The following is a 41,014-nucleotide window of genomic DNA, read 5'->3' on the forward strand; positions in this document are numbered from 1 at the left end:
CACCAGCACCACCCTGTGGGCTGCGAGATCGACTGACCGACAGCTAGAAGAAACTGGCTCTAGAACTGCCTGGACCGGCTATCGGGGACCTGCCAACAGAGCCACTCACCTGCGCGAGCGGATGTCCCAGCGTCACGTCGTACTCGATGGCGACGCTGCTCGTCCGCTGGTGTCCGGCCACGCAGTGCAGCAGCACGGTCTTGCCCGGCACGTAACCCGAGAACGGCGTCGGCGTGTCCGCTAGCACGAAGTCGAGGTTCTCTGCCGATGGCGCGATCACCGGCGCGAGTGCATCTAGGCACAATTCGGCAAGCGCCTCTGTGGTTACTGAACGACACTCTGCAGATACTCTCTGTCCCGCCCTGGTCCGAGGGATCGACGATTGCTTCGTCAGCCCTTCACCGCCGCAGCGATACTCGCAGCCAACCGTTGGAGCTCAAGTTCTACGTGCTCGGGAGAGTCGCTCAGATCGAGCGATCTCAGAACCAGCCTCGTACCGACACTCTGTACGATAACCGTCCTGCTATCGGTGTCATCATTCTCGTGACGACAGTAGATGAGGACCCCCTCCGGAAGCTCCAACGCGGTCGTGTAAGCGAGCAGTTGGTAGTAGTCCCCGCTACGTCCACGTCCGTCCTTGGCGAGCTTGTACTTGATGTCGCCGACGTAGACGTGCTGTCCGTGCGCACTGCGGAACAACAGATCCGGCAGCATAGTCACCTGGCGGCCCGTGCCTAGATGCACGGTGGGCTCGGCTATTACGTCGAGACGACCCCTCATTTCGCGCCGCAATCGTTCGGTGACGAAACTTTGGAACAAATCGTTCATGTCGACCATGAACGATGAGGCGGGTGCTGTTCCGTGGGAATCGGTGAGCGTGAGGTTGGCGAGAATGAGACGCGCGAGCCGCAGTGCGGCCGCGTAATGCTGACTCAGCCGAGTAAGGTGTATCTGGTCGACGTCCTCGGGCGTGACGGCATGGTCCTCGACCGCGTCGAGCGCCACGAGCTGACGCATTAGTCGTTGTCGGTCGGCCGGGTCGACTCGGGCGATACGAAGCGCCCGCTGTACGGCAGCCCGCAACACCCGATTCTCCGGGATGTCTTCCGTGAAGTCGTCGTACGTACACGCGACTTGGGTGAGAACTCCCGCGCGCTTGAACTGCCTGGGCACGTCGAGGCGCCCGCGCAGCGCGACAAGCGTCTCTTCCATCGTCCTATACGACCGCAAGACTCCCCGAGCGAGCGTGGTCTCGAGGGTTCGCGCGAAAAAGGCGATCACCGAGGGGAGTAGATCCGACGACACGTCGTAATCGAAAGCCTCCCGGCGCCAGGCGCTGTGCGGAAGACCCGGCTCCAGAAGAAGAAAGAGGTTCTGAGGGTTGATCTTTGGCCGTATCAGAAGGCGAATACCATCGACGACCAGCGTCCCGACGTGGGACGTTGCCGTGATGCGCCACCGGTCACCGGGCGCGGGTGACACTTCGACGAAGCCGGTCAGTTCGAGGGACTCGGCTTGTGCACGTGTCAGCACAAGCTCGCGCGACTCATACTCCTTGAGGGTCACACGCACGTTCATCCGAGGTCCGGCTCGTCTTCGCCTAGATTCTCGCTGATCGACTCGCCGGCCAGGTCATTGAAACGCTTCCACACTTGGTCGAATCGGAAGTACGTGATCCGTGTGGCGTCGCCGAAGAACTGGTCTTCGATGAACGGCTCAATGTCGTACACCCAGATGCGCTGCAACGCTTCTTTGTCGAGTCCGCGCTTCATGAAGTGGCTGGGCCCGAGTTGGAGATGAGGTCCCCCGAGTTCACGATCGAGCTCATCGTTGACCTGTGCGACCACCTCGCCTACCCACGCCGGTTCGCCTTCACGCTGGAGCCAGCGGCCAAGGAGCCCAGCCATCGGGCCATGGTTCGGGAAGAACGGGATGAAGTGAAATCGTCGCCTCAGGGCAGCGTCGATCAAGGCGATCGACCGGTCGGCGGTGTTCATCGTCCCGATGAACCAGATGTCCTTGGACAGCTCGAACGGATCATCCGGGCGATACAAGGTCCGCACCGGTGTATCCCGGTACTCAAGTAGAAAGAGCAACTCGCCAAGCACTTTTGGTAAATTGGCTCGATTGATCTCGTCAATGATCATGAGATGACGATGTCCCGGTTTATCGTTGGCGCGTGCCGCCAGTTCGGCGAGCGGGCCACGCTGCAGGCGGTAGGTCATGACCCCGTCTACGTCGGTCTCCGGTCGGTACCCCTCGAAGAAGTCCTCGTACGATGTGGACGGGTGGAACTGAACGATGGGTCTTCGGGAAGCTTCGGGGACCAGGGTCTCGGCCAGTTTGCGGGCGAAGTACGTCTTTCCGGTCCCCGGTGGGCCGTAGAACACAACCTGCTTCTTGTCCTCGAGCAGTGCGACGACGTCGTCCAGGAAGGCGCGCTCGACCAGCAACTCTTCCGCAAGGTCGTCGAGCGGATCGACGATCGGTTCGTCGTCGGGCACCTCGTCGTTCTCGACGTACCAGTAGAGGAAGGCACCCATGCCGAGAGGGTCGCCGGGGAAGTAGCTGTCGAGCCGTGCGCGTAGGGCGTCATTCGAGGCGACTTGAAGCTGTCCCCGTCCGGCTTCGTCCGGGGTGTCGAGACCCAGCAGCTTAAGCATTCGCAACTTGCCCTTGGGGCCGGTGTACGGGTACACGGTGATGAACTGCTCGGGATGAGTGATGGCGAGCATCTTCATCATGACCGACTCGCCGAATCCCTTGACGCGGAGCTCGTCGTCCTCCAAGGCCCGGTTGATCCGTGTGGCCGGCGGTTCGTCGCCCCAGCACACGTAGGTGAAGGTATCGATGATGCGCTGATACTCGGCATCGTCCGCGTCACGGACACTTTTGTTGAGGATCGACATTGGACCGGTACCACCGTAGCGTTGCGTATTCCAAATCGGCCGCAGGTCCGCGCGATCGACAATCGACAGCTCCTCGGGGTCAAGCAACTTGGCGAAGTCACGGCGATCGGCTCTGTCTTGGTCGTGACCCGGCGTCGGGTATCCGGTCGTGGACTTGAACTCGGCGACCACGGCGGCCAAGGCGTCGTCCTCCTCGTTCTGCGTCATGTTTTCGCCGTTGAGTTCCGACATGATCGGCGCGACGTCGCGGGCTGTCTGGAGAACCTCGGATCGTAGGTCCAGCGCTGGGAACGTGGACCGGTCGAACCAGCGCGCATAGATCACTTCGCCCGTGCCGCCGCCGGTGAACCCGGCGTTCCGGCCCACGCGCGACCTCCCTGCGAGAAGCTCGTATCCGGCAAGAGGATGACTCTCGGCTAGTTCGACGGCGCGTTCGGCCGCTCCGGTTTCGGCGTCGGGAAACGGGCGCAGCCCGATGGCGAGTCCTTTCGCATTGAGCCACACGCGGACCGACAACCCGTAAGTGCCCGGTACCCGCCAATCCGTCCAGAGATCGCCCCGGGGCCAGTCCGCATCCCACATCACGCCGGGGGTGCGCGTCTTGAGAGTTCGTCCGGCTGCCTCCGACACTGACGTCTCCAGGGTTGTACCGAAGTGTTTTGCGACCGAAACCAGGGCAGCGGCGTTGGCGCGGTACGACTCCGGAGCATCGCCCCGATCCTTCGCGCCTTCGCGGAGGGCTGCACGGTCGCACAGAACGTCGTCCAGAAGGACTGGGCGCTCGTCCGCCCACCACGCGGCAACCTGTTCGAAACGTCGTGGATCACCGTCAATCTCGGTTGCGCAACGGTAGAGTTCCGCATATCTCTCGCCTTGGTCGTTGAACTCGGCGTTCCCGGTGAGGTAGTTCATGTACTCGGCCGACTTCGGCCACGCCGCGGGCCACGTCTGCGGGTTATCGAGGGCCCAGTAGTAGGAGGCAACAAACGGAGCACGCTTGGGGCTCGGGTGTGCGCCGACTCGAATCTCTTGGAGATGATCGGCAAGCAGGCGGATCTTGCGAACGGCATCATCGAGGTCCTGAGGTGGAGACAGTACGTCGACTAGGACGCTGACGGCAGCGTCCGGATCAGGCGACATCTTGTTGATCTGGTTGATGATCATCTGTCCGCCGGTGCCGCCGTATCCAGAATCGAAGCTGCGCACCCAGCGGTCCGTCTCGGCTTGGAACGAGCTCAAATCTCTGGTTCGGCCGAGCGTGTTGAGAAGCTGTCGAGCATCGGCCGCGTGAGGGGTGAGCCGCTCCTCTCGCCACGACACGCGAGTGCTGTCGTTCACTGCGTTGAATCGGGCGATGTGTGCCCTGTGCCATCGCCGCCGAAATTCCAACTCGCGGACGCCTATGTCGTCACGGTCGGTCATTGCTGCCTCCTAGCCCCGTCGAGCGTAGCGATCGCGGACAGGTCGGGATTGGTTCTTGGTGTCGCGGCCAAGGATCATGCACGAGTCGGAGTAGATCACAGCGTGATGACAACAGCGGCAAGTCTCTACGGTGTGGCAAGGTCGGCGATAGTTCCGTCGAGGGGGAGTGTGGTGACCGAGTCAAAGTCGATCCGTGAGGCGTCCCTGCTCGAGACCGTCTGGGAGTTGCTCGACGCCGACGACGAGCTGAGTGACGAAGCCAAGTACGTGGTGATTGCTGCTCTCGACAGCGAGGACGCACTATCGGAGCAGCTCGGCGGTAGGGCAGTGACTCATCAACGGCCCAACTCCACGCCGGAGGCGCAGGAACCTGCCGGTGCGTTTCTGCGCGAGATCCGTGTTGCCGGCTTCCGTGGGATTGGTCCGCAGGCGAGCCTGACGATCACGCCTTACCCCGGCATCACCGTTATCAGCGGACGCAACGGGTCGGGCAAGTCGAGCTTCGCCGAGGCCCTCGAGTATGCGCTCACCGGTGAGAGCTACCGCTGGAAGAACAAGGCCAAACTTTGGGTCGACGCCTGGCGCAATCTGCACCAGGGCGACCCGTGTGAAGTGCGCGTCGACTTCACCACAGAGAACGGACCCAAGACTTCGATCGGCGCGCAGTGGCCCGACGGAGCCGCGCTGAACGACGCCCAGCACTGGTCCCAGCGCGAGGGCGAGAAGCGTCAACACGGCGTCGACGCGCTTGGCTGGTCCACGGCGATCGAGATCTACCGCCCGATTCTGAGCTACGACGAGATCGGCGGCCTGCTCGAGCAAGAGCCGTCGAAGCTCTACGACGCGCTGGACAAGTTGCTCGCCCTCGACGAGGTGCAGGACGCAGAGAATCGGTTGAACGCGGAGCACGCGGAACGTCGGCGCCCGCGCAAGACCGCACGAGACTCACTAGTTGCGCTCAAGAAGCTGCTCGCCGATGCCGACGACGAACGCGCCGCCGCGCTGGCAAAACTCGTGCGCTCACGGACTCCCGACCTGGATGCGATCGCCAGCCTGGTAGCCGGCACTGACTCGCGCGAACATACGACAGCCGCTGCCCTCGACTCGATCGCAGGAATCGACCTACCAGACCTCGATTTCGCTGCGATGATCGCTACCGAACTTCGCGATGCTCTGAGCAACTCACGAACCCTGGCCGACAGTGCGATGCGGACCGCCGAGCAGCGGTCTAATCTGCTCCGGCGAGCCCTGGAGTACCGGAACGCGCACGACACCGACGCTCCGGCCTGCCCGGTGTGCGGCGAGGGTGCGCTGACCGTCGACTGGGAAACTCACGCCCGAGAGGCCATCGCCGCCGACGACACACAGCTGGCGATGTATCGGGAAGCGCGGCGGAACGTGGACCAGCTGGAGCGGTCAGCGCGCCAACTGTTCGAGTCACTTCGAGATGTATCGCCGGTTGCCGATGTTGAGTTGCCTAGCCTGGCGACTTACCGCGAGGCGTTCGCTACAGCCTCGGCGGTACCCGCTGGCGTCGATGACCTGCCAAGTCACATCGAGGCCCAGCTTCCCCCTCTCTCTGAAGCGCTCGCAGCACTCCGGACAGAAGCTGCAAGTGCGGCGGCGGAACTCCAAGACGCATGGGTGCCCATCGCAAAAGACGCGCTGGAATGGCTTGCGTTAGAACGGCTTGCCCGCGAGACCGACGACACGGTGAAAGTGATTGAAGAAGCTCGCAAATGGGTTCAGGAGAACTCGCAAAGCTTCAGGGCGCAGCGGCTCGCACCGATCTCCGAAGGTGCGCGAGCAATCTGGTCGCAGCTGCGACAGGAGAGCGACGTCGAAATCTCGGAGATTGCGCTCGAAGGTAGACGCACACAACGCAAAGCGGTCTTGAAGGGACACGTCGACGGCAAGCCAGTGGGCGCCCTGTCGGTGATGAGTCAGGGCGAACTACACGCCCTCGCGCTCGCACTGTTTCTACCGCGAGCGACGGCCATGGCGAGCCCGTTCCGGTTCATCGTGCTCGACGATCCAATCCAAGCGATGGACCCGGCCAAAATCGACGGCTTTCTGAACGTGTTGACCGACCTCGCCGCCAGCCGGCAGGTCATCGTGTTTTCTCATGACGATCGTCTCGCGACCGCGATTCGCCAGCACTCGATCGATGCACACCTCATCGAGGTCACCCGGGAGTCGGGCTCGCAGCTCGTGGTGAAAAGCGCCGACGAACCTGCGCGTCGCTACGTTGACGACGCCTTCGCGGTCGTCGCCGACGAGAACGTACCCGACGACATCAAGCGGCGAGCGTGTCCCGGTCTGTTCCGGTTTGCCATCGAAGCAGCAGCTCGCCAGGTCTACTTCACACGCAGCAACGTCGACGGTCAGCCGCAGCACGACACGGAAGCGCGATGGGCCGAGGCTAAGAGTGCGACTGCCTGTGTGGCACTTGCCCTGCACGGCGCAACCGATTCAGACCTCTCAGGGTGGAAGTCTCGGCGGCAGCATCGTTCTGCGGCGATGTCCATCGCAACGAAGGGCGTACACAAGGGCGCAACCATCGGCAAAGACGACGTCAGAGATTTGCGCAAGACTATCGACGACATCTTGGACCAGCGGTGACGCCGGCCGAACTCCTCGCCTATGCCCAGCAATTGCTGCGAGGCCTAGGGGACTCGACCTCGGGTAACGCGTCCCGACTCGCTGCGGTGGTGGCGCGCCAAGCACTCGAAGCGACCGTGCTCGAGCGCTGCGGTGTGGTCAATGCTCCCTGCGAGTGGGCGTCGATGCGGTCTAGGCTGGCGATCCTGAAGGCGCTCGATGATCGTGAGACAGCTGATCGACTGGCTTCGCTATGGCATCAACTGAGCGCATGCTGTCACCAGCATGCGTACGAGTTGTCGCCGACAGTCGGTGAAGTGCGCTCTCTGTGTGAGGGTCTGGCGGCGGTAATGCCTGGGTCGTAGCGCGTGCGTCGAGCCACTGCGATGCGGTGCAACCGATTTCGGCTGCGCTGCAATCCAATTGCTGGCAGTCGCAGCGAATCCACGGCAAAGGGGCACCGCTATGGCTGTACGTTGACCACAATTTCCTCGGAGACGGGACTGTCCGTCGTCCCAGGTGTGGAAAACTGCTCCCGCCGTGCCGGACTGGTATGACCTGATGTGTCTTCAACTCAGCCCAGGAATCGAATCAGACGCTTATCGTCGCTCTTGCAATTTGGTGTCCACGCGCTTGCCCAACACATTGAGCGCGGAGTGGGTCGTGACATCGGCCAGCGTGAGCAACCGTTCCGGGTGCGTGACCCGCGCTAAGTCCTCTTTCGTGGGCTGCGGCACGTCAAGCGCAATCCTCTGGGCGTAGGTGGAATGTATGTCCTCGAAGGACAACCCACTGTCCTCAGTTGACCACGCTTCGCTGACGAACCAGTTCGCTATAAAAATCCTGGTGCTGGGGATGAGTGTCCACACGGTCGCACGGTTAGCTGCCGTACGCCCGGTGGGTCGTGTGGCGCCGAGCCAACGCAACTCGCCGCCGTCGTCTGTCACTTCCCAGAATTGCCACCCGGACGACGCCATACGGCGAGCCTAGCGCTACTGGGACATCAAAAGTAATGGCGTTAGCCTGACCTGGCGACTCGCCTATGCCGGCGAGTTGCGGCCGACACAACAGTTGGAGCGGCAATGGATCTTACGATCCGAGCGCGACGTATCGCAGCGCCCCGCGCAGATCGGACGCGGTCTTCTCCCAGCCGCGCGCTTCGTGCAAGCACGCCTCGGCTTCCTCGCCGTCGCCCTCCGCCGCCGCGTTGTCTGCCCGGTTTCGCCAGTTGATCATCTGCTCTTCGACCGTCCGGATGTACTCGAGGATCTCGTCGGTGTCGTGATGACAGATCCGTGCGACGTCCTCGGGTGACAAGGTTTCGTCGCCGTTACTGTCGAGCTGGATCAAGATCTTGACGGCTGTGGGCAACTCGTCGTCATCATCGGAGTTCGGCGAGTCAGCATCCCAGGCGAAACGACCGCCTACGTCGTGCGCGATGTCGGCTCCGTCGCGCATCACTGTTTCGAACTCGGCAAGGCATCGCACAAGATGCGACTCGATTGGCGGGTCCGCATACAGTACTGCGCGGACACGAATCGTGTCGCCGACCAGAAAGAACTTGAGCTGCGGGTTGTTTAGGTTGAGGGTCTGGACCACAAACGCCGCGTAGTCGGTCTTGATTACGTCGTCCACCAGCGTCGAGAGCAAATGTATCGACTGCTCGTTCTCTACTGCGCGGATGAAGACCAGACCTGTCTCGAACCGGATCGGGAAGTCGTCGTCATCGTCGGTGACAGCTTCATGACCGACCACCGGCTCGAGCGCCGCACTTATCCAAATCCGCAGATCAGCCCCGGACAATGTTCCTCCGGACATCACAGACCCTCTCTCGTATATCTCGCCAGGCACCAGTGGCGCCCACGTATCCGTCCTCATGGCCGAGGCTCACCCGCCGCCGCCCAGACAACCCCACCTCCGCGTGCACCAGGCATAGCCTCAAGCACCGCAGCACGCACCGTCTCGACCGAGTGTCCGAGCATCACGCCATACTCGACCGCGACACTGGGCGTCCGCTGATGTCCGGCAACGCAGTGGAGCAACACCGTCTTGCCTTCAGCACGCAAACCACGGACGGCATCAGCTGTGTCCGCGAGGACGAACTCGAGGTTCGGGATCTCGGCAGGATCGCCCGAATCCATGAGTCGCGACGCGACGAACTCAGTCGCCTTCCCGAAACACGCCTGGCGCCGCCCGACCCGGCACATCGACGACCGCGTCGGCACCATGGTTGACAGTCGCGTGCGTCCCGAGCAGCACACCATCGTCGAACGGGTGGGGGACTGCGTCGGTGAATGCGTGCTCGGAGTATGGAACGTCGTCGACCAGCGGCCAGCCCTTGCCATCCGGCTCACCGTCGCGCACCGCGAGGGTTGCCAGCGCGACCAGGTCGTGCGAATCGCACGGTCGTCCGTCGCGTTCCGGCCAGCCGTGCACGGCGCGACGCCAGAACCAGGGGGACGGCACTCGCACCCCATCGAGCACCGAGCAGACCGCCGGCGATCGCTGCCACCGTGTCTGTGTCGTTGCCGATCCGGACTGCGGTGTCGAGTGCGCTTTGCAGGTGACGGCATGGCATCGCGTCAGGGATCGGGGTCTGCAAGATGGCCGAAACTGCTGCCTGAAGCGCAGTGACGGTGAACCCATTCGGCGAGAACGAGTTCGGAGGCTTCGACTCGGCGGCGTCGAGCCATGCCGACCACTGGTCGACTCGCTCGTCGGGTAGTAGGTCGAGTCCGGCGCGGACGTCGAACTTACCGTCCAGAACCGCCACCCGGATCGCCTCGCACCACAAGACACAGGAATCGCCGGCGAGGGGGTCGGCGTGGGTGAGACCGGCCACCAGCCGCGCGGCGTCAGCGAGGCGGTCCCGATCTTCGAGGTGCGCGAGCGCGACGGGTGCGGTCCTCATCAACGCACCGTTGCCCGCCGAGTGCGGATGCTGCTCGGCGTAGGCGTTCGCCTCGTCGCGCATGATCGCGCCCGCGCCGACTCCACCGCGGCTGAGCCGCCGCCTCGTCGCGCTGAGAACAGCCCGGGTCTGGATGCCGATGTCGGCCGGGCCGCCGTCGAATCAGCGCAGGAAGTTGTCGGCGATGGCGTCGAGCGCCTCGTCGCTGGTGAGGTCGGCACCGGTCGCAGCGACATCCGCGATCGCCATCGCCATGGACGTGTCGTCACTCCATTCGCCGGGAGCGAAGTCGCCTAAACCTCCGCCGAGCATCTGGGGCGCCTCGTCACCACGCAGGACGCGGGACTCGAACTCGTACGGAACGCCGAGCGCATCACCAGCGGCTGTCCCGAGGAGAACACCTGCGGCGCGGTCGAGTTGGGCGGTGGTGAGGTGCATATCGTTCCTCCTGGTGAAGAGTTCGGTCGCGCTCGACGCGGTCGGTCGTCGGCGTTGAGGGCAAAACGCGGGGACAGTGTCATCGAGGACGAGCTCAGTCCCGGCGCCGACCACGCTTCCGGTTGGCGAGATGATACGAGTCGCGGGTCGCCTTGGACACGTAACCGGCACCTGTCGTACGGACGTCGGCAGCAAGCACGTCAAGCGCACCAACCTCCCCATCGATGGCCTCGCGGTCCTCGGGCGGGCAGAACGAGGCGGCCTCCGTCAGGCGCGCCCGAGCGACACCGAGCGCCGACTCACCACCCTCGAGGTCACCGCGCTCGAAGGCCTGCGACGCCCGAAGCTTCTCGGCCTGACCTTCTTGATAGAGCTTCTCGGACTGCACCTTCGGATCGGGTATCCGATCACCCAGCTCATCGCCCGGCACCACGTTGACCGAGATGGGCAGCGTGACCATATGCTCAGTCAGCGTGGCCGTCTCGACGTAACGCAACTCTAGGTCGGCGACCTGAGTGACCCCAAGCGCAGCCAGTCCATCGAAATTCATCTGCAGCAACAGCTTTCGCTGCTCTAGCGCGTGCAGGTCACCGAGCTCGATCATCAGCTCGCGTTCGGCGGTCTGGTGGACTGGGAGGTCGTTGTACAGGGCCAGCTTCTGCACCTCCGGCACGAAACGCACGGTCAGGGTGACGGCCTGAGCCGACTTCGCCAGCAATCCGTCCACCTCACCAGCGATTGCCGCCCCAGCGGCATCCGGGTCGTCGGCGAAGACGTGGTTTCCGTTGCCTGCCTTCGCCATCGCGGACAGCAGCGTTTCGTCGTACCCGCGGCCGTAACCGAGCGTCGACGTGACGATGCCGTCAGCGGCGGCCTTCGCGGTGACGCCGGCGAGGGCGTCGACGTCTTGGATCCCCTGATTCACGTGACCATCGCTGACGATCAGCACGGTTCCGCCACGAATCCCCGCCGCGGTAGTTCCGCGTCGCAGCTCCTGCAGAGCTCGTAGGTAGCCCGATGACAGGTCGGTGAGGCCCCCGGCGTCGATGCGAGCAACGGCATCGGTCGCGCGCTGCTTGTCTGTGAGTGGACCAGCGGGGACAACGACGTCGGCCGAGTCGTCGAACGTGACCAGCCCGAACACATCGGTCGGGTCGAGTTGGGCGACCACGCTCGTGAGTGCTTTCAGTGCGCCGGCGAGAGGAGCGCCAGACATGGACCCGCTGCGGTCGAGCACGACCTGGAACGCTGTTGGTGTCCGCTTGGTGGCGGGCCCGGCTGGAGCCTGCAGTTCGAGCAGCACAGTCACCTCGTCGGCGGCTTCGTGGGCGACGACCTCGACATCGAGCGCAGCAGAGAGTTTCATCCGTCTTCCTTCCTCCAACCCGCCTCGATCGTGTTGTCATCGGAGCCGAGGCGACGACGCTGCTCGTGGTGCGGGAGCGCGACGGCGGTAAGGCGACTGACAGCGAACGCAGATCTGGGGCGAGAACCCCTAATGACTCACAGATGATCGCATCGACTACTGACAATTTCGGTCGGCCTTGCAACTGCGGGATGACGCCGCACTGTTCGGGCGTCCGCGGGGCCAACTTGCCCCAACTCGCGGTAGCGTCCCGAATCCTCGGGGCGAGCGCTGCCTGCCGCAGACCAGCCCGTCGGTGTCGGCGAATCCGCGTGAGTTCGGAGCGAGCGGACATAGGCTGCCCCTGACGCCCGGGCGGACCGCGGGCGAGCCTGTGCAGCTGAGAACGGATGACGATGACGACTGATTCGGAGCATGACCACGTCGCTGCGATCGAGCGACTCAAGTACCGCTACTGGCGAGCGTCAGATGCCAAGGACGCGGACGCATTTCGCGGCTGCTTCGTCCGCGACGGCGCGCGGATCGACTACGGGCCGATGGGCACCTTCGACGATGCCGACGCGCTGACCGACATCTTTCGGCGGGTCGCACTGCACAAGGTCGACGGCCGGTTCGCCATCCTCGACATGCACCACGGCATGCATCCGGACATCACCCTCACCAGCGAGACGACTGCGACAGGACGGTGGTCGTTGCGCTTCCGACAGGTGAACCTGCTCGACCGGACCGAGACGGTCATGGTGGGGGAGTACGACGACGAGTATGTCGTCGAAGACGGCGAGTGGAAGATCGCCGCGTCGAAGCTGACTGAACGCTGGCGGATGCGGCAGCCACTGTCGCCTGACGTCGAGATCACTGAGGGCACGTTCGGGGCCGCCGGCGGCTGATTCGGGTGTCGCTCATAGCTCTTGACGGTTGGCATTTACAGATGCCAAGCAGGTGACCTCTATGCGGGCCGCAGGACCGCCACGAGGAACTCCGACTTGTCGGTGAACGGGCGGACGTCCCAGGATTCCAGGAGCAGGTCCTGAGCGAAGCCGGCGGTGGCTGCGTTGTCGAGGAACTCGTCGAATGCGTAGTCCCGGCCGGCGCCGAACCCGATCACCGCGCGACCGTCGTCGGGGAGATGCGCGCGCAACCGCTCGAGGACGGTGACACGGGTGCTCGGCGCGAGAAACGCCATCACGTTGCCGGCCGAGACGATCAGGTCGAACGGTTCGTCGATGCCGCGGGCGGGGAGGTCGAGTTCGGCGAGGTCGTTCACCAGCCAGCGCGGGCCCGGGTGGTCTTCGTCAGCGGCTTGGATGAGGACCGGGTCGACGTCGACGCCGACGGACTTGGTGTCCGACTTCGGCGAGGTACCCGCCTACGCGCCCCGGGCCACACCCGGCGTCGAGGATGCGAGACCCGCGCGACGCCATCGCATTGAGGAGCCGAGCCTCGCAGACCAGGTCGGCGCCCTCACGAGCCAGAGCGCAGAAGCGCTCCCCGTACCAACTCGAATGGTTGAAATCCGCGGCGAATTTCGGCATGGACCTATAGCACTACCTGGCACAGGACGTGGGATCGTCGACAACCTGCCGGCTGCGAGTTGGGCGGCGAGCACGCGGTGGCACAGGCCGATCAGGCTGACGGTGGTCGAGAATTGACGGTTTCGAGAACAGTCCAACACCTCGTCCGAGCGCGGTGGACGGTTCCGGCCCGCGAGGCCACCGGCCAGCGCGAGCGGATCGGCATGGCGCCCAGTAGGCAAGAGGCATTCGGCCAAATGGGGCGGCGCTGGTCGGAATGACGCCCTTTTCGTCGCACGACAGTCGTAATGGTTTCGTGCACAGGGCCTTGAGTTGTACGAAGCACTTGCTTTGTCGTCCATACTTTTAAATCCGGCCCTGCGCCGCCGTCATAGAATGCCGGGCAACAAGTCACTTTCCTGGACTTTCACGTCTAGCATGAATTTGTGACGACAGATATCAAGATTCTGACTGTCGATGGTCCAGTCGCGAAGCCCCTAGCCAGCGGATCGCTCGCTGCGTCCGGCTTTCTTGAGACGGTCCATCTCGAGCAGTGGGTGGTTGACAACCCCGCAGTACTCGGCGCTGGCGTAGTGGTCGTCGCGCGCCAGTACTCGAAATGGTCGTCATCTGAGGGAGACCTTGGACGGGAACGGCTCGATGTTCTGGCGTTAGACACGTCCGGCCAGTTGATCGTCGTCGAGCTGAAACGGGGGAACGACGCCCGAATCCACCTACAGGCAGTGACGTATGCCGCGTTGGTCGCGGGCTTCGACAAGCTGACACTGGCCGAGGCGCACGCTGAGTACCTGACAACTTTGGGAACACCATGCACCAAGGACGAGGCACTCCTTCGTCTGGAAGAGCATGTTATTGATGATTGGAACGACGACATCCTGAAACTACCCAGGATTGTTCTAATTGCAGAAAGTTACGCCGCACAGACATTGACGACTGTTGCGTGGCTGTCGGACATTGCACCTAAGTTGACCATCGAAATGCACACTGTGAACGTCTTTCACGACACTAGAGATGGACAAGAGTCGACGTCCTGTGTGGTATTTCGACGACAGTACCCACCCGATGACCCGTCCGCCCGTGTTCTCACACCTGGTCTCACAAGCATTGAGTCGGCGGCTACACGCATTGCACAACGACAGCGAGCTGCTCGTTCGACCTATCTCCTCTACGACAACACCGCTATTCCGGAGGGCTCGACAGTTGAACTTAACCTTCGCGGCGCGGTCGCGCAGGAGCTAGTAGCAGAAACAGAACGGTGGATCCAGGAACGCCCGGCGAGAGGACTCGCGACCTGGACGCGCAACCGGGATAAGCCGCTTCGCTGGGACGCAGAGACGGAGGACTCCGAACGCACATGGACACCAACGAGTCTCGCCAAGCACGTTGTAATGATGGCAACTAATGAGGTCCGAGACGCGATCCCAGGCGGAGACGTCTGGTTCTACCGCGATAAGAGCTTGATTACGCTTGCCCGGGAGGTCTCCTCGTAGATGCAGTTGGATTTGCACGCCGCGTCTCCGCAACAGCACGACGACCGGCACGCGCTTAACCCGGATTCATTCCTTGGTCGAAAACGCCACGCCTAGCTAGGTTGTGGTGCTACACAAGGGTCCCATCAAGCTGGGAGTAACTCTCCACTCGAACATCGTTGATCTACCAGCGATCTGTGACTCTCCGTCGCGCGCGGATAGCCGAGGCGGCCCACGACACGGGGTCTGCGGCCGGCGAGGGCGCTGCAAATTCTGTGGCTCGAATAGTCGCTGCGATCGAGCGACTCGAGTACCGCTACTGGCTGGCGTCGGGTGCTAAAGACGTGACCGCGTTTCGCGACTGCTTCGTCCGCGCCGGCGCACAGATCGACTACGGGCCCGTGGGAACTTTCGGCGGTACCGCCGGCTGATTCGCCTGTGTTCAGAACTCTTGACGATTAGTGCACTGATGCCGACCAGTTGCTGCGTTCTACGCGGGCCGCAGGACCGCTACAAGGAACTCCGACTTCTTGGTGAACGGGCGGACGTCCCAGGACTCCAGGAGCAGGTCCTGAGCGAAGCCGGCGGTGGCTGCGTTCTCGAGGAACTCGTCGAACGCGTAGTCCCGGCCGGCGCCGAACCCGATCACCGCGCGGCCGTCGTCGCGCAGATGTGCGCGCAACCGCTCGAGGACGGTGACACGGGTGCTCGGCGCGAGGAACGCCATTACGTTGCCGGCCGAGACGATCAGGTCGAACGGTTCGTCGATGCCGCGGGCAGGGAGATCGAGTTCGGCGAGGTCGTTCACCAGCCATCGCGGGCCTGGATGGTCTTCTTCGGCAGCTTGGATGAGGACCGGGTCGACGTCAACGCCGACGACATCGTGTCCGACTTCGGCGAGGTACCCGCCCACGCGCCCCGGGCCACACCCGGCGTCGAGGATGCGGGACCCGCGCGACGCCATCGTGTCGATGAGCCGAGCCTCGCCGACCAGGTCGTTGCCCTCACGAGCGAGGGCACGGAAGCGCTCGACGTACCAGCTCGAGTGGTTGGGATCTTCGGCGGACTTCTGCATCCAGATGCTCTGTTCGACCATGCCCGCATTCTGCCAAACGCGCCGGAATCATCGACCGGGCCGAAACGCAGCGGGACGTTGGCCGACTGTCAGGTCACTTCTGGCGGAAGTGGGGCGCTGAACGCGGATGCCAAAGGAGACTCAGTGCAGCGACTTCGATGACCAACAGAAGGACGTCGAGCGTGCTGGTCACTGACCTGTCATAGGTTGCTACGGACGTGATCCCGGAGACGATGCCTACCGCGCCGATGACGGTGGCCGCCACGCGCGCCCAGCGGAAACCGCGTAGGTTGACGTACGCGAGCAACAGCCAGAGCCCGCCAAGAGCGAGGCAGGACGCGACGATCAAACCGGTCGCGACGTTGGTCCCGGTCTCGCTCGCGACACCTAGTGCGTCAGAGCTCCGATAAGTCGATCCGTCACTGAGGAGAACGGACTGCCGCAGACGTGCTTCTTCCCTGACTGCCTCGACCAACGAGAGCGCGTGGAACATGCCGATGAGCTGGATGCTCGCTCCGGTAATCATCAGTCCGGTGGCCAGCCACACCGTGGACGGTGTGGACGCGGAGCGTGTTCGCAACACTCGTTGCGCACCATGCGTGTCAGTCGTCATGCGATGACAATAGGGCGGTTCGACGGCAGCGAGAGATTCTGCTGCACAGCGCATTGGCCCATGCTGGTCGAAACCGTGTGGACGTCCCGAAGCTACGACTGCACGCTGGTGGCAGAACGTCACCGCAGTCCTCATCCGTTCCAGGTGGGTGCTCAGGCCAGCATGAGTCTCGTCGATACGTCGGCTATCGCGGCTTCGAACCGCTCGCGCCCGCCCGCGGTGTTCAAGCCGCGCATCGAACAGTGCGGAATCTTGCCTGCCGGCACGTAGATGCCGGCGCGCGTGATGGATGCACGACGCCAACCATCGCGAGCGGAACCACCGAGAAGCAGGACGATCTCGAGATTCGGGAGCAGGCTTACCACTTCCCGGGTCCAACGGGCCCCGCGCGCCCGCTCCGCCGGGGTCGATCCACCGTTCTTCACACCGGCAACCGGGAACGGCACCACGTTCCAGTGGACGACATCGCCCCAGTCGACTCCGTGGCGCGCATACGCCTCTCGGCAGTTCCGCGCGGTCCGGTCGTTGTTGTCCAAACTCAAAAGGCCCGAACCGCTGGTCGATTCGGCCTTGGTCGACGGGTTGTCCAGTAGCACGAGCAGCCGAGCGTTGACACCGCCGGTGTCGGGGTCGACGTAGGGAATCTCGCCTCGGCGTTGTCCTTCGGCATTTCTCAATCACCTGCTACAGGGGAATATCGGCAATCGTTGCGCGAAGGAACTCAAGAGCTGTGTTGCAAACTTCAGCAGTCGGCGGTCGGACTAAATCGAACCTGCTGACAGAGGTTCCGACGACCGCATCGCCGGATCGGACGAAGACTGAACAGCTTCCTTGACCTTTCGACCCTCGTATGACAGTCCTTCCCGCAACCTCGATGTCGGGTAGCAAGTCGAAAGCGATGGAGATCCGGTCCTTGTGGCCCTGAAGGCCCAAGCCGGGTCGCACCAAGTTGCCGACTGACTGACTGAGCGATGAAAGAGGGTCATCAAAGTAGTACCATCGGCACCCACGCGCAGTTTGAAAGTCGGATAGTGCTACATCCTCAACTGAATCGGAATTCAGTCCGAAACGAGAAAGCGTGACGTTACTCACGTAGGTGCATGGCTCATATGTCGTGCCATTGTTGTTTATACTCCAGCGATTCGGAAACTTGTTCTCGAACGGGAGAGTACGTCCTCGATCGTCGGTTTGTCTGATCTCGGTGTGCGGTTCTACTGACTCGGACATCGATGAGCTAACTGCAACCTCGTCAGCAAGCGGAGTTCCCGACACAGCACATGATGCCATCAGGCAAGGCGTGCCAGCGATTACAAGCAAACGGATTGCCTGCGAGATCGCAGCTCTACGTTTCAAAATCCGTAGCGCTTTCAGAGTCGGTAGATGAGATTCGCCACGAAGCATCAGTGCATTGGGTAGCTAAACTGCGGGCAGTCGCGAGATTATCGTCGATTTCTTCGGATAGTCGCGCGAGCGCGCCCGACAACGCCTTAAAGAATCTATCGCCTTCGATACAATCGCCGAAATAGTTATATGAATCGATCTCTTTCAGGCTGTTGAAAGCCGCGGCTAGGTCGCGCGCGGCCTCGGTGGCCACCGTCGCACGACGTTCCCAAGCTGCACGATCCGAACGCAGAACAGTAGCGTGCCCGTGCGGACTCGTTGGCATGTCCGGGACGGGCCTCGGCAGCAACGAGTCGTCTCCGAAGGGCGTACTCACAGGCTTCCTCCCGTTGTCGGGCGTGAGAATTGGTCTACCTCGACGAACACACTAGTACGGCGTCCAGGGTCGCAACGTCAACCATCGGCCTTGTGAGTTGGCGGACGACTCTTCCTTGAACCACAGCTGTCCCAACTACAAGATCAGCGATTCCCCGACGTCCCCTGTGGAGACCACCGCGAGAACTCCAGCTTCATGATCTAGCATCAACCGGCACACGGTGATGACTGCGGGGGAGTCCGGTGATGACGACATATGTCGATGAGGTGCGGGCGTATTTGTCCGGTTTCGGCGATGCGCCTCGGCTCTACGATGCTCTTCGCGATGCCACCCTCGTTGTTCCTCTCGACCTCCACGGACGCCTGTTCACGCTGGTGGAGGCCGGTATCCCGTGGATGCTGGCGTTCACGACGCCGGAACGCCTGCGTGACTTCGCCGAACTCACCGACCGCGACTTGGACGAGGTCCGCTACCTCGACGTTCCCGGTCATGCGCTGATCGACCGAGTCCTCGACCAAGCCCCGGAACCCACCGGCCTCGTCGTCGATCCCGCAACACCGTCGACGATGACGTTCCCGCCATCCCGCGAGCTGACACCGCACTGTTACTACGACGACGAGGGCGAGGTAGTCCGATGACTGACAATCTGGAAGTCGACCCCGCCGACCTCGTCAAGGCCAGCGCCGGCATCAACGGCGTGATCAACGGGCTCGCCGACACCGGGGTCGGTTCGGACTACAGCGCCGCGATCGGTCGCGGATACGGCGACCTTGACCTCGACGGCCGAACCATCGGCCACGCGGATCCGAAGAGCGGACTCGAGGAGTACTGCGACCGCTGGGAATGGGGCGTTCGCGCGCTGGTCACCGGCGCAGCTGAGATCTCGAAAGGACTCGGACTCGGAGCGAGCCACTACGAACGTGAGGAGAAGTGGGCGGGCGACCAGCTCAAGAACTTCACGATGGACGTGATCGGCGACCCGAGCCTCACCCCGGAAGACCTCACGACCATGTCGTGGGGCGATCTGTGGGAGCACAACAAGAACTCAATCACCGACCCACAGTGGGCCCTGACGCCGGAAGAGATGCGGAAACACCAGGAGCTCGGTCAACAACTCCGACAGACGATGGTCGAGGACCTCGAGACCATCGGACGCCATTCGGTCGATCCGTCGTCGCTTGTCACCGACACGATCGACGGCTTCGAACGCGACGGGTTCACCGCCCCCTCACCGAGCACCGACGAGATCAAACCAACTGGCAAGCCGGAGACGAAGTAAGTGGGCCTGTTCGACGTTTTCGAGGGTGGCAAGGAGGTCGTCGGCGGACTCGTCGACGGCGCCACGGACCTCCTCGGCGGCGGTTTGCGGGCCGTCGGCCTCGACAGTATTGCGACCAACGTCGAAGATCTCGGTGACGACGTCGCCAACTCGCTGGGCGCCATGCCCGACGAGCAGCAGTTAGGGCAGACCAACGACCCCAAGGAGCTGATTCTCGGTGACCCTGCCGGGATCACCGCTCTCGCTGAGAGGTTCACGGGCTTCGCCGGAAATTTCGTGGCGGCGGGTGAAGGGCTACGTGGCATCTCGGTCGGCGACTGGTCCGGCACCGGCGCCGTGGAGTTCCGGGACGCATCCGGCCGACAGGTTCCGCAGTGGTTCGCAGCCGGCGACGCCGCGTCGAAAGCCGCTGCAGCACTCACTGGTTGGGCCGGAGTCGTCACCTTCGCGCAGCAGAAGGCCGCGGACGCCATCCGAATCTGGGAAGAGGGCGAGCGCAAACACGCCGAGTGGGTCACCAAGGCCAACATCTACAACGACGAACTCGACGACTACAAGAACGATCGACGCGACACCCCGCCCACTCATCCCGGACCCAGCCCGCGAGATGGATACCGAGCGGAGGCTGAGCGAGTCCTCAAAGTCGGCCGCGACCACCGCAACTCGTCGGCCCCGGGCGTCAAGGCCGAGCTGAGCGATGCGGCGAACATGGCGCCGCCGATGCCGTCCGCGTTCGATCAGGCGCGAATGACCGCCAGCGACGTCGGGACCGCCGCGTTCACGAGCTTCACACACTTCGAGGCAGGTCTGATCGGGTCGGTCACCGAGGTTGTCAAGGGGCTCAACATGATGCTCCCGCAGAACCCGTACAACATCGCAAACCCCCACCAGTACATGCGCAACTCGGCGACCATGGTCACCGGGATCGTGCACCAGGTCGCCCATCCCGACGAGTTCGTCCGGAACTTCGCCGGATCCGGATGGTCGACGGATCCGTCCCAGGCGCTGGGCAACGTCATCGGCAACACGGTGATGATGATCGCGCCCGGGCCTAAGGGCGGCGGGCTACTGACTGGGTTCACGAAAGTTAGCCGCAACGTCCCGACCCCGTCACCAACTCCACACATCAGCCCGACCTCGTATCACCCAGACGCCCCGCCCGCGGCACCACACCCGACGCCCGCGCCGCACGGATCGTCGCCGAACACGCCTGGCGCCAGCCCCAGTGCCGACCTACCTGGACGACAAGGTCCCGACATCGCGGTCGACCACAACGCGCCTCCGGTCCCCAGAGCTGACGGTCCCGCGTCGGACGCTCCGGCCCCCGAACCACCGGCGCCCGCCGGCTCACCGAATCCGGCTCCCACCCCCGATGCGGGCACACCATCGCCGGGCGCCGTCGACACTCCGCCCAGCGGGGGAGCACCTGAACCGCCCGCGCCACGCCCCGACGCCGGGTCGCCGGACCAGCCCGTCGCCGGCAGCCCTGTCGACGGCCCCGGCCCGCACGCGCCGAGTCCCGAGACCCCGGCTCCCGCTCCGAAACCCGAGCCCACTCCCTCGCCCGTTTCCGATGGGCCGGGATCTCCGACGCCGGAACCTGCGGACAATCCCTCGGCACCCCGAAACCTGGGTGACGACGACCCGCCCGGACCCAACCGTGGCGACACCACCACTCCCGCAGCCCCACCCGGTGGCGACCACTCACCCGGCCAGTCCACTCCCGGACACAACGCCGCCGACCGCGATGGCGCACCGAACCCGACGCCCCATGAACCGTCGGCGCCCAAGCCCGACGAGCCTGTCGTCGACCGGACCCCGACACGGCACGACGAGCCGACGAGCGGGCACCCACCCAAAGCCGACGAACCAGAAAGTCCCACAACACCTCACACGCGAACCGACCCAGACGCGCCTGGTCCACGCCCCACGCCGGCCTCGATCCATCCCGACGCGCCGACAACTCGACCCGACGTCGTCGAAACACCAACGCGCACGACTGAAGACAACACGCCCGCAACGGGACCCGTAGCACCGGTCGCCGGCCACCACCCGGTGTCGACGCCGCATGCCACACCCGATCCCGCGCAATCGAAACCTGCTCCGACGTCGGCCGGTCCCGGCGCCCCGGCGCGTGCGGATGCTTCCACGACACCTCCGCGCGCACCTGATCCCACCCCGGACCGCACGCCGCCTGCGCGCACCACGCCGGAATCGACGACACCGCGCGATGCAGACCGCGGCCGCCCGGTTCCGTCGAACACCCATCACGTGCCCGAACCCGCCGCGCGGAACACGCCGGACACCACACCCAACCCGCCGCGCACCGGACCCGACGACCGTCCGATCCCGCCGACAGTGATTCCCGACCGCCCGTTCACATCGGAACGCCCGTCACCGGCCGGCCCACGTCCGGCGAGCCCTGATGCACCGTCGTCGCCGCGCGACCCCGCCCCAGGTAATCGACCCGACGGCGACAACCCGGACGTCGATAACTCCGCCCCGGACAACGACACCGGCGAACCGATCGACCCCGCCCACCCCGAACGCACCGACGCGGGCTCGACCGAACGCGCCGACACCAGCGAGGGCAATGAGGCGCCCGAGCAGTGTCGGAGCAACGGCGAACCCGTCAACGTCGCAACCGGCGAGTACTTCCTTCCCCTGACCGACGTCGACCTACCCGGGGTTCTGCCGCTCCGACTGACCCATCGACATCGGTCGCGGTATCGGTGGGGTCGATGGCTCGGACCGACGACACCGTCCACCTTCGACGCCCGCGCCATCGTCACCGGCGACCTGGTGACCATCGTCGACGCCGACGGCACGATGACGAATTTCCCGAAGCCGCAGGCTGACTCCGTGTCGCGAAGCGCGAACGACACCGACTGGGAACTGCGAGCGACGGCGACAGACGGCTACCAGCTGACCCATGTCCGCACGCTCGTCAGCTGGTTCTTCATCCCGATCCCGGAGCTCAACGGCGTCGACGTCACGGCCGGGAGCATCGCAGTCTCCGCGATGACCGACCGACATCACAACCGCATCCGCTTCGTGTTCGACGAGAACGGAAGACCCTCGGCGGTCGAGCATTCTGCCGGCTACCGCATCGATGTGCAGTGCGACGGTGCTCGGATCCTGGGGTACCGCCTGGTAGCCGGGGTGGACGGCGTTCCGGCCGACCAGCAGTTGTGCACGTTCACCTACCACCGCGGCCATCTCGCGGCGTCGACCAACGCCGTCGGTGCGAAAACGCGTTTCGGCTACGACGAGGCCGGGCGAATGACTTGGTGGCGCGACTCGATCGGGATGGAGTACTGGAACCGGTACGACGACCTGGGTCGTGTGACCATCCAGTCCGGCATGAACGGAGTGTGGTCCGGGCGGTTCGACTACAGGCTGCGGACGGCGGGCCCCGGGTCGATGACGACCTACACCGACGCCGTCGGCGCGACGACGCTGTACGGCATCGATGCAGACAATCGGGTGCGGCAGGAGATCGACGCGCTGGGTCGGATCTCCCGGACCGACTTCAACGACAGTCGACAACCGATGGTGCTCACCGGAGCAGATGGACTCTCGACACGGCTGCACTACAACGCTTTCGGTGATGTCGAGCGGATCGTCGGACCCGACGGCGCTGCGACGGAAGTGAGTTACGCGGGTCCAGGACGGCCGGATCGGATCGTCGAACCGGGTCCGGTCACCACGCGTATCGCCTACACCGACAGTGGAAGTCCGCTGACGGTGACCGACAATGCCGGCGCGGTCACGTCGTGTACCTACGACGAACACGGCGCGCTGACGTCGCTCACGGATCCCGACGGCGTGATGGTTCGCTACCGCAACAACGCGGCCGGACTACCCACCGAGATCATCGACATGCTCGGCAACACGACGCGGATCGAATACGACGCGTTCGGGCGGCCGGTCGAGTTGGTCGACGCCGAGGGCGCCAGAACCACCGTCGGGTACGACGCGATGGGGAATCGGACCAGTCTCGTCGCTCCCGATGATGGACAGTCGCGATGGGAGTACGACGGCGAGGGCAACTGCGTCGCCTACGTCGATCCCGTCGGTGCAACCACTCGTTGGGAGTACGGCCACTACGACCTACCGGTCGCGCGGATCGATGCGGACGGGTCGCGAACCGCGTTCACGCACGACACCGCACGCCGGCTCGTCGCCGTCATCAACCCCGACGGTCTGGTGTGGAGTTACTCGTACAACGCGGACGGGTCGTTGCAGTCTGAGATCGACTTCAACAACGCGACAACGACCTACACCTACGACGCGGGCGGACGACTCGCTACGCGGACGAACGCGGCCGGGCAGACTGTGGCGTTCGAGTACGACGCAGCCGGTCGGGTTGTCGCTGAACGCAGTTCGGACCCGCTCAACCCCGACTTCGACGGAGAGGTCACCGAGTACAGCTACGACGTCGCCGGTCGGCCGGAGAGTGTCGTCGGCGCGTTCGGGCGGTGGCACTCGACGTATACGGCGGCGGGCATGCCGCTATTGACCGGTGTGAACGACGGATCCGCCGACTGGGCGATCGAGTCGGGGTGGACCGGCGCGGGCCGTTCGGCATCGGTGACGACGCCGACCGCAGTGCACACGCGTTACGGCTACGACCCACGTGGCGTGCTCGACTTCATTTCGATGGCGGGTCGTACCTGCGACATCACCACCGACGCGTCCGGTCGCGAGCAGCGTCGACGCTTCGAGGGCACGGCCATCGATTCGTCGTGGGATCCGGTCGGTCGGTTGGTGGGCCGGTCGGTTGCGACGGTCTCTGCCAATCCGGCGACGCTGAACCTCGGTTCGAGTGGACCGGCCGGCGGGGTACCGGAGCGCACCGTCGCACGAGCCGAATACGCCTACCGCGCCGACGGCATCATGACGACTTCGACGACGACCCTCGCTGATCGTGGCCGGACCGACTACGAGGTCGATGTACTTGGACGGATTACTGCGGCGGTCGGGGTCTCTAGCTCGGAGAAGCTGACCTACGACGCGACCGGCAACATCACCGATTACGGGATCTCAAAGACCGCGCCTCCGGATGCGCAAGACACCGGCCGACCTCCGTTCCCTGAGGTGCGAGGCGCTGGCCAGCGTCCGCTCCCTGAGGTGCGAGGCGCTAGCCGAGCCTCGAAGGGCCCCCGCTGGCAATACTCCGGCACCCTGCTCGTCGACGACGGCCGGACGTCGTACCGGTACGATCGCGCCGGCCGCCTCACCACGATGAGTCGCAGGCGATTGTCGCGCAAACCCGATGTGTGGCATTACGTCTGGGACGCTCACGATCGGCTACGCAGCGTGACCACTCCCGACGGGACGACCTGGACGTACACGTACGACCACTTGGGACGTCGACTGAGCAAGACCAACACGGCAACCGGGGCGGTCACCCGGTTCCATTGGCACGGCGAGCAGCTGGTCGAACAGACGGAGTCGACGCCTGATGCGCCCGCCGTCGAGTCCAACGCTGACCTCACGGCGACTACTTGGACGTTCGCGCCCTACGAAAACACACCTCTCGCGCAGACGCGCACTACGGAATCGATCACGGCGACGGACGATGAGGGCTCAAGGAACAGCGCACCCGACGCGGACGTGAGTCTCAACCTCGGCTCACCTACGGCTGCGCCGTCCAGGCCGGTCGAGTGGACCCAGACCGAAGTCGATCGAGAGTTCTTCGCGATCGTCACTGATCAGATCGCGACACCGACAGCGCTCATCGACCCGCACACCGGCGAAGTCGCCGGACACTCAGCGAGAACTCTCTACGGCGAGAGCACGTGGATTGGCTCGTCGACGCCGTGGGCGTTCCCGGGCCAGTACGCGGACCTCGAAAGCGGTCTCCACTACAACCGACACAGATACTATGACCCAGTTTTGGGGCGTTACCTCAGTCCGGACCCGCTGGGACTCCGGCCAGCACCCAACCCTCATACATATCCGACGAACCCCACGCTGGCGGCTGACCCCCGTGGTTTGGCGCCAACGAAGGGTTGCGGTGACTCCCGATCGCGTAATGGCGACTCGCTGGAGGGGAACGGCAAGAAGTCGCCCGAGCGAAGGCTATGGGAGATCACTAAGGATGGCACGTCAGAGACGAAGTCCTGGGGCTCTAGGAAGTACTACAAAAGTAGATCGGACGGGCTCTGGTGGTCAAGGGATGACGCCGGTCACGGGAATTCGGTGTGGAAGGTGTACACAGAAGACAAGCGCGGACTGCATTGGTTCAGGGACGCCGACGAGTACGGAGACTTCATCGTGGGCAAACACAAAGGCGATGCCGGAGTCTACATACCGAGAAAGGACCTGCATTGATCACCTCACTCAGCGAGTATGAGTCACTCCTGAACAGCGACGACCTCGAGGATCGGCACCGTGTGGCTCGTGACTCGGCACCAGCGGAGGTGTGGCTCAGGATCATCTCTGAAGTGCCCGAGTACCGGGCTTTCGTTGTGCAGAACAAGACCCTTCCGCTTGATGTTCTCCGAATCCTTGCGCAGGACGTCGATCGAGACGTGCGTTTCACGGTTGCGATGCGACGGGCCGCGGCGAAGGACGAAACGATTGCCGGGCTATTGGCCTCCGATTCCGACGCAGGCGTCCGAGCCGCGCTGGCGAAGAACCCTAAGCTAGATCAAACTGTGTTACAACAACTCGCACGTGACGAGGATGAGTGGGTCCGTGAGTGCGCTCAGGACTCCCTTGCGCAACGGGCGCAATCTTCTTGACGATTTGTAGTGGCATTGGCACTGGCATTGCGGCCGATCTCTGGCTGGTTTGGAGGAACTCGGCGCCGCCGAACTCGACTGCTAGCAGCGGAATTTCGGGGAGCGTCGGAGCCGGAACGCATGGAGTGGCTGCGCAGGAATACTGCCGAAAAGTTCCGGGAGAAATAGTGATTGGACAGCATGCCGACCAAGCCCGCCGCGCCTTGACGGATTACTTCGAAGCCTACTCGACATCGACTGTAATCTACATCGAGTTGCCAGACCTCCCTCGTGGTAGGGCCCTCGATAGTTACTTCTCGCTCGACTCCGTTGAAGTGCGCGAGGAAGCAGGTATCTATGCCGACCTCGGGTATACGGTGTACTTCACGGTTAACCCAACCAGCGTGAAGCTGAGTGACGACCTGTTCGCACTAACAATTGAGGGGCGCGACTTAGAATTTGGTTCCTCCAGCATGCGGCGCTTCTATGAGCAAGGAACTATTCGATTTTTCGTTATCCCCGATACGCCCATAACGGAGCGCGCGCGTGAAAGCAGCGAAGTCAGACTACGGAGCTTGCTCGCAGAGCTTTTGGCGTGACCCTGGTGTCTCAGTATCGTTCCGCACAGAAGCCGGCGAGGCGGGTCCCAATGAACCTGGCTCGTCGGCTGCAGGTTTGAGCCAAAGCCCCGCCTACGCAGGTAGCGCAGTCTTGCTGGTCTCGCAAGTTGGCATCTCGGTGGGCACAGTCCTGCAGAGTCAGCACCGCAGCCGGACCCACGGTGATGCTCGCAATGTCGGATGAGTTGCGCGCTAGGTCGATTCGCGGTCAGTTGCTAACATTCACCGATCGGACCCTGACAGACCCAGCAGATCTGACTCGCCATCTCGACCGGAGTCGCGAGATCGGTTACTCGGTAAGCGACTCGGACTATCTCGACGGGTGGCAGTAGTGGCCGCGCCGGTCACCGACCGGACAGGTGAACTGATCGCCCCGATCAGCCTCGACGGTCGGATCGAGGGCTTCGGCGGAGATACGCTGGCAGCGAAGGTTGATCGCGTCCGTGACGCCGCAGCTCGGATATCCACGGTGATGCAATCGGTTCTGCGCTGACGGACTGTCGTATCCGATCGGAACGCCGACAGGCGATACGAAGCAAACGATCCCCACCGACACTGTCGGTGGGGATCGTCTGTGCAGTAGCCTCAGGCAACCATCACGGGTGAACGCCACGCTTGTTGAGCCACGCCTGGGGATTGATCTTGGTGCCGTTGGCATCCCAGACCTCGTAGTGCAGGTGGGGTCCGGTGGACTGGCCGCGGTTGCCGACGGTCGCGATCTTCTGGCCGGCGCGCACATGCTGGCCGGGGTGGACGAAGCTCTCGTTGACGTGTCCGAAGACGCCGACGGTGCCGTCGTCCTGCTTCACGCGGACCCACTGGCCGAAGCCCGACGCCGGGCCGGACTCGAGGACGACGCCGTCGGTCACGGCGTAGATGGGGGTTCCGATCTTGTTCGCGATGTCGACTCCGTTGTGGTGGGTGCCCCAGCGCGGGCCGTAGCCCGAGGTCACGGTGCCGCTGACCGGCTTCACTGCCTTCTTGAATCCGGGGAGGCCGGAGCTCCCCGGGCCGAACACCGACGGCGGCAGGACGTCGCGAGCGAGATCGTCGATCTCGGGCGGCAGGACCAGGCCGGCCGGCAGCTTGACGTTCTCGGGGAGCGCGATCTTCGGCGCCGGCGGGGGAGCGGGCTGCGCCGAGGCCTGCGCGGCGGTTCCGGCCGTCAGGCCGACCGCACCGACGAATGCGGCGAGCGCGCCCGTTCGCAGGGCCGTGCGGGTGGTGGAGCGCGAGGTGGCACGGTGGCGGCCAGGGCGCCGAGTGCTCGACGTCGAGTCGAGCAGGGCGCGGGTGGCGGGGCGCGTCGAAGAGTCGGTGTTCAGTCGGTGAAGAGGCAAAGCATTGTCCATCTCAGATTGGGTAACAGTTCGGTATCGGCAAGGACACGGCGAAGTTACCCCGACAGACATAAGCAGACCCTGAGAGTCGAGTCTGAGAGTCGACCAAGACGCAGGTGAGACGCCAAACGAGATCTGGGTCACATGCTGCTGAAAAGCGGTCGTGGCACCGTGGGAACCATGCCAGACCCCGAGCACACCCCCGACGGCCACCACATCATCGTCAACGGCCGTAAGTGGCGTGCGACGGATCCCCTGATTCCGGACGAACGCAGGTCCGAACTGCAGTCGATATTGATGGCGTGGCGTCGAGACGTGAAGCGGACCGAGGGCGCGCCCGAGTCGCGGCGGGGCGTCCAGGCTGCGAAGGTCGCGCTGGGTGAGCGCGGAACCCCGTGGTGGGAGCAGACCGACGAGGAACGCCGCGAACGGTGGGAGACCGAGGTCGAACGTCCCGGCGACTGACCTGCCCTACCGCGGCAGCAGCGACTCCGCGGCGTAACGGCCGGCGCGTTCGAAATTCTCGCTCACGTCGAAGCCGGGGTCGATCTGGAAGTACCGCATGCTCGACACGTAGATCGCCGCGACCATCTGGGCGAGAAACTCCGGCGGATGATCGGTGCGCACGTCCTGCTGTTCGACGCCGCGCTCGATAAGCCGCAGCACCTCCGAGGTGAACACGTGGCTGCGTTCGCCGAGCGTCCCCGACATCGATGAGATCCGCTCGATCTCACTCGTCACCGTTCGCATGTAGTCCGGGTCGGCGACCGACGACCGTGCGAAATCGACGAACACACCCACCACGCGCTCGTACGTACTCAGCGGTTTGTCGAGCATCGCGTCGACGACGTGTGTGAACGTCCCCATCAACTGCGCGTAGAGATCAGTGAGCAGGTCGTCCTTGCTCGGGAAGTAGTTGAAGAACGTCGCCCGCGACACCTCGGCACGCTCGGCTATCAACTCCACCGTCGCTGCGCTTCCCTCAGACGCCAGCAGTTCGCGCGCAGCGGTCAGCAGGCGCTCACGCGTCTGCTGCTTGTTACGTTCTCGGCGGCCGAGGGCCGGCGCTTCGGTCAATGTGGTGCCTTCCGTACGGGCGGGGCGACCCCGACCGACCAATTCTTGCATTCCGCCACCAAAGTTTGGATGGTCGTCTAACTTTTGGCTCTGAGTCCAGTGTGAGTTCGTCGGCAGCACGCCGACGGGGTCACGCGAGTCGACCGCGGGGGGTCTTCCGGCACCGGGCCGACAGTTCGTGCTGCCGTGCGAACCGTCGACCTACCAACGCCGAGACTCAGTGCAGGACAGAATCTTTCGAAACCATCAAGCAACGACGACCAGCCGGTTACAGTCGCCACCGAGTCATCAAATCCGACATTTCGACCGACCTCCACGCCCGGGGGCGGCGGCTCGTCGTATCTCGATCGAAGGGGATCGCATGAAATCACCAAGTGCACTCAGGCGTGTGCTTCGGACCGCGACAGTGATCGGCTGTTCCGGGGTGCTCGCGCTCGGAGCGCTGACGGCCTGCGCCGACGACAGCTCGGAGAGCTCCACCGCCGGCGAGACCAGCCAGCTCCCCAGCAATCCGGCCACCGGCGACCCGGTCAAGGTCGGCCTGATCGTGCCCGAGGGCGGTGCGGTGACGACGCCGATGGTGCGCGAGGGCAGCGAAGCCGCCGTCGAATACCTGAACAACAACGGCGGCGGCATCGGCGGTCACCAGATCGAACTGGTGGTGTGCAAGCAGCAGGAAGAGCCCGCCTCGGCCACCAAGTGCGCGAATCAGATGGTGGAGCAGCAGGTTTCGGTCGTGGTCTCGCCGCTGGGCGCGCAGGGTGCGGTCATGCTGCCGATCATCGCCGGCGCCAAGATCCCGTTCGTCGCACAGGCTCCGGTGTCACAGGCCGAGATGGCCACTCCCGGATCGTTCATGCTCTCCGGCGGCATCGTGGCGGTCCTCGCGGGACAGGCCGCGACCGCCGCCAAGGACGGACTCAAGAAGGTCACCCTGATCATCGGTGACTCCGGTGACGCGGCCGCGTCGGTGAAAGCACTGGGCGATCCGATGTTCCAGCGTGCCGGCGTCGCGCTGAACGTCGTCACCGTGCCGGTCGGCGCCGCCGACCTGACACCGCAGATCACCGCGGGTCTCGCCGACAACCCGGATGCGGTCAGCATCCTCGGCGACACCCGCCAGTGCATCTCGGTCCTCAAGACGCTGCAGACCGTCGCCCCCGACGCTTCGAAGTACCTCATCGCCAGCTGCCTCGACAAGCCCGTCCTCGACGCCGTCGGCAACGACGCGGTCTCCGGTGCCAAGGCGTTCACCACGGTCAACCTCAGTTCCGACGACCCGAGCGTCACCCAATACCGCAGCGTCATGGCGCAATACGCGCCCGACACCGATCCGGCCGGCCTCGCCTACATCGGCTACCAGGTGATGACCGCACTCGGCGAGCTGAACGGCCTCGAGGGCGCCGTCGACGCCCAGACGTTCACCACGGCACTGTCACAGGCCAAGGACGTCCCGCTCCCGGCCGCACCCGGCATCACCTTCACCTGCAACGGTCAGGCCTTCCCGCCGCTGACGTCGCTGTGCAGCAAGGCGATCCTGGTCAGTGACGTGACCGCCGACGCCAAGCTCGAGAACACCGTCGTCACCAACAACTAGTTCCTTCACAGATCGGGGGTCGCGTCCGCGCGGCCCCCGATCCCCGCACTTCCCAGTGGGAGTTCCATGACCGACCATCTCGCCTTCCTGGTCCTCGGCCTCGGCAACGGAGCCGTCTTCGCCGCACTCGGCCTCGCGTTGGTGATGACGTTCAAGAGTTCCGGCGTCGTCAACTTCGCGACCGGCGCGGTGGCGCTGTACGCCGCCTACACGTACGCCTTTCTGCGCCAGGGGGAACTCCTCAACCCGATACCCGGCTTCCCGGCGACCGTCTCGCTCGGCTCCGACCTCGGAGTCGCTGGAGCGCTATTCATCTCCGTGGTCGTCGCCGCGATCCTCGGCGTCATCCTGTACCTACTGGTGTTCCGACCGATGCGGGCCGCCCCGGCGCTGGCCAAGGCGGTCGCTGCGATCGGTCTGATGCTCGTCATCCAGGCGCTCATCGCGCTGCGGGTCGGCGAGAACGCACCCAGCGTCGGACCCATCTTCAAGGTCGACACATTCACGATCGGATCCAGCGCCGTTCCGACGGACCGTCTGATGCTCGCCGTGGTCATCGTCGGACTCGCCATCTGTGCGGGACTCGTGCTGCGCTACACCCGCTTCGGCGTGGCCACCGAGGCGGCCGCGGAATCCGAGAAGGGTGCGCTCGTCACTGGCCTCTCACCGGACCGGATCGCGGTCGCCAACTGGGCGTTGTCGTCGGCCACCGCCGGACTCGGCGGCGTGCTCATCGCACCGATCGTTCCACTCAATCCCGTGGCCTACACGATGTTCATCGTGCCGGCCCTCGCCGCGGCGCTGGTCGGCAACTTCACCGCGATCTCGATCACGGTCGGCGCCGGGCTTGTCATCGGCATGCTGCAGTCCGAGGCCACGAAACTGCAGACCACCTGGGATTGGATGCCCGACGCCGGTGTCGCCGAGGCGGTCCCGTTGATCCTCATCATCGGGTTTCTCCTCATCCGCGGGCGCCCATTGCCGGGCCGCGGCGCGGTCACCCGCAACGACCTCGGCCGGTCACCGCGTCCGAACCGTCTGGTGTTCCCGGGGATCGTCGGTGTCGTCGTCGCGGTCCTGGCACTGGTCACCACCTCCGGCAGTCTCCGACTCGCCGTGATCGCCACGATGATCTACGCCATCATCGCGCTGTCCCAGGTCGTCGTCACCGGGTACGCGGGCCAGGTGTCGCTGGCGCAACTGACGCTCGCCGGCGTCGGCGCCTACGCGCTCAGCCGACTCACCGACGACCTGAACATCCCGTTCCCGCTCGCTCCGCTGCTCGCAGCCTGCGCGGCGATGGTCATCGGCGTGATCGTCGGCCTGCCCGCTCTTCGGGTGCGCGGGTTACCGCTCATGGTCGCGACGCTCGCTCTCGCCGTGTTCTGCGAGGCGTTCTGGTTCCGCAACCCGTCGCTCAACGGCGGATTGCAGGGTGCGCCTGTCGAATCCCCGTCGATCTTCGGCATCGATCTGGGAATTGGTGCGGGCGAGGGATATCCGCGGATCGCCTTCGGCATCCTGTGCCTCGTGGTTCTGACTCTGGTGGCGTACGGGGTGGTGGCTCTGCGTCGTAGTGGGCTCGGCGCGTCGATGCTGGCCGTGCGCGCCAACGAACGGTCCGCAGCCGCGGCCGGGATCAACGTCGGCGCAACCAAACTCATCGCCTTCGCGATCGCGTCCTTCCTCGCCGGCCTCGGCGGATCGCTGCTGGCATACCAGCAGACCCTCGCCACCGCGGGCAGTTACGCCGTCTTCGCCGGGATCGGACTCTTCGCGGTCTTCTACATCGCAGGGGTGACGTCGATCTCCGGAGCGATCCTCGCCGGGATCATCGCCCCGGGCGGGGTCATGTATTTCGCCGCCGACAAGTACGCCTCGTTCGGCGACTACTACATGTTGATCAGCGGGATCCTGCTGGTACTCACCGTCGTCACCAGTCCCGACGGTGTGATCGGGTATCTGCACAAGATCCCGGTGCCGGGTCGACGTCATGCACCACAATCGGCTCACGACGACGCTCAGGCCGCGCCGACTCCGCCGGTCACACCGCCCAGCGGCAAGGTTCTGCTCTCGGCTCGCGACGTCACGGTGCGCTACGGGGCGGTGACCGCCGTCGATGGCGTCAGCTTCGACCTCCGTTCCGGCGAGATCGTCGGCCTGATCGGACCCAACGGCGCCGGCAAGACGACTCTGATCGACGCCATCAGCGGATTCGCGACCGCGTCCGGAACGGTGACTCTCGGCGGCACGACCCTCAACGGCCTTGCACCGCATAGACGCAGCCGCGCTGGGCTCGGCCGAACTTTCCAGGACATCGAGCTCTACGGTGAGCTGTCGGTCGCCGAGAACCTGGCGATCGCCTCGCGCCGTGCGCCGGGGGATACCGCCGAGGACGTCCGCAACGTCCTGCGGATGCTGGAGATCAGCCACCTCAGTGATGTTGTGGCCGCCGATCTCTCGCAAGGTCAGCGTCAGCTCGTCGCGGTGGCTCGCGTACTCGCCGGTCAGCCCGAAGTTGCGTTGCTCGACGAGCCGGCCGCCGGACTCGCCAGCACCGAGAGTCGATGGCTGGGCGACAGGTTGCGCGCCGCACGGGCACACGGGGTTTCCATGGTCCTCGTCGACCACGACATGGATCTCGTACTGAGCCTGTGCGACCGGGTCATCGTCCTCGACCTCGGAGCCGTCATCGCCGAAGGCACCCCGGACGAGATTCGACGCTCACCGGCAGTCGTCAACGCCTATCTCGGCACGCCGTCGTCGGCGGTGGCGGGGACCGAGGATTCGTCGCCAACGGACAGCGCTGTCTCCGAGACACATTCGACGACCAAGGAGATGACCCCGTGACAGTCCTCGAATGCCGCGGTCTCGACGCCGGGTACTCGCGCGGCAAAGCCTGCGTCCACGGCCTCGATCTGTCCGTCGAAGCAGGGGAGATCGTCGCTCTGCTCGGACCGAACGGGGCAGGAAAGACGACGCTGCTCACCACCCTTGCCGGTCTGCTGCCGCGACTCGACGGTGAGGTCAGCGTCGGCGGTCACGCAGTTCGGTCAGGGGATGCGCGTGCGGCCGTGCGTGCCGGACTCGTCCTGGTTCCGGACGACCGGTCGCTGTTCAAACAGCTGACGACACGGCAGAACCTCCAGCTGGCCATTCGCCGACGCGGGGCGGCTCGGACCGAGGCGGTCGACCGGGTGCTCGACCACTTCCCGGCCCTTGGCGCACGGCTCAAGGTCGCCGCGGGCGAGCTGTCCGGGGGAGAGCAGCAGATGCTGGCGATCGGGCGTGCGCTGTTGCAGCAGCCGAAAGTGCTGCTGATCGATGAATTGAGCATGGGACTCGCACCCATCGTCGTCGAGACGATCCTGCCCGTCCTGCGGAATGTCGCCGACACCGAGGGCACCGCGGTGGTTCTCGTCGAACAGCATGTTCGGTTGGCGCTCGGGATCGCGGATCGGGCGGTGGTGCTGGTCCACGGCGACATCGCTCTGACGGACTCCGCGGCCTCGCTTGCCGGTGACATCGGGAGGATCGAGGAGGCGTACCTCGGGAGCGCTCGGGCCTGACCTCATGGTGACGCCCGCCGACCGTGCTGCCATTGCTCCCTGAGGTGTGAGGAGCGATAGCGACGAACCACGAAGGGCGTCGCGCGATACCTCACCAGGCCCTTCGAGGCTCGTCGCTTGCGCTCCTCGCACCTCAGGGAACAGAGAATCGGCACCTCTAGGAGCAATGGGTGCGCACCTCAGGGCACTAGGGCAAGCGCGGTGGCCGGCGTTGACATGCAAGCAGCCACTTGCCTATTGTCAGGTGTGGCCGACGTGTTCCATGCACTCGATGACTCGACGAGGCGAGCAATCCTCGACGAGCTGGTCGAACGGGACGGCCAGACGCTGTTCGAGATCTGCGGTCGTCTCACGTCTCGGCGTGGGCTCAACCTGAGCCGACAGGCGATCTCCCAGCACCTCGGCGTGCTGGAGACGGCCGGACTGGTCCACACCGAGAAACGCGGACGTTCCAAATTCCACTACTTCGACCCCGCACCGCTCGGCGAGATCGCCGAGCGGTGGCCTGCCCCTCGAAAGGACCTGCCATGAGAATGACCCTGATGTCTGTCTTCGTCGACGACCAGCGCAAGGCACACGAGTTCTACACCGAGATACTCGGATTCACGACCCGCCATGACATTCCGATGGGCGAGAACACGTGGTGGTTGACGGTGGTCTCCCCGCACGATCCCGAGGGGATGGAACTCCTTCTCGAACCGTCTGGCCACCCCGCAGTAAAGCCCTACCGGGACGCGCTCATCGAAGACGGAATCCCGTTGGCGCAGTTCGCCGTCGACGATGTGCAGGCCGAGTACGAGCGGCTACGCGGCCTCGGTGTGGAGTTCACCCAGGAACCGACCGATATCGGACCTGCGGTCGTCGCGGTCTTCGACGACACGTGTGGAAACCTCATCCAGATCGCTACAACGAAAGACGTTGCTCCGCAGTGACTATTGCTGTGTAAGCAGCGACTCAGACGCGGGGGATGCCGGTTGTCGGGTAGTCACCGGCGCCTCGAGCGGAGGAATCTCGACCGCGCGGACCGATAGGTCCTCGATCAGCTCCTCCCACGCGCCGATGTTCGTCGCCCTCTTCTTGCGTGACCCGACGTTGTCAGTCCACCGAGTGAGCGCGGGCGCGGCTATGTACAGCGGCCTCGCTGGATCATTCTTGTTCGCCTCGAGCAATCGCGACTGACCCTTGTGACGCACGGTTTCTCCGCGCATACGCAGCGGGCCGAACGCGAGCTTGAAGATGTTGACGATGCGGTACGCGGCGTTCATCGACTTGTTGGTCGCGTACTTCTCGTTCGACGGGTCGATGGGGAAGCTGATGGGCGTGAATCGCTTGTAGCAGAACTGCAGGCCGGCAAGTTCCGCCTCGCGCACCATCCAGGACAGACTCAGTTCCGAGGGTTCAGTGACCGCCAGACCACCGCCGATGTCGGAGTGGACCCCCTCGAACCACACCTGTTTGACGTCGATCTCGCCCTCATCTGCCTTGTCGACTTCCCAGACACAGGGATCGAATGTCAGCCGACGTTCGTCGATGGCGAGCGCCTGCCTGGCCACCGCGACGTTCTTGCCGAGCTTCACGTCGTGGAACTTGTGCTTGACGCGGGTGATGCCGGGAACGCCGAGGGCGCCGACGGTGTCGAAGACCCCGATGAACTTGACCGGCACCGGGGCGCCTGGGGTCTTCGCCGGACGATCCTTCCGCTTCATCCGGTAGTACCGCAGGACTGTTTCGAACAGGTTCTCGGTCGGGTGCTGCGCGAGTTCGAGCGGGGTGACAAGGCCGATGTGCCAGATCATGCCCCCGAGACTCCTCGCGGTGTACGCGCCGCGACTGAACCCGAAGACGAAGATCTCATCGCCGGGCTCGTAGTTCAGGGCGAGGAATCGGTAGGCATCGATCAGGTTGGCATCGAGGCCGCGACCGAACGCCCCGCCGATGACGCGGTCGGACCAGCCCGACCCGGTTCCCACGCCGTTGACGTAATGGACCAACTGGACAGCGCCGTCGTCGGCATCGGTGGTGACGGCTCGGGCGATCTTCTCGACATTCGAAATTCGGGGGTCCTTCGACGACTTCCACGTGCCGTCGCAGCACACCACCAGACGCTTCTTCATTTTTCCGACCCTCCACAGGCTCGCACGCGGCCCACCCGCAGTAAACGGTAGTAGCTCCGATGGTTCGATGCGATAGGCGGCGGTCGTACGGTTTACTGCGGTCATGAGGTTCATCGACATCGCGGCCCGTCGAATCACGGTCATCTGTACCGCCGTACTCGGGGCCCTGCTGCTATCCGGACTCGGCGGCGTGCCGGCGAATGCCGCGCCGCCCACCGCCGGCCTCGATCCTGCGCTGGCGACGGCCTACCAGCAGGCGTCTAACAGCGCACGCGCACAGGGGGTCTCGTTGTGGATCACGTCCGGTAAGCGGACAGACGCGGAGCAGCGTCAGATGTGGCGCGATGCGATCGCGACCTATGGCAGCCCGGAAGCTGCTCGGCGGTGGGTCCTGCCGGCGGAGGAGTCGCCACATGTGAGCGGCCACGCCATCGACGTCGGCCCTCGGGAAGGCGCCGCTTGGCTCGAACGAACCGGTTACCGCTGGGGTCTTTGCCGAACCTTCGCCAACGAGTGGTGGCACTTCGAGCTCGCGACGGTACCCGGTCTTCCGTGCCCTGCGATGTGGCCCGATGCCGCGGCCCGCGCTGACCGGCTTGGCCGTTCGTGATGGCCCTGTTCGATGACCATTCGTGACGGCCCTCCGCAAGCTCCGGGCCTCCTCAGGGAGCGAAGGGGGACTGCTTCCGCAAACTGCGGGCTCCTCAGGGAGCGGGGGGACACGGCCCTCCGCAAGCTCCGGGCCTCCTCAGGGAACGGGGGGAGACGGCCCTCCGCAAGCTCCGGGCCTCCTCAATATCTGCGGCCTGGCGGCCATCGTGACCAATAAAACAGTCGTGAACGTCCCAAAGGAATGCTCCCTGAGGTGCGAGCGAAGCGAGCCACGAAGGGTGTGGCAACTTGTCTCGCCGGGCCCTTCGTGGCTCGTCGCTTGCGCTCCTCGCACCTCAGGGAGCAAGGGTTATGCGCTCCTTCTGATTAGGGGCAGCGGTAATCGAAGAACGATGTGCCGAATGTGTCGAATGGCGTCCGGCACGCTCGTCATCACTGCACACGGACCGACGAGCGGCCCGCTGAACGAGAGGCCAGATCATGCATTACTCGCTGCTGCTGCACTACCCGGAGATGGACGCGTCGACCCTCGGTGAGGAAGCGATCGCTCAGGGACAAGCCGCCTTCGCCGCCTACACGACGGCCCTCCAAGACGCCGGCGTGCTCGTGAGTGCCGAAGTCCTACAGCACTCGGACGTCACGACGACGCTGCGCAAGGTCGACGGCCGGCTCGTCGTTCAGGACGGCCCCTTCGCCGACACCAAGGAACAGCTCGGCGGAACCGTCGTCATCGATGTCGACGATCTCGACGCCGCCATCGAGTGGGCGCGTCAGGCACCGCCGATCGAGTGGGGTGTCGTGGAGATCAGGCCCGGCGCGACCTACACCGTCGATGGTGCGTGGACACCCAACGCATGACCCGACGAGAAGCGCACACCGCCGCCGAACATGCTGCCCGCGAGTCGTATTCGCGGCTGGTCGCGCTTCTCGCCGCCGCGTCAGGGGATCTCGCGCTCGCGGAGGATGCACTGGCAACCGCCTTCGAACGTGCGCTCACCTCGTGGCCGTCAGATGGGGTACCCGCGAACCCGGAAGGCTGGCTGCTCACGGTCGCACGCAACCAGCAGCGCGACGTCTGGAAGTCGGCGGCGCACCGTACGTCGAAGATCCTCGACGACACCATCTCTCCCGGAGCAACCACCGTGACTCCCTTCGACGACGTAGACCCCGACGCCATTCCCGACAAGCGCCTCGAGTTGTTGTTCACCTGTGCGCATCCGGCCATCGACGCAGCCGCCCGCACGCCACTCATGTTGCAGTCGGTGCTCGGCTTCGAGGCCGCCGACATCGCCACCGCCTTCGCGGTCGCCCCCGCAACGATGTCGCAGCGTCTCGTGCGAGCCAAACGCCGGATCCGCGACGCCCGGATACCGTTCGTCGTTCCCGACCGCGCGGCGATGCCGGAGAGACTCCCCGCTGTGCTGGAAGCGGTCTATGGGTGTTTCGCGATCGCGTGGCACGACGCCGACGGGACCGATCCCGACACCGTCGAATCAATGGCGGGGGAGTCGCTGCACCTGGCCGTCACGCTCGCCGCGCTGCTCGACGATCCCGAGGCGTGGGGTCTGGCTGCGCTGATCGCGCTGTCGTTGTCGCGGGCACCGGCGCGGACCGGCCCGTTCGTCCCGCTCGAGGAGCAGGATCCGGCGGGTTGGGATACCGCGCTCATCCGAGATGGGGAGGCCATGCTTCGACGCGCATCGACGTACGGCCGGCCACACGGTCGATTTCAGCTCGAAGCTGCCATGCAGTCCGTCCACGCCGACCGCGCACGCACCGGTGTCGTCGACTGGGCCGCATTACAGTCGCTGTCGTCCGCGCTCGTGTCCGTGGCGTCGACACTTGGTGCGCGAATCGCCCACGCTGCGATCGTCGGGCGGGCGAGTTCTCCCGCAGATGGACTCTCCCTGCTTGATGAGTTGGGCGGTGACGCCGCAGGTTTCGGCCCGTTCCACGCGGTGAAGGCAGATCTGCTGGTTCGGGCCGGGCACTCCGACGTGGCGCGTGAGCACTTCGAACGGGCTGCAGAGCTCACCGGCGACGAACGAGCGCGGGGGTATCTGCGACGACGTGCGGGCAAGGTTGGGTAGGGATCGTCGCGAGCCCGACGGAACCGACGCACGGTCGAGGGGGGCGGCGGCCGGGTGTCACCAAACGGCGGGAATGCCTGATTCTGGCAACACCGACGACCTAATGTGTGACTCGGGACACAACAGTGGCCGGACCCTCACCGAGGGCTTCACAACGGGTCGAGCCTCGCTCGACGAATGGAGGCAGTCATGACTGCAAGTGCCGAGGTCACGAACGATCTGACCACCGAGCCGTACCGCTCGCGCCGCAATCACTGGAACAACCAGGTCCGCCGGCACGCCATGATGACCCCGGACAACACGGCGATCACCTATCTCGACAAGAACACGACCTGGAAGGAACTCGACGACCGGTCGCGCGCCTTCGGAGCCGCACTCCACCGGCGGGGTGTCCAATTCGGTGATCGGGTTCTGATGGCCCTGCTCAACCGCACCGAGTACATCGAGGCGATTCTCGGGGCCACTCTCATCGGCGCCATCCCGGTACCGGTCAACATCCGCATGAGCCCCGCCGAGGTGGCCTATCTCGTCACCGACAGCGGTGCGAAGGTCGTCGTCACCGAGACCCTCCTCGCGCCGATCGCGGACGCGGTCGCCGGGTCGACCGGTCAGATCGAGACCATCATCGTCGTCGACGGCAGCGACAACGCCGACCATCTCGACTTCGAGACCCTGCTGGCCGAGGGCGCGTCGGACCTGCCGGAGGTCGACGTGCCCGAGGACACTGTCGCCGCCATCATGTACACCTCGGGCACCACCGGAAAACCCAAGGGCGCCATGCTCACCCATCAGAACATCCAGGCGCAGGCGGTGACGACGATCGCCACGGCCGGGGCACAGTCCGGTTCCGATGACGTCGCCTCCATCGTGCCTCCGCTGTTCCACATCGCGGGGATCGGCGGCTTCGCACCGATCTTCTACCGCGGGATCCGCGCGGTGCTCCACCCGCTCGGCGCGTTCGATCCCGACACCATGCTCGACACGCTAGAGCGCGAAGGCGTCACGTCGGTCTTCATGGTCCCGGCTCAGTGGCAGGCCGTTTGTGCCGCGCAGAAGGCGCGTCCCCGGAAGCTCAAGCTGCGCACGATGAGTTGGGGCGCGGCCCCGGCGTCGGACACCGTGCTGAACGCGATGAATGAATCTTTCCCGGAGGCCGCCAACATGACCGCGTTCGGTCAGACCGAGATGTCACCGGTGACGACGATCCTCGAGGGCAAAGATGCACTGCGCAAGCTCGGCTCCATCGGCAAGGTCGTCCCGGCGGTCACCGCGCGCATCGTCGATCCGCTCATGAACGACGTGAAGCCCGGTGAGGTCGGCGAGATCGTCTATCGCGGGCCCAACATGATGATCGGCTACTGGAACAAGCCCGAGGCGACCGCAGAAGCCTTCCGCGGCGGCTGGTTCCACTCGGGCGACCTGGTGCGCCAGGACGAAGAGGGCTTCCTCTACGTCGTCGACCGCGCCAAGGACATGATCATCTCGGGCGGCGAGAACATCTACTGCGCCGAGGTCGAGAATGTCCTGTTCAGCCATCCGAGCATCACCGAGGCCGCGATCATCGGTCGCGCGGATGAGAAGTGGGGTGAGGTGCCGGTCGCGGTGGTCGTGCTCGCCGAAGGCGTCGAGGACCTCACCCTCGCCGATCTCGAGCCGCACCTCAACGAGAACCTCGCGCGGTTCAAGCACCCGAAGGACCTGGTGATCATCGACGAACTCCCACGCAACGCCGGGGGGAAGGTCGTCAAGCCACGGCTCCGAGATGCCTACGGCAGCAAGGACGCCGGACTGTCGAACTGATCACCGCCCGCTCCCTGAGGTGAGCGTCCGATTTCTATGCTCCCTGAGGTGCGAGCGAAGCGAGAGGGTCCTATAGCTTGTCAAGTGCTCCGAGGTCAGTGGTGAGGTCGCGGAACACTTCGCGGGCGATGT

35 protein-coding genes and 3 pseudogenes are annotated in these 41,014 nt (G+C 64.5%); 21 read left to right on the forward strand and 17 right to left on the reverse strand.

Translation table 11 applies throughout. From position 1 onward, the window contains the following. Positions 1-43: 43 nt before the first annotated feature. The 3 genes from ACFUEJ_RS21455 to ACFUEJ_RS21465 all read right to left on the reverse strand — a co-directional run bounded on the left by ACFUEJ_RS21455 (position 44) and on the right by ACFUEJ_RS21465 (position 4,331). Positions 44-280, reverse strand: coding sequence for a hypothetical protein (locus ACFUEJ_RS21455; protein ID WP_226513325.1), 237 nt, complete (start codon positions 278-280; stop codon positions 44-46). 110 nt (positions 281-390) lie between these two features. Next, positions 391-1,566 carry an McrC family protein gene (locus ACFUEJ_RS21460; protein WP_388031709.1) on the reverse strand — a complete coding sequence of 392 codons (1,176 nt, stop codon included), beginning with the start codon at positions 1,564-1,566 and terminating at the stop codon, positions 391-393. 8 nt (positions 1,567-1,574) lie between these two features. Then, a complete protein-coding gene (locus tag ACFUEJ_RS21465; RefSeq protein ID WP_388031712.1) occupies positions 1,575-4,331 on the reverse strand; it encodes an McrB family protein in 2,757 nt (918 codons plus the stop codon). Between the two features lie 171 nt (positions 4,332-4,502). Between ACFUEJ_RS21465 and ACFUEJ_RS21470 the strand changes: the two genes are divergently transcribed. Further along, positions 4,503-6,953 (forward strand): AAA family ATPase, encoded by a 2,451-nt coding sequence (locus ACFUEJ_RS21470; RefSeq protein ID WP_259937238.1) that lies wholly within the window; start codon positions 4,503-4,505, stop codon positions 6,951-6,953. Positions 6,954-7,531: 578 nt separating this feature from the next. Here the strand turns inward: ACFUEJ_RS21470 and ACFUEJ_RS21475 are convergent. The 5 genes and pseudogenes from ACFUEJ_RS21475 to ACFUEJ_RS21495 all read right to left on the reverse strand — a co-directional run bounded on the left by ACFUEJ_RS21475 (position 7,532) and on the right by ACFUEJ_RS21495 (position 11,647). Then, complete coding sequence (locus ACFUEJ_RS21475) at positions 7,532-7,909, reverse strand: hypothetical protein (protein WP_388031715.1); 378 nt, start codon at positions 7,907-7,909, stop codon at positions 7,532-7,534. A gap of 112 nt (positions 7,910-8,021) precedes the next feature. Next, positions 8,022-8,750 carry a hypothetical protein gene (locus ACFUEJ_RS21480; RefSeq protein ID WP_388031717.1) on the reverse strand — a complete coding sequence of 243 codons (729 nt, stop codon included), beginning with the start codon at positions 8,748-8,750 and terminating at the stop codon, positions 8,022-8,024. 342 nt (positions 8,751-9,092) lie between these two features. Next, positions 9,093-9,296, reverse strand: coding sequence for a hypothetical protein (locus tag ACFUEJ_RS21485; RefSeq protein ID WP_388031720.1), 204 nt, complete (start codon positions 9,294-9,296; stop codon positions 9,093-9,095). After that, a pseudogene (locus tag ACFUEJ_RS21490) lies at positions 9,283-10,281 on the reverse strand (ADP-ribosylglycohydrolase family protein). The gene ACFUEJ_RS21485 and the pseudogene ACFUEJ_RS21490 overlap by 14 nt, the downstream one beginning before the upstream one ends. Positions 10,282-10,375: 94 nt before the next feature. Further along, positions 10,376-11,647 (reverse strand): VWA domain-containing protein, encoded by a 1,272-nt coding sequence (locus ACFUEJ_RS21495; protein ID WP_388031723.1) that lies wholly within the window; start codon positions 11,645-11,647, stop codon positions 10,376-10,378. Between the two features lie 395 nt (positions 11,648-12,042). On the opposite strand from ACFUEJ_RS21495, the gene ACFUEJ_RS21500 reads away from it, so the two are divergent. Further along, entirely contained in the window at positions 12,043-12,534 is a 492-nt protein-coding gene (locus ACFUEJ_RS21500; protein ID WP_388031725.1) for a nuclear transport factor 2 family protein, read from the forward strand. Positions 12,535-12,593: 59 nt separating this feature from the next. On the opposite strand, the pseudogene ACFUEJ_RS21505 reads toward ACFUEJ_RS21500, so the two are convergent. After that, positions 12,594-13,179 (reverse strand): annotated as a pseudogene (locus ACFUEJ_RS21505) (class I SAM-dependent methyltransferase). Between the two features lie 425 nt (positions 13,180-13,604). Here ACFUEJ_RS21505 and ACFUEJ_RS21510 point away from each other — a divergent pair. Further along, positions 13,605-14,669, forward strand: a complete 1,065-nt coding sequence (locus tag ACFUEJ_RS21510; RefSeq protein ID WP_388031728.1) for a DNA-binding protein — start codon at positions 13,605-13,607, stop codon at positions 14,667-14,669. A 254-nt stretch (positions 14,670-14,923) separates the two neighbouring features. After that, positions 14,924-15,079, forward strand: a complete 156-nt coding sequence (locus tag ACFUEJ_RS21515; protein ID WP_388031730.1) for a hypothetical protein — start codon at positions 14,924-14,926, stop codon at positions 15,077-15,079. Between the two features lie 59 nt (positions 15,080-15,138). Here the strand turns inward: ACFUEJ_RS21515 and ACFUEJ_RS21520 are convergent, their stop codons facing one another. From ACFUEJ_RS21520 to ACFUEJ_RS21540, 5 genes and pseudogenes are all read right to left on the reverse strand, one after another. Further along, positions 15,139-15,744: a class I SAM-dependent methyltransferase gene (locus ACFUEJ_RS21520; protein WP_388031733.1), complete on the reverse strand. Its 606-nt coding sequence runs from the start codon at positions 15,742-15,744 to the stop codon at positions 15,139-15,141. Positions 15,745-15,817: 73 nt separating this feature from the next. After that, positions 15,818-16,336, reverse strand: coding sequence for a hypothetical protein (locus ACFUEJ_RS21525; protein ID WP_388031736.1), 519 nt, complete (start codon positions 16,334-16,336; stop codon positions 15,818-15,820). 152 nt (positions 16,337-16,488) lie between these two features. Beyond that, positions 16,489-17,013: pseudogene (locus tag ACFUEJ_RS21530) on the reverse strand (uracil-DNA glycosylase); the annotation flags it as partial. Between the two features lie 7 nt (positions 17,014-17,020). Then, complete coding sequence (locus ACFUEJ_RS21535) at positions 17,021-17,737, reverse strand: DUF3558 family protein (protein ID WP_388031738.1); 717 nt, start codon at positions 17,735-17,737, stop codon at positions 17,021-17,023. Beyond that, positions 17,679-17,930, reverse strand: a complete 252-nt coding sequence (locus ACFUEJ_RS21540) for a hypothetical protein (RefSeq protein ID WP_388031751.1) — start codon at positions 17,928-17,930, stop codon at positions 17,679-17,681. The genes ACFUEJ_RS21535 and ACFUEJ_RS21540 overlap by 59 nt, the downstream gene beginning before the upstream one ends. Before the next feature lie 368 nt (positions 17,931-18,298). Here ACFUEJ_RS21540 and ACFUEJ_RS21545 point away from each other — a divergent pair, with 368 nt between their 5' ends. The 7 genes from ACFUEJ_RS21545 (at position 18,299) to ACFUEJ_RS21575 (ending at position 27,176) form a co-directional block, all read left to right on the forward strand. Further along, positions 18,299-18,691 carry an SseB family protein gene (locus ACFUEJ_RS21545; RefSeq protein ID WP_388031740.1) on the forward strand — a complete coding sequence of 131 codons (393 nt, stop codon included), beginning with the start codon at positions 18,299-18,301 and terminating at the stop codon, positions 18,689-18,691. After that, positions 18,688-19,332, forward strand: a complete 645-nt coding sequence (locus ACFUEJ_RS21550; protein WP_388031742.1) for a hypothetical protein — start codon at positions 18,688-18,690, stop codon at positions 19,330-19,332. The genes ACFUEJ_RS21545 and ACFUEJ_RS21550 overlap by 4 nt, the downstream gene beginning before the upstream one ends. Further along, positions 19,333-25,671, forward strand: coding sequence for a putative T7SS-secreted protein (locus ACFUEJ_RS21555; protein ID WP_388031744.1), 6,339 nt, complete (start codon positions 19,333-19,335; stop codon positions 25,669-25,671). Further along, positions 25,668-26,084: a HEAT repeat domain-containing protein gene (locus ACFUEJ_RS21560; protein WP_165630045.1), complete on the forward strand. Its 417-nt coding sequence runs from the start codon at positions 25,668-25,670 to the stop codon at positions 26,082-26,084. Before ACFUEJ_RS21555 ends, ACFUEJ_RS21560 begins: the two co-directional genes overlap by 4 nt. Positions 26,085-26,209: 125 nt before the next feature. After that, the gene (locus ACFUEJ_RS21565) at positions 26,210-26,662 is read left to right on the forward strand and encodes a hypothetical protein (RefSeq protein ID WP_165630044.1); all 453 of its coding nucleotides are present in this window, start codon (positions 26,210-26,212) and stop codon (positions 26,660-26,662) included. Positions 26,663-26,856: 194 nt separating this feature from the next. After that, complete coding sequence (locus ACFUEJ_RS21570; RefSeq protein ID WP_242697095.1) at positions 26,857-27,015, forward strand: IclR family transcriptional regulator C-terminal domain-containing protein; 159 nt, start codon at positions 26,857-26,859, stop codon at positions 27,013-27,015. Continuing rightward, positions 27,015-27,176, forward strand: coding sequence for a hypothetical protein (locus ACFUEJ_RS21575; RefSeq protein WP_242696964.1), 162 nt, complete (start codon positions 27,015-27,017; stop codon positions 27,174-27,176). Before ACFUEJ_RS21570 ends, ACFUEJ_RS21575 begins: the two co-directional genes overlap by 1 nt. Positions 27,177-27,279: 103 nt before the next feature. On the opposite strand, the gene ACFUEJ_RS21580 is transcribed toward ACFUEJ_RS21575, so the two are convergent. Next, positions 27,280-28,035 (reverse strand): M23 family metallopeptidase, encoded by a 756-nt coding sequence (locus ACFUEJ_RS21580; RefSeq protein WP_165630043.1) that lies wholly within the window; start codon positions 28,033-28,035, stop codon positions 27,280-27,282. A 168-nt stretch (positions 28,036-28,203) separates the two neighbouring features. Here ACFUEJ_RS21580 and ACFUEJ_RS21585 point away from each other — a divergent pair, with 168 nt between their 5' ends. Next, positions 28,204-28,488 (forward strand): hypothetical protein, encoded by a 285-nt coding sequence (locus tag ACFUEJ_RS21585; RefSeq protein ID WP_165630042.1) that lies wholly within the window; start codon positions 28,204-28,206, stop codon positions 28,486-28,488. A 6-nt stretch (positions 28,489-28,494) separates the two neighbouring features. Here ACFUEJ_RS21585 and ACFUEJ_RS21590 read toward each other — a convergent pair whose 3' ends face one another. After that, a complete protein-coding gene (locus tag ACFUEJ_RS21590) occupies positions 28,495-29,100 on the reverse strand; it encodes a TetR/AcrR family transcriptional regulator (protein WP_165630041.1) in 606 nt (201 codons plus the stop codon). 361 nt (positions 29,101-29,461) lie between these two features. Here ACFUEJ_RS21590 and ACFUEJ_RS21595 point away from each other — a divergent pair, with 361 nt between their 5' ends. The 5 genes from ACFUEJ_RS21595 (at position 29,462) to ACFUEJ_RS21615 (ending at position 35,198) form a co-directional block, all read left to right on the forward strand. Beyond that, complete coding sequence (locus ACFUEJ_RS21595) at positions 29,462-30,697, forward strand: ABC transporter substrate-binding protein (RefSeq protein ID WP_165630040.1); 1,236 nt, start codon at positions 29,462-29,464, stop codon at positions 30,695-30,697. A gap of 66 nt (positions 30,698-30,763) precedes the next feature. After that, a complete protein-coding gene (locus ACFUEJ_RS21600) occupies positions 30,764-33,547 on the forward strand; it encodes a branched-chain amino acid ABC transporter permease/ATP-binding protein (RefSeq protein ID WP_165630039.1) in 2,784 nt (927 codons plus the stop codon). Next, positions 33,544-34,266 carry an ABC transporter ATP-binding protein gene (locus ACFUEJ_RS21605; protein ID WP_165630038.1) on the forward strand — a complete coding sequence of 241 codons (723 nt, stop codon included), beginning with the start codon at positions 33,544-33,546 and terminating at the stop codon, positions 34,264-34,266. Before ACFUEJ_RS21600 ends, ACFUEJ_RS21605 begins: the two co-directional genes overlap by 4 nt. 216 nt (positions 34,267-34,482) lie before the next feature. Then, entirely contained in the window at positions 34,483-34,797 is a 315-nt protein-coding gene (locus ACFUEJ_RS21610) for a helix-turn-helix transcriptional regulator (RefSeq protein WP_068971633.1), read from the forward strand. Next, complete coding sequence (locus tag ACFUEJ_RS21615; RefSeq protein WP_165630037.1) at positions 34,794-35,198, forward strand: VOC family protein; 405 nt, start codon at positions 34,794-34,796, stop codon at positions 35,196-35,198. Before ACFUEJ_RS21610 ends, ACFUEJ_RS21615 begins: the two co-directional genes overlap by 4 nt. On the opposite strand, the gene ACFUEJ_RS21620 is transcribed toward ACFUEJ_RS21615, so the two are convergent. Continuing rightward, positions 35,199-36,380 (reverse strand): DUF2235 domain-containing protein, encoded by a 1,182-nt coding sequence (locus ACFUEJ_RS21620; RefSeq protein WP_165630036.1) that lies wholly within the window; start codon positions 36,378-36,380, stop codon positions 35,199-35,201. Positions 36,381-36,483: 103 nt separating this feature from the next. Between ACFUEJ_RS21620 and ACFUEJ_RS21625 the strand changes: the two genes are divergently transcribed. The 4 genes from ACFUEJ_RS21625 to fadD5 all read left to right on the forward strand — a co-directional run bounded on the left by ACFUEJ_RS21625 (position 36,484) and on the right by fadD5 (position 40,882). After that, positions 36,484-36,990 carry a M15 family metallopeptidase gene (locus ACFUEJ_RS21625; RefSeq protein ID WP_065630008.1) on the forward strand — a complete coding sequence of 169 codons (507 nt, stop codon included), beginning with the start codon at positions 36,484-36,486 and terminating at the stop codon, positions 36,988-36,990. 482 nt (positions 36,991-37,472) lie between these two features. Beyond that, positions 37,473-37,850, forward strand: a complete 378-nt coding sequence (locus tag ACFUEJ_RS21630) for a YciI family protein (RefSeq protein WP_065630007.1) — start codon at positions 37,473-37,475, stop codon at positions 37,848-37,850. Beyond that, positions 37,847-39,082 (forward strand): RNA polymerase sigma factor, encoded by a 1,236-nt coding sequence (locus ACFUEJ_RS21635; protein ID WP_165630035.1) that lies wholly within the window; start codon positions 37,847-37,849, stop codon positions 39,080-39,082. The genes ACFUEJ_RS21630 and ACFUEJ_RS21635 overlap by 4 nt, the downstream gene beginning before the upstream one ends. Before the next feature lie 189 nt (positions 39,083-39,271). Continuing rightward, on the forward strand, positions 39,272-40,882 hold the full coding sequence (gene fadD5, locus ACFUEJ_RS21640) for a fatty-acid--CoA ligase FadD5 (RefSeq protein WP_068971429.1): 1,611 nt from the start codon (positions 39,272-39,274) through the stop codon (positions 40,880-40,882). The last annotated feature ends 132 nt before the right edge of the window (positions 40,883-41,014 follow it).

The organism is Gordonia sp. NPDC057258 (assembly GCF_042668985.1).
GTDB classification, from domain to species: Bacteria; Actinomycetota; Actinomycetes; order Mycobacteriales; family Mycobacteriaceae; genus Gordonia; species Gordonia hongkongensis.

Bases quoted from the DNA above. Each gene is read 5' to 3' on its own strand.
- ACFUEJ_RS21525 (WP_388031736.1), bottom strand. From the start codon at position 16,336: ATGACGACTGACACGCATGGTGCGCAACGAGTGTTGCGAACACGCTCC.
- ACFUEJ_RS21520 (WP_388031733.1), bottom strand. From the start codon at position 15,744: ATGGTCGAACAGAGCATCTGGATGCAGAAGTCCGCCGAAGATCCCAAC.
- ACFUEJ_RS21480 (WP_388031717.1), bottom strand. From the start codon at position 8,750: ATGTCCGGAGGAACATTGTCCGGGGCTGATCTGCGGATTTGGATAAGT.
- ACFUEJ_RS21615 (WP_165630037.1), top strand. From the start codon at position 34,794: ATGAGAATGACCCTGATGTCTGTCTTCGTCGACGACCAGCGCAAGGCA.
- ACFUEJ_RS21495 (WP_388031723.1), bottom strand. From the start codon at position 11,647: ATGAAACTCTCTGCTGCGCTCGATGTCGAGGTCGTCGCCCACGAAGCC.
- ACFUEJ_RS21550 (WP_388031742.1), top strand. From the start codon at position 18,688: ATGACTGACAATCTGGAAGTCGACCCCGCCGACCTCGTCAAGGCCAGC.
- ACFUEJ_RS21635 (WP_165630035.1), top strand. From the start codon at position 37,847: ATGACCCGACGAGAAGCGCACACCGCCGCCGAACATGCTGCCCGCGAG.
- ACFUEJ_RS21500 (WP_388031725.1), top strand. From the start codon at position 12,043: ATGACGACTGATTCGGAGCATGACCACGTCGCTGCGATCGAGCGACTC.
- ACFUEJ_RS21570 (WP_242697095.1), top strand. From the start codon at position 26,857: ATGTCGGATGAGTTGCGCGCTAGGTCGATTCGCGGTCAGTTGCTAACA.
- ACFUEJ_RS21610 (WP_068971633.1), top strand. From the start codon at position 34,483: ATGCAAGCAGCCACTTGCCTATTGTCAGGTGTGGCCGACGTGTTCCAT.
- ACFUEJ_RS21580 (WP_165630043.1), bottom strand. From the start codon at position 28,035: ATGGACAATGCTTTGCCTCTTCACCGACTGAACACCGACTCTTCGACG.
- ACFUEJ_RS21630 (WP_065630007.1), top strand. From the start codon at position 37,473: ATGCATTACTCGCTGCTGCTGCACTACCCGGAGATGGACGCGTCGACC.
- ACFUEJ_RS21600 (WP_165630039.1), top strand. From the start codon at position 30,764: ATGACCGACCATCTCGCCTTCCTGGTCCTCGGCCTCGGCAACGGAGCC.
- ACFUEJ_RS21545 (WP_388031740.1), top strand. From the start codon at position 18,299: ATGACGACATATGTCGATGAGGTGCGGGCGTATTTGTCCGGTTTCGGC.
- ACFUEJ_RS21625 (WP_065630008.1), top strand. From the start codon at position 36,484: ATGAGGTTCATCGACATCGCGGCCCGTCGAATCACGGTCATCTGTACC.
- ACFUEJ_RS21535 (WP_388031738.1), bottom strand. From the start codon at position 17,737: ATGCTTCGTGGCGAATCTCATCTACCGACTCTGAAAGCGCTACGGATT.
- ACFUEJ_RS21465 (WP_388031712.1), bottom strand. From the start codon at position 4,331: ATGACCGACCGTGACGACATAGGCGTCCGCGAGTTGGAATTTCGGCGG.
- ACFUEJ_RS21475 (WP_388031715.1), bottom strand. From the start codon at position 7,909: ATGGCGTCGTCCGGGTGGCAATTCTGGGAAGTGACAGACGACGGCGGC.
- fadD5 (WP_068971429.1), top strand. From the start codon at position 39,272: ATGACTGCAAGTGCCGAGGTCACGAACGATCTGACCACCGAGCCGTAC.
- ACFUEJ_RS21595 (WP_165630040.1), top strand. From the start codon at position 29,462: ATGAAATCACCAAGTGCACTCAGGCGTGTGCTTCGGACCGCGACAGTG.
- ACFUEJ_RS21585 (WP_165630042.1), top strand. From the start codon at position 28,204: ATGCCAGACCCCGAGCACACCCCCGACGGCCACCACATCATCGTCAAC.
- ACFUEJ_RS21620 (WP_165630036.1), bottom strand. From the start codon at position 36,380: ATGAAGAAGCGTCTGGTGGTGTGCTGCGACGGCACGTGGAAGTCGTCG.